Source organism: Serratia sp. AS12 (genome assembly GCF_000214195.1).
Classification (GTDB): Bacteria; Pseudomonadota; Gammaproteobacteria; order Enterobacterales; family Enterobacteriaceae; genus Serratia; species Serratia plymuthica.
The window spans coordinates 749,494-807,164 of sequence record NC_015566.1 but is presented as its reverse complement, the minus strand read 5'-3'; the positions used below and the strand labels follow the sequence as shown (position 1 = coordinate 807,164).

The following is a 57,671-nucleotide window of genomic DNA, read 5'->3' as shown; positions in this document are numbered from 1 at the left end:
GGCATCACGCTGGCGATCCGGCTGGCGGCCATCCGCTGGCATCTGAAACTGCCCGCGTTTATCCTCGAACGATAGCGACTGCCCGCCGAAGCAAACCCGGCTCGGGTCAGCATGAAATGGCAACCATAAAAAAACCCGCAAACCGGTGAGGTTGGCGGGTTTTATGCTGCTGCAGACGGGATCAGACGCTGAACGAAGAACCGCAGCCGCAGGTAGTTTTGGCGTTAGGGTTGGTTACCACGAAACGTGAACCTTCCAGCCCCTCGGTATAATCGACAGAACCGCCCACCAGATATTGCAGGCTCATTGGGTCAACCACCAGCGCAACGCCCTGCTTCTCGATGGTCATATCGCCATCGTTGACCTTGTCGTCAAAAGTGAAACCGTACTGGAATCCGCTGCAGCCGCCACCGGTAATGTAAACCCGCAACTTCAGATTCGGATTTTCTTCATCAGCAATCAGGACCTTAACCTTGCTTGCTGCTGCCTCGGTAAATTGCAGGGGCAGTGCTGTTTCATCACTCATACTCTTTACTCCCAACATTGTTCTGCATCAGGCCGCTACAATGGCAGTCTGATTAATGTTTTTGATTATCCAATACCTGAGTGCTGCGTTCAAGTATTCACCGCATTTGTTGTATTTTCTTTACCTGTTTTATTTGCCGCCTCACGCGCCTGCAGCGCTTCCTGCCGCTGCAACGTACGGGCCAATATCGACGAATACAACGGCTTACCCCCGAGGAACTGCGCCACCAGCGTAGCACCAAGGCAGGTAATGATCATTGGCAGTATGAGCTGATAATTATCGGTCATCTCCAACACCAGCACGATCCCGGTCAAGGGTGCGCGCACCGTGGCGGCAAACAACGCGCCCATTCCGGCAATGGCGAAAGTACCGGCCTCAATGCCGTACTGTGGAAACAGGTGCGCGCCAGCCAGGCCAAAAGCGGTGCCAAACAGGGTGCCCAGCGCTAACATTGGCGCAAAGATCCCGCCCGGCGCGCCTGAACCAAAACACAGCAGAGTGGTGATCACCCGTGCGATGAAAATAAACAGCAGCATACCGACGCTGTAATTGCCGGCGGCAGCAATGGGGATCAAACCAAAACCGCCCCCCGCCGCTTGCGGCTGAATCAGCCCAAGAATGCCGCACGTACCGCCGATCAGCCCACCAATCATCAGGATGTTGCGCATTTTCCCGCCATGGAAACGGGCAAACATATCTTGAGTGCGAAAAATCAGGGCGTTAAACATCACCCCAACGGCGCCGAATACCGCACCCAGCACCAGATACAGCCACAGCGTGTTGATCGGCGCAGAAGAAAGCTTGCCGACCTCAATCACCGAGTGTTCACCGTTGAACAACTGAAACACCACGCTCGACATGATCACGCCGATAAATACCGCTTTAATCGAGATCAGGTTATAGCGGAACTGCGGACGCATTTCCTCAATGATAAACAGAATGCCCGCCAGCGGCGCATTGAAGGCGGCGGAAAGCCCGGCGGCCGCGCCGGTGGCCAGCAACGAATGACGCGCTTCGGCGCCGCGCATGCGGAAGATATCCAATACCATACGCCCGACGTTGCCCCCCATCTGCACCGTAGGCCCTTCACGGCCGAGCACCATACCCGCCCCCAGCGTGCCCATGCCACCGATAAACTTTACCGGGATCACCCGCCACCAGCGTACCGGACGCAGCTCTTCCAGCGCCCCTTCGATCTCCGGTATGCCTGAGCCGCCCGCTTCCGGCGCAAAACGGCGCACCAGGTAATACCCCAGCACCGCCAACGCAGCAGAAAGAATGAAGGCCAGCGGCCAAACCAGGAGCCAGGAATCGGCGACCTGCGCCAGCGCGGACAACCGCCGCTGCTGCACCCAGTCCACCGCCTTATCAAAGGCTACGCCGAGCAATCCCGCCAGGGTGCCCACCACCGCCGCCATAAACAGGATGGCCACCGGCGTTTTGTCTCGGCGGATAAACTGACGCACCGCGTCGCTGCGTTTCAGGCGTGGAGCCAGCGCTACCGGCGGCTGTTGCTGTAATTCAGTCATAATGGGTTATTCATTAACGGAATTAAATGTAATACAAATAGGGAAGCCGATTATTCTAACGCACCCGCTGAGCGACCGCCCCCCAAAATAGGTATCTGACTGTGATCGTTTCATATCGACGAACACTTCTCTAGAATAGCGCGATTAAATCATTCAAAAGAGAATCCAGGAGCCGATTTATGAGCTTACACAGCAAGTCCGAAAGTCTGTATGCCCAAGCGCAACAGGTGATCCCAGGTGGGGTTAACTCTCCGGTGCGTGCATTCACCGGCGTTGGCGGTGTGCCACTGTTTATCGAACGGGCGGACGGGGCTTACCTGTTCGACGTCGACGGCAAAGCCTATATCGACTACGTCGGTTCCTGGGGCCCAATGGTGCTGGGGCACAACCACCCGGCGATCCGCAATGCGGTCATCGAAGCGGCGCAGCGCGGCCTGAGTTTTGGCGCCCCCACAGAGATGGAAGTCAAAATGGCGGAGTTGGTCACCGAGCTGGTGCCGACCATGGATATGGTGCGGATGGTAAACTCGGGTACCGAGGCCACCATGAGCGCTATTCGTCTGGCGCGCGGCTACACCAACCGCGATAAAATCATCAAGTTCGAGGGCTGCTACCACGGCCACGCCGACTGCCTGCTGGTGAAAGCCGGTTCCGGCGCGCTGACCCTGGGCCAGCCGAACTCGCCGGGTGTACCGGCCGATTTCGCCAAGCACACTCTGACCTGCACCTACAACGATCTGGATTCGGTCCGCGTCGCGTTCGAACAGTATCCTTCCGAGATCGCCTGCATCATCGTCGAACCGGTCGCCGGCAACATGAACTGTGTGCCGCCGTTGCCGGAATTCCTGCCGGGCCTGCGGGCACTGTGCGACAAATACGGCGCATTGCTGATTATCGATGAAGTGATGACCGGCTTTCGCGTCGCGCTGGCCGGGGCGCAGGCCTATTACGATGTGGAGCCGGATCTTACCTGTCTGGGCAAAATCATCGGCGGCGGCATGCCTGTGGGCGCGTTCGGTGGTCGTCGCGACGTGATGGCGGCGCTGGCGCCAACCGGACCGGTCTATCAGGCGGGAACGCTGTCCGGTAACCCGATTGCGATGGCGGCCGGTTATGCCTGCCTGACCGAGGTTTCGCAAGTCGGTGTCCACCAGACGCTGACCGAATTGACCGATATGCTGGCGGCAGGCCTGCAGGATGCAGCCAAAGAAGAAAACGTCGCGCTGGTCGTCAACCACGTCGGCGGCATGTTCGGCCTGTTCTTTACCGATGCCCCGGCAGTGACCTGCTACCAGGACGTGATGCAGTGCGATGTGGAACGCTTTAAGCGCTTCTTCCATCTGATGCTGGATGAGGGGGTTTATCTGGCGCCTTCCGCCTTTGAAGCCGGCTTTATGTCCATTGCGCACAGCAAGGAAGACATTCAGCGCACCATCAATGCCGCACGCCGCTGCTTCGCCAAGCTGTAATATTTCGCGGTCAAACAAAAACGGGCGCCGGTGTGAACTTAGCGCCCGTTTTTATTTTGTTAGAGCAAGGTACCGTAAATCGTCAGCAGCGCCACTACCACCACGATAACCATCGTCACCTTGCGCGCCAGAGTGACCGCCGCACGCGGGGTTTGTACCGGATCCCTATGCGGATCGCGCGCCAGAGAGAACTGCGCCAGACGAGTCAGTACCTGATATTGCGAGGTATGACGATCGCCCAACGACGCAAACCATGCCGGCAAGGCTTTTTCACCGTGCCCCAGCAGCGCGTAGGCCACGCCTGCCAGGCGCACCGGGATCCAGTCCAGCCAGTGCAACAGATGATCGATGCCGGACTGCGAACGCTCCAGAGGGGTATTGTGGCGCGCCAGCCAGGTTTGATAAGCACGCAGAAAAGCATAACCCGCCAGTGCGATTGGCCCGTATGGCCCGCAGACCACAAACCAAAACAGCGGCGCCAGATAATAACGGAAGTTAGTCCACAGCAGCGCATTTTGCAGCTCGCGCAGGCGCAGCTCTTCGCTGCAATCCACCGGCAAACCGTGGATCAGCGCCAGTTCCTCTGCCATCTGGTCGCTGGCATGGGCATCTCCCTGCCGCGCTGCCTTAAGATAGGCACGATAGTGTTTACGCTTGATGCCGGCGCCCACACACAGCAAATCAATAATAATCCACAGCAGCAGCGTCACCACGCCGAAAAACAGCCCGTGAGCCAACCACAAAATGCCCCACACCACCACCATCCAGGCAACGGTCAGCAGCAGCGTCTGCGCCAGCGAAAACCTATGCAGCCGATGGAACACCACTTCCAGGCGATGATCCAGCTGCCAGTGCTCCCCCAGCTTGAACAAACGTTCCCACGCCAGAACCAGTAACAGCGTAAACAGCGTCATTAGCGACTCCTCTCCCTTTCCATTTTCCCAAGCATAGCGCCATCGGGCTCGCAGGGTTGTTCCAGAGATGCCAGATAAAAGTCCCAGTCAAACGCTGGGCCTGGATCGGTTTTGCGGCCAGGGGCGATGTTGCTGTGCCCGGTAATGCTCGCCGCCGACATCGGATAATACCTGATTAGCAGCGCGGTCACCGCTTTCAGGCTCTGATATTGCTGCGACGTGAACGGCAGTTGATCGGTACCTTCCAGCTCAATGCCGATCGAAAAATCGTTGCAGCGTTCGCGCCCCTGATACTCGGAAACGCCGGCGTGCCAGGCGCGCTTGTCGAACGGCACATACTGAATGATTTCACCCTCGCGGCGGATCAGACAATGCGCCGAGACCCGAAGCTGATGGATGCCGGAAAAATAGGGATGCTCTGCGGGATCGAGAGTGCCGGTAAACAACCGATCGATATAGGGACCGCCAAACTCGCCGGGCGGCAGGCTGATATTGTGGATCACCAGCAGCGAAGGGGCTTCATCATTCGGGCGAAGATCGCAATGCGGCGAAACGACCCGTTTCACCCCGACAATCCAGCCATGCTCTAACTGCATCAGACACCTCTCTGCGGTGGTACTTATCACGGCAACAGAGTAGCATGTTCCCCCTACGATCTTACCGTCCATTTCGGAGTTTTCTATGCCGACACGCCGCTACGATGCCGACAGTCGCCGCACCGAGCTTCTTGAACGAATTGAAAGCGATATCCCCTATGCCGTTGCCCAGGCGCTGCGCGAAGACCTGGGAGGCGAAGTCGATGCCGACTGCGATATTACCGCGCAATTGTTACCGGCCGACAAACAGGCAGAAGCCACCATTATCACCCGTGAACCCGGCGTATTTTGCGGCCGACGCTGGTTGAGTGAAGTCTTCATCCAACTGGGCAACCAGGTGAAGGTGGAATGGCTGGTGGCGGATGGCGATCGCCTGGTGCCTGACCAACCGCTGTGCAAACTGAGCGGGCCGGCGCGGATACTGCTGACCGGCGAGCGCACCGCGCTGAACTTTGTGCAGACGCTTTCCGGCGTAGCGACCGAAGTCAGCCGTTATGTGGCACTGCTGCAGGGGACGCAAACCCGCCTGCTGGATACGCGCAAGACCCTGCCGGGGCTGCGCACCGCGCTGAAATATGCGGTGCTGTGCGGTGGCGGCAGCAATCACCGGTTGGGATTATCCGATGCCTTCCTGATCAAGGAAAACCACATCATCGCCTCCGGTTCGATCAAAAATGCGGTCGAGAAAGCTTTTTGGCTGCATGCCGACGTGCCGGTCGAAGTGGAAGTAGAATCCCTCGATGAGCTGCAACAGGCGCTGGATGCCGGCGCCGACATCGTCATGCTGGATAACTTCAGCGTCGAGATGATGCGTGCCGCGGTGGCGCAGACCCAAGGCCACGCACAGTTGGAAGTCTCCGGCAACGTGACCAGCGAAACCCTGCGCACCTTCGCCGAAACCGGCGTGGACTACATCTCCGTTGGCGCGCTGACCAAACATGTGACCGCACTCGATCTGTCAATGCGCTTCAAATAATCTCTGCCATTCACACCGTCCTGGCTAGCTGGGACGGTGCTTTTTCGTCAAAACTGCGAATCCCGCCGCAACTATTTTCATGCAGCTGCAAACTGAGCAACTTGCCATGGAAGCACGCCGCAAAACACTGACTCCCCGCTAGAAGCACGCTGTATGAGCCGTTACCGTTACCCCCACATTCACAGGGAGGCAATAACAAATGGAAACACAGCGCGGTTTTACTCTGATCGAACTGATGGTGGTGATCGCCATTATCGCAATATTGAGCGCCATAGGCATACCCGCCTACCAACGTTATATCCAGAAAGCGGCGATGACTGACATGCTGCAAGTCATGACCCCTTACAAGCTGGCCGTGGAGCTGTGCGTGCTCGATGGCGGCGCACCGGCGGGTTGCAATGCCGGCAGTAAAGGTATTCCTGCCGGCGGCACCTCACGTTACGTCAGCGTCGTTAAGGTCAGTCAGGGCGTGATCACGCTGACCGGCACGCAAACGCTGCAAGGGCTGACCGTAGCGCTGACGCCCACCCAGAACGCCAGCGGCCTGACGCGTTGGACACGCCAGTGCACCAGCGACAACGTCAATCTGCAGGAGACCTGCCAGGAAGTCTTCCGCTTTGACGATACGCCGAAGGGGGCGTCTCAATGAGCATTGGTATCAGCGATGAAATTCACGCCCTGTGCCAGCGCTACCAGGCGCTGGCCCTCAGCGAAGACGACGACAGCCTGACCGTTGCCCTGAACGCTGAAGTACCGCAGGAGCTGCTGCCGGCCCTGCGTTTCGCCACCGGCAAACGTATTCATCTTGAGCAGTGGCCTGCGGCCCGACTGGAGCTGGAACTGAACCGCCGGCAAATGCAGGGTGAAAGGCTTGGACAAAGCGCGCCGGAAGCCGAGCCGGACGCATCCTCATTAAATGACGACAGTGACGCGCCCGTAGTACAGTTTATCAACCAAACTCTGCGCATCGCCATACAACGACGCGCTTCGGACATTCATTTCGAACCTTATCTGCAGACTCTGCGTATCCGGCTGCGCATCGACGGCGTGTTGCAGGCCATAGCGTCACCGCCTTTCCCCCTGGCCGCACGACTTATCGCCCGGCTGAAGATCATGGGGCAGTTGGATATCGCCGAGCGCCGGCTGCCGCAGGATGGGCAGCTCAGCGTACAACTGGATAACGCCAGTTATTCAATGCGTATCGCTACCTTGCCGACACTGCACGGTGAAAAAGTGGTGCTGAGGATCCTGCAAACCGAACGCCAGGAGCTGCCGTTGGATCGATTAGGCATGAGCCAAACGGCGCTGGCGCAGTATGCTGAGGCACTGTCCTGCCCCCAGGGCATGATCCTGGTCACAGGCCCGACCGGCAGCGGTAAAACCGTCACGCTGTACAGCGGCCTGCGACAATTGAATGACGCGCAAAGCAATTTGTGCAGCGTCGAGGACCCGATTGAAATTCCGCTGTTCGGCGTCAACCAGACCCAGATAAACCCCAAAACCGAGCTGGATTTTTCTCGCGTGTTGCGCGCCTTGTTGCGCCAGGATCCGGACGTCATCATGATCGGTGAGATCCGCGACCGGGAAACGGCGGAAATCGCAGTGAAAGCGGCTCAAACCGGTCATCTGGTCCTCTCGACGCTGCACACCAACTCCACCAGCGAAACCTTGACGCGCCTGACCCATATGGGTATTCCGGGTTATCTGATCGCCGCCTGTCTGAAGCTGGTCATCGCCCAACGGCTGGTGCGCAAGCTGTGCAGTCACTGTCGCTATCAACAGAACCTGCCCGTTCACTTTCCCACCGCCATTTGGGCCACCCCCCTGTTGCCTTGGCAGGCTGACGGCTGCGAACACTGCTTTAGCGGTTACTACGGCCGCACTGGGGTCTATGAGTTGCTGATGATCACTCCAGAAGTCCAAGCCGGTCTGCTGCAAGGCGCAGCTCCCGGTCAACTGGCCGATATTGCCCGACAACAAGGGCAGATAACGCTGCTGCAAGCCGGATTAACGCTGGTTTCTCAGGGCTTCACCTCGTTGGAAGAGGTATATCGCATTGTCGGCATCACCGCCGAAAGCGGAGCGGCACCGTGAAAGCACAGCGCCTTTTCCTGTGGCAAGCAGTCGATCCTCACGGCCAGTTACGCCAGGGGGAGCGGATGAGCAACGAAAAACACGTGGTCAGCCAGTGGCTCATTGAGCAGGGGTTGCAACCCTGCCAGATTAATAGCGGGAAACGCATTGCCCCCGCTCAGTGGCGGGGCGAGCCCATGATCCAATTCACCCGCCAGCTCGCCACCCTGCTGCAAGCCGGGTTACCGCTGGTCAACGGATTGCAACTGTTGGCGGAAGAGCACCCGTCTGCCGCCTGGCGCTGCCTGCTGCGCGAGATAACCGAACAGGTACGGCAGGGTCAGCCCTTCTCCGACGTTATCGCCGGGCAACGCGCCATCTTTCCGCTCATCTACCGTCAGTTAATCGCTATCGGGGAACTGACCGGCAATCTTGACGCTTGCTGCCTGCAACTGGCTCAACAGCAGGAGGCGCAACAAAAACTGCAAAAAAAAGTGATTAAGGCACTGCGCTACCCGCTGTTTATCTGCGCAGTAGCGCTGTTGGTGAGCATTCTGATGCTGGTGATGGTGCTTCCGGAGTTTGCCGGCGTCTACCAGTCGTTCGATGCGCCATTGCCCTGGTTTACCCAAGGGCTGTTGAACCTGTCCGCGATCTTGGTCCACAGCGGTCCCTGGCTGGTGTTGATAATGGCCGGCGCGGTGTTTTCCTATTTCCGCTGGCTGCATCCACAGCCGCAATGGCGCAGGCGCGAACAGGCGACGCTGTTGCGCTTACCGTTGATCGCGCAACTGATCAAAGGCGGCAGCCTGAGCCAAATATTCCGTATTCTGGCCATGACTCAACAGGCGGGCCTCACCCTGGTTGAAGGCCTGAACGCCGCGGCGCTGTCGGTGGACAGCCTGTTTTACCGCCAGGCGATTGAGACGGTTCGGCAACAGATTGCACAGGGGCATACTTTCTACAGCGCCCTGGGGCAACAGGCTCTGTTCCCCCCATTATGCCAACAGTTGGTGCGGGTGGGCGAAGAGTCTGGCTCGCTTGACACCTTGCTGGGCAAGCTGGCGCTGTGGCATGAGCAGCAAACCTTTGAACTGGCCGATACGCTGGCGCAAACGCTGGAGCCGATATTGATGCTGGTGGTGGGAGGAATAGTCGGGACGCTGGTGATCGCCATGTATTTGCCGATATTTCAGCTGGGAAATGTTTTGGGATAAACAGAACGATCCGGGGCACAGCAGAATGTGAGCCGTTCCCCGGAGAGGGGCTTTATTACGGGTTACTTAGCACCGAATACGCGGTTTTCCTGCTCCGCAACGCGGATAAAGGTGGTACGTTTGGTCAACTCTTTCAGGCGTTCTGCACCGACATAGGTGCAGGCTGAGCGCAACCCCCCGAGAATATCACGGACGGTAAACTCAACCTCGCCGCGCAGAGGCAGCTTAACGGTTTTGCCCTCAGCGGCACGGTATTCGGCAACACCGCCCACATGGCGCTTCATCGCCGACTCTGAGCTCATGCCGTAGAACAGCATGAATTTTTCGCCGTTCTCTTCCACTACGGTGCCTTCACACTCGTCATGACCGGCCAACATGCCGCCCAGCATGACAAAATCAGCGCCGCCGCCAAAGGCTTTGGCCACGTCGCCCGGCACAGAACAGCCGCCATCGCTGACGATTTGGCCGCCGAGGCCGTGTGCCGCATCGGCACATTCAATCACCGCAGACAACTGCGGATAACCGACACCGGTTTTTACCCGGGTGGTGCAAACCGACCCCGGACCAATGCCGACTTTTACGATATCGGCACCAGACAGGATCAATTCCTCCACCATTTCGCCAGTAACCACGTTACCGGCGCAGATCACATGGTTCGGGCAAGCTTCGCGCGCTTTCTGCAAGAAGGCGACAAAATGTTCCGAGTAACCGTTGGCCACGTCAATGCAGATAAACTTCAGACCCGGAGACAGCGCCAGAATCTGCTTCATCTTCACAAAGTCGGCCTCGGAGGTGCCGGTTGAAACCATAACGTGGCGCAGTACCGATGCCGGTACGCGCTGCACGAATGCGGCCCATTGCTCAACGGTGTAGTGTTTGTGTACGGCGGTGAGAACGTCGAAGGAAGCCAGAGCCTCTGCCATGCTGAAGGTGCCGACCGTGTCCATGTTGGCGGCAATAATCGGCACACCGGACCAGTTCCAGCCAGAATGTTTGAAGGTAAACTGGCGTTCCAGTTCAACCTCAGAACGGCTTTTCAACGTGGAGCGCTTTGGGCGAATCAACACATCTTTAAAGCCTAACTTCAAATCTTCTTCAATACGCATGACTTATGATTTCCTGGTTTTTGGCGACGGATCGCAGGAGAGTATTCGAACCTATACCCTATGAATTTCGAGTTGCAGGAAGGCGACAAGAACGAGAGTCCCGATGAGCTTACTCACGTAAGTGATTCGGGTGAACGCTCGCAGTCAACACGCCTGCAGTTTGAAGATGACGGGTATAGATTAATGCCAGTTCCAGTGACGCTATCATACGCGCTAATAATCACCGGACAAGACTGCGAATTCACCTTTGTTTACGCTACAATCCGACAAATTTACCTACGAACATGCGGCGTGATTTATCGCTCATTTTCCTTTCCCTGCCGCGTTTTTTATCACCGTACAACGCAACCTGCCGGGCTAGCGCTCCCTACTGACTTGCACTTCTGCACGATCGCTTTATGATTCGTCTATTATTTTTTTATGAATATCGAGTGCATTTTATACCATGGCCTACATTGTAGCGTTGACAGGGGGTATCGGCAGCGGCAAGTCCACCGTAGCAGAAGCCTTTGCCCGCCACGGCGTGGAGATTGTCGACGCTGACGTCATTGCACGGCAGGTTGTCGAACCCGGCACCCCTGCTTTAGCCGCTATCGCCGAACGTTTTGGTAATGAAATGTTGCTGGCTGACGGCACGCTTAACCGCACGGCACTGCGGCAGCGTATATTCAGCACCCCGGATGAAAAGCGCTGGCTGAATCAATTGCTGCACCCGCTGATTCATCAGGAAACCCAACGCCAGTTGGCGCAGGTCGCCAGCCCCTATGCGTTGTGGGTTGTGCCACTGCTGGTGGAAAACAGCCTGCAAGCGCGCGCAGATCGCGTGCTGGTGGTCGACGTCGACAGCGAAACACAGTTGGCGAGAACCATTACCCGCGACGGGATAAGCCGCCAACAGGCACAGAACATAGTGTCCGCACAGGCCACGCGCGAGCAGCGCCTGGCCGCTGCAGACGACATAATCGATAATAGCGGTGCCGCTCAGGGGATAGAGCCATTTGTTGCCGCACTGCATCGCCGCTACCTTGAACTGGCGGCATCAGCGACCCGACAGGATTAAACTGAATGAGTGATGTTTCCCCAAGCGTTCTTTTTGAACATCCGTTGAATGAAAAAATGCGCACCTGGCTGCGTATCGAGTTTTTGCTGCAACAATTGCATGGCCAGCGGGCGCTGAGCGAAACCGCCATTGCACTGACCTTCTTCCGCACTGTGTCGGACCTGCTGGACGTATTGGAACGCGGCGAAGTTCGTACCGAACTGCTGAAAGAGTTGGAGCGTCAGCAACAAAAACTGTTGGCATGGACCGATGTACCGGGCGTCGATATGTCTCTGATGGACCAGCTACGCGGTCAACTGAAGGTGCGCGCAGCGGCGCTGATGTCCGCTCCGCGTCTGGGGCAGGCGCTGCGCGAAGATCGGCTGATAAGCCTGGTGCGCCAACGTCTGAGCATTCCCGGCGGCTGTTGCAGCTTTGACTTGCCCACATTGCACATGTGGATGCATGCACCGCAGCAAGAACGGGACGCCGACGTCGCTGACTGGCTGCAGGCACTGGAGCCGTTGAATCTGGCGCTGACTATGGTGCTGGATCTGATTCGTCAGGCCGGCCCATTCCGCAACCAGATCAGTTTGAACGGTTTCTTCCAGGATAACGCGGAAGGTGCAGACCTGTTGCGTTTGCGCATTAGCCTGACACATCAGCTTTATCCGCAGATCTCCGGCCATAAGACGCGTTATGCGATCCGCTTCCTGCCTCTGGACAGCGAGCTTGGCGTGGTGCCGGAACGGTTAACCTTTGAGTTAGCCTGTTGCTAACCCAATGACATAAAGACCTTTCACGCGTTGGAAGGAAGTAAGGAAAAGAGATGACTACCGTAGTGAAATGCCCAACCTGTGGCAAAGGTGTGGTTTGGGGTGAAGTGAGCCCGTTCCGCCCATTTTGCAGCAAACGCTGCCAGTTAATCGATCTCGGCGAATGGGCCGATGAAGAAAAACGCATTCCCAGCAACAGCGATCTGTCGGAAAGCGAAGAATGGAGTGAAGAAGACGATCGCTGATTGTCTCTCTTTCGGCCTGGCTCCAGCCAGGCCGCCCGTCTTATTGCGCAGCGTTCGCCTGCGTCACCAACAGCTTGATAATACTGACATTGGCCTCGGGAAATTCGTCCTCCCGCAGTTCGGCCTGCTTCACCCAACGCATAGGCTGGCCTTCACGACCGAACGGTTCCCCTGCCCAACCTTCCACCAGATAAAAATTCAGCGTCACGATACGATCGCTAAAGCGGTGCTCCAGCACCTCCAACAGCTCAGCCCGTTCAGTTTCAATTCCGGTTTCCTCCAGCAGTTCACGATTGAGCGCCTGCTCCGGGGTTTCCCCTTGCTCAATTTTGCCGCCGGGAAACTCCCAGAAACCGGCCATATGTGAATCTGCGGCACGACGGGTAATAAAAATTTCCTGCTGGGCATTGCGAATGATACCGACGGCGATGTTCAGATGTTTCATCGCATACTCCTGATTAATTCATAAGGGCGCGGACTCTGGCCCTAAAAAACAGGGGCTCAGCATGCTGACCCCCTGGGTTTGACTCGTTAAACGCTGCCGAGCTTACTTACTTCTGCAGACGGCCGTGGCACTGTTTGTATTTTTTACCGGATCCACATGGGCAAAGATCGTTGCGGCCCACCTTGCGCTCCGCGCTTGCAGGAGCATTAGAGTCTTCGGTAACCAACGCATTTTCTTCGTAGTGGCTCAGCTGTTGCTGTGCTGCAAGGCGCTCAGCTTCTTCGCGACGCTGCAGCTCCATGGCTTCAACCTCTTCCGGCATCCGCACCTGCACTTTACTCAGCACGCTGATCACTTCGTATTTCAGCGATTCCAGCATGGTCGCAAACATATTGAAGGATTCACGTTTGTACTCTTGCTTAGGATCTTTCTGCGCGTAGCCACGCAGATGGATGCCCTGGCGCAGATAGTCCATTGCCGCCAGATGCTCCTTCCACAGGGAATCCAGCGTTTGCAGCATCACGCCCTTCTCGAAGTTGCGCATCATATCTGTGCCAACCACTTCTTCTTTGCGCAGATAGTCTTCCTTGGCCTTTTCCAGAATACGCTCACGCAGCGTTTCTTCGTGCAGATCCGGCTCTTTATCCAGCCATTCGGCGATTGGCATATCCAGATCGAAGTCGTTTTTCAAGCGCTCTTCCAGACCTTGAATATCCCACTCTTCTTCCAGCGACTGCGGCGTGATGTAGCTGTCAATGGTGGTTTTGAAGACGTCTTCACGGATGCTGGCAATGGTTTCGCTCACGTCGGACACGTCCAGCAGTTCATTACGCTGGCTATAGATAGCGCGACGCTGATCGCTGGCCACATCATCGTATTCCAGCAGTTGCTTACGAATATCGAAGTTGCGGCTTTCTACTTTACGCTGTGCGTTGGCAATCGCCTTGGTGACCCATGGGTGTTCAATGGCCTCACCCTCTTTCATACCCAGTTTACGCATCATGCCGGAAACGCGATCCGAGGCGAAAATACGCATCAAGGCATCTTCCATCGACAGGTAGAAGCGGGATGAACCGGCATCGCCCTGACGACCGGAACGGCCGCGCAGCTGGTTATCGATACGGCGTGATTCATGGCGCTCGGTACCAATGATGTGCAAGCCACCCGCCTTCAATACCGCTTCATGGCGGATTTTCCAGTCTTCTTTAATCGCCGCAATTTGCTCTTCGGTTGGGTCTTCCAACTGGGCAATTTCCGCCTGCCAGCTGCCACCCAACACGATATCGGTACCACGGCCCGCCATGTTGGTGGCGATAGTCACCGCACCGGTCTGACCGGCCTGCGCCACAATGTCCGCTTCCATAGCGTGGAATTTGGCGTTCAGCACTTTGTGGTCAATACCGGCTTTCGCCAGTTCGCGGGAAACGACTTCGGATTTTTCGATCGAGATCGTCCCCACCAGCACCGGCTGGCCGTTGGCGGTACGCTCGCGGATATCTTCAATGATGGCGCCAATCTTCTCCAGCTCGGTCATATAGACCAGATCCGGCATGTCTTTACGCAGCATTGGGCGGTTGGTCGGCACCACGATGGTATCCAGCTTGTAGATAGAGCTGAATTCAAACGCCTCGGTGTCGGCGGTACCGGTCATCCCAGCCAGCTTCTCGTACAGGCGGAAGTAGTTCTGGAAGGTGATGGATGCCAGCGTCTGGTTCTCGTTCTGGATTTCCACGCCTTCTTTGGCTTCCACCGCCTGATGCAGACCATCTGACCAACGACGGCCCTGCATGGTACGGCCGGTATGTTCGTCAACGATGATCACTTCACCGTCTTTTACGATGTAGTCAACGTCGCGGGTGAACAGCACGTGCGCGCGCAGAGCGGCAGTCACATGGTGCATCAACATGATGTTGGTCGGTGAGTACAGTGACTCCCCTTCTTCCATAATGCCGGCTTCCACCAGCATTTCTTCGATCAGGATCAGGCCGCGTTCGGTCAGGTGCACCTGGCGCGCTTTCTCGTCTACCGAGAAGTGGCCTTCGCCCTGGAAGGAGTCTGAATCCTCTTTTTCCTGACGGATAAGCTTTGGAATCAGTTTATTGACCTTAATGTACATTTCTGAGCTGTCTTCGGCCGGGCCGGAGATGATCAGCGGAGTACGGGCTTCATCGATCAGGATGGAGTCAACCTCATCCACCAGCGCATAGTGAAGCTTGCGCTGAACGCGCTCTTCCGGGCTGAACGCCATGTTGTCGCGCAGATAGTCGAAGCCGTATTCGTTGTTGGTGCCGTAAGTAATATCGGCGGCATAGGCTTCACGCTTGGCCGGTGCAGGCATGCCCGGCAGGTTGATGCCGATGCTCAGGCCAAGGAACTCGAACAGCGGGCGGTTGTTTTCGGCATCACGCTGTGCCAGATAGTCGTTGACGGTCACCACATGTACGCCGCGGCCGCTTAAGGCGTTCAGGTAGGCGGGCAGGGTTGCGGTCAGAGTCTTACCTTCACCGGTGCGCATTTCTGCGATGCAGCGGTCGTTCAGTACCATACCGCCCAGCAGCTGCACGTCGAAATGGCGCATGCCGAATACGCGCTTGCTCGCTTCACGTACCACGGCGAAAGCTTCCGGCAGCAGGTTTTCCAGCACTTCACCCTTTTCCAGGCGCGCGCGGAACTCGTTGGTCTTGGCTTTCAGCTCGTCATCGGACAGCTTTTCCATGTCCGGTTCCATGCGGTTGATCAGTTCAACCGACTTACGCATGCGGCGCAGTGTACGATCGTTACGGCTACCAAAAACTTTGGTCAATAATTTCACTAACATGATGTTTAATATCTCTGTCATGACAGCCAACACAGGCAGTCAACTTGCTGTTATTTTTAGGTTTTTGTCGCCCAAAGGGCAATGAATCAGCTTAACGCTACTGGCCCGGCGCGAATGCCCTGCACCTGCGCGAGCCACAAGCCGGTCTGGTGCTGCGCAAAGGCAGGCAGCACGGCATGATGGGTATTGCGAATGATGGTCGGCGGCTTTGGCTCATGCGTCAGCAGCGCGTTGAGTGTGGAAAGCAGCGCAAGTTGCGCCACCTGCAACGGGGGTTCGGCGACTTCCGCCTCGCTTTCCTGCACCCGCGCGTAGACTGCCTGCGGCGCAAGAGCAAAAGAGAGGTGACGAATGACGGTACGAAGCGCATGCTGGTGCCAGTAGTCGACGCTGAAGGTCGGGCGGCGGTGCGCTTCCTGCAGCAACGCCAGGCTATTAAAGGCGCCGCTGGCGGAGTTTTGCCGGTTCAGGCTGGACGAGGTGCTCGGCAGAGCGGCTTGATCGGAGCTGCCTGACAGATTTGAAGGTACGCCAAGCGTGGCCGCGACCATCCCTAACAGGAGATGGGGCCAGAAATAACGTCTGCCAAATTGTCGCCAACGATTTAGAATACCGATCACGAGTTTATAATCCGCCGGAGCCCATTATGCGCGATAGCCGTCCACAATTATTAGATGTCCTGTTCGACGACGCGTCTGCAGAAGACAAAGGGCCGCTGCATAACGTCCAACAACGCGCGGTGGCGCTGCTTAAGCTTAACCGTGCAGTGAAAGGCGTATTGCCCGTTCAACTGCATCCCTGGTGCCGCGTCGCGAATTTCCGACAGGGTATTTTAGTGCTAGAAACGGCCAATGCCAGCTGGCTGATGCGCCTGCGCTACGAACAACCGGCTTTATTATCTGCACTACGAGCGCAAATTCTACCATCATTGTCGTCGATCGACATCAGGATTAATCCGGCCTTGATGGCAAAAGGGAGCAACCTTGTGCAGGACGCCGCAAAAACCTTGGGGAATACGCAGACAAACGTGCCGATGCGGCATCTGAGTCAGGAAAGTGCTGAGGAATTAAGAGGTTTGGCGAGCCGCAGTCCGGAAAAACTGCGCAAGGTATTGGAACGACTGGCGTCGCTGGCCGGAGAGAGTGCCAACGCTACCAGTCGTAAGAAATAATCAGCGGTATCGGCTTAGGCCAATACGGTAGACGGGGCTTTGAATGCCAACGGCATTTCGGCTTCGTCCTGGAAGGTGACGTATTCCCACGCTTCCTGTTTCGCCAGAACGGCTTGCAGCAGTTTGTTGTTCAGCGCATGGCCTGACTTGTACGCGGTAAACGCGCCAATGATGTTATGGCCGCACATGAACAGGTCACCGATGGCGTCCAGCATTTTGTGGCGTACGAATTCGTCTTCAAAGCGCAGGCCGTCTTCGTTCAGAACGCGGTAGTCATCTACCACGATGGCGCAGTCAAAGCTGCCGCCCAGGGCCAAACCACGTGACTGCAAATACTCGATGTCACGCATAAAACCGAAGGTACGCGCACGGCTGATTTGACGCACGAACGAGTCGGCGGAGAAATCCAGGCGATAGCGTTGCGTACTGGCGTCGATCGCCGGGTGGTTGAAGTCGATGGTAAAGTCCAGACGGAACCCGTTATGCGGGGACAGCTCTGCCCATTTATCGCCATCTTCAACACGTACGGTGTCTTTCAGACGCAGGAATTTCTTCGCTGAGTTCAGTTCTTCGATGCCGGCATCCAGCAACAGGTAGACGAACGGACTGGCGCTACCGTCCATGATTGGGATCTCGGCGGCGTCAACTTCAATAATGATGTTGTCGATACCCAGCCCAGCCAGCGCAGCATTCAGATGCTCAACGGTAGAAATACGCACGTCATGCTCATTGACCAGGCAAGTACAGAGCATGGTATCACGCACGGATTTTGCATCAGCCGGAAAATCAACCGGTGGATTCAAGTCAGTGCGACGATAGATGACCCCGGTATTAGCCGACGCTGGGCGCATTGTCAGCGTGACCTTTTTGCCGGTATGCAAACCGACTCCAGTCGCCTGAACAATACGTTTTAATGTCCTTTGTTTGATCATCGTTTTATCTCGCAATGTTATCCATCCTACCGACCAAGCATACAGCATGGCCGGCGGGACAGTTTAGCACAAAGAGCGGAGATTCCAAATTCTCAGGATATTCTTAGTCTGCCTGCTTGCGCAGGAAGGCAGGAATATCAAGATAGTCGGGCTCTTTATTAGGCTGCGCAGTCGGATCGTTGACCACCTTGGCGGCCGGTTTCACTTCCTGCGGCAACGGCGACATACCGTGCTGCTGGTAGCGATGATCCATCACTGGCTGGCTGACCTGTTTATTGGTCACCAGAGTGATTTCAGGACGTTTGTCCATGCCGATACCGGTCGCAACCACGGTCACGCGCAGTTCGTCGTTCATTTCCGGATCCAGCGAGGTACCGATGACCACGGTGGCGTTGTCGGAAGCGAAAGCACGAATGGTGTTACCCACGGTTTCGAACTCATCCAGACGCAGGTCGAAGCCGGCGGTGATGTTGACCAGAACGCCGCGAGCGCCGGACAGGTCGATGTCTTCCAGCAGTGGGCTGGAGATCGCCATTTCCGCCGCTTCTTCAGCACGGTCTTCACCACAGGCAACGCCGGAACCCATCATCGCGTAGCCCATTTCGGACATCACGGTGCGCACGTCGGCGAAGTCGACGTTCATCAGGCCCGGACGGGTGATCAGCTCGGCAATACCCTGCACCGCGCCTTTCAGCACGTCGTTAGCCGCGCCGAACGCGTCCAGCAGAGAAATGCCGCGACCCAGAACTTTCAACAGCTTGTCGTTCGGGATAGTGATCAGTGAATCCACATGTTTGGATAGCTCTGCGATACCCTGCTCAGCGAACGCCATGCGTTTCTTGCCTTCAAAATTGAAAGGCTTGGTAACCACGGCCACTGTCAGAATACCCAGATCTTTAGCAACTTCAGCCACAACAGGTGCTGCACCGGTACCGGTACCGCCGCCCATGCCGGCTGCAATGAAGACCATGTCTGCGCCATCAAGTGCGGCACGCAGAGCTTCACGGTCTTCTTCCGCTGAATTGCGACCCACTTCAGGGTTCGCGCCTGCCCCCAGACCTTTGGTAATACCGCTACCGATCTGGATGGTTTGGCCAACTGCCGTTTTACGAAGCGCCTGAGCGTCTGTATTAACGGCGAAGAATTCAACACCTTCGATGCGCTCGCGCACCATGTGTTCAACGGCGTTGCCACCGCCACCGCCGACGCCGATGACTTTAATCACCGCGTCATTGGTTAGTTCCATTGGTTCAAACATAGTTTCTCTCCGTTTTGTGCCTGTCGCTGCGAGATCATAAAAAGATTACTCAGCATGATCTCTTTGTTGAAACATTAAAACTCTTTTCTCAGCCAGCTATTGATACGTTTAAACCAATTGCCCACCGAGGCGCGTTTTTCTACTTCTGCCTCACCGCTCAGGTGAGACTCTTTTCCATAGTGCAGCAGACCTACCGCAGTTGAGTAGTAAGGCTCCTGCGCATAATCCGTCAGACCCGTGATGTTCAAGGGTTGGCCGATGCGTACCTGGGTGTGGAACACCCGTTGCGCACAGGCTGCCAGGCCATCAATTTGGGCGGCGCCACCGGTCAGCACAATACCCGCTGCCAGATGATGCTTCACCCCTTGCTGACGCAGTTGCTCCTGCAATTGCAAAATTTCATCGTTAACCAGATTCAACAGTTCGGTGTAGCGTGGCTCAATGACTTCAGCCAGTGTCTGTCTTTGCAGACTACGAGGAGGACGTCCCCCAACGCTTGGCACCTCTACACTTTCATCCTTGCTAACAATCGACCCAAGCGCACAGCCGTGTCGAACTTTGATCGCTTCCGCGTCTGTCGGCGGCGTGCCGAAGGCGTAGGCGATATCGCTGGTGACCACGTTCCCGGCGTAAGGGATCACTTTGGTGTGGCGCAGAGCCCCGCCGGTGTACACCGCCATATCCATGGTGCCGCCGCCGATATCCACCACGCAAACGCCAAGTTCGCGCTCATCTTCGGTCAGAACCGCATAGCTGGCGGCCAGACCGGCGAAAATAAGTTGGTCAACTTTCAGACCACAGCGTTCTACCGCTTTAACAATGTTCTTTGCCATATCGTTATGGCAGGTAATCAAGTGCACCTTGGCCTGCATACGCACACCGGACAACCCAACCGGGTTCTTGATGCCTTCCTGATAGTCGATGGCGTATTCCTGAGGGATAACGTGCAGGATGCGGTGTTCGTCACGTACGCGTACCGATTTAGCGGTATGCACCACGTTCTCCACATCTTCCTGCGTCACTTCCTCTTCGGAAATAGGAACCATCCCTATTTCGTTCTGACAGCTGATGTGTTTACCCGACAATGCGAGGTAAACCGAAGAAATCTGGCAATCCGCCATCAGCTCGGCCTGATCGATAGCGCGTTGTACGCATTTGACTACCGACTCCAGGTCGTTAACGCCACCCTTATCCATACCGCGAGACGGGCAACTGCCCACCCCGATAATGTTGACCATGCCATCGGGCAGAACTTCCCCTACCAATGCGGAGACTTTTGCAGTACCGATCTCCAGTCCAACTACCAGTTTTCTGTCCGTCGACTTGATCATTGTTGTTTTGCCTGTGCCTGATTCTGTTGCTGATTACTGTTCTGCTGACCGCCTGCCGCCTGCGGGTCGATCAATACCGGGGTCCAACCTACCGAGGCGCCGGACTCGTAGCGCAAATCGACATAGTTGACGCGCTTGCTTTCCGCCTGCCCCTGCTGCAGCAATACCGGATAGAGCTCGATAAACCGCTGCAGGCGTCCGGTACGATCGTCACGTCCCAGCTCCAGCCGAACATCATTATCCAAAGCCAGCTGCCAGGAATGGCGAGCGCTCATGGCCGCCATTTTCAGCGTAAATTTGCTGGCCGCTAACATGTTGCTCATGGCCTGATAACCTTCCAGAACATCCTGTTCGCTCCCTTCCGGGCCATAGAGCAGCGGCAATTTTTGTTTGCCAATTCGTTCTGCCGGCACGCTGAAGGATTTGCCTTCGGCGTCCACCATGTGTAAATCATTCCAACGCGCAATCGGGACATACTCGACCAGGTGGATCTTCAGCTCATCCGGCCACTGCTTGCGCACGCTGGCCTGCTTGATCCACGGCAGGCGTTCAATCTGCTGCTGGATGACATCAACATCCTGCGTCATGAACGTGCCCGGCGCTCCCAGCGCCAGAATCGCCTGGCGAATATCATCGTTGGTGGTGTAGTGGCGTTCGCCGGTAACCACCAACCGTGAGAGCGGCAGCCGGCTGGCGTCTTTCATCCAGCCAATCACCATCCAGCCACTCCACAGCACCGTTCCCAGCACCATCAGCAGGAAAACCATTCCCGCCAATTGAGTTCCATTGCTACGGCGCGGGCTGTTATCCACCTCGCGTTCACGCGCATTCAGGGCAGCTTGCGACATATCAGTCGGCCAACTCCAAAATTCTCGCTACCAGCTGCGAGAAGCTTAAACCAGACTGGCGCGCTGCCATCGGCACCAGGCTATGACTGGTCATGCCCGGCGAGGTATTCACCTCAAGCAGATAGAAGCTGCCATCGCTATCCTGCATCACATCCACGCGGCCCCAGCCGCTGCAGTCCAGTCCACGGTAGGCGCGTAACGCCAATGCGGCCATTTCGGCCTCTTGTTCCGCGCCCAGGCCACTTGGACAGAAATATTGGGTATCGTCCGAAATGTACTTGGCCTGATAGTCGTAAAACACGCCGGCCGGCTGAATGCGGATCGAAGGCAACACCTGGTCGCCCAGCATCGCTACGGTATATTCAGGGCCACTCAACCACTTCTCCACCAGCACGTCATCGTCATGGCGGAAACCTTCTTCCAGCGCGGCCTCAAGGGCATCGCGTTCTGTTACCTTGCTCATGCCGACGCTGGAGCCTTCGCGGCTCGGCTTGACGATCAGCGGCAGGCCCAGGGCCTCCACGCGAGCAATCAGGCTCTGTTTCTCTGCACCGGCATACTGCTGGCGGTTAAGCGCCACATAAGGCGCGACCGGCAGCCCCATCGACTGCCACACCATCTTGGTGCGCCACTTGTCCATGGTCAGCGCCGACGCCATCACGCCGCTACCGGTATAAGGCAGCTCAAGGAATTCCAGCATCCCCTGCAGGGTGCCATCCTCGCCGCCGCGCCCGTGCAGCGCGATAAACACTTTGGTAAACCCATGCTCTTTAAGCTGGGTTACCGGGAAATCGCGGATATCGATGCCATGGGCGTCGATACCGGCTTCCCGCAGCCCTGCCAGCACGGCAGCACCGGATTGCAACGACACTTCACGTTCAGCGGAGGTGCCACCCAGCAGTACGGCAACTTTATCAGCCATGATGTTCCTCCTCTTTTTTCTGTGGCTGCAGCTTCAGCTCAGCCAGTTTGCGGGCGATTTTGCCCACGTTGCCGGCGCCTTGCACCAGCACCAGATCGTCGGCCTGCAGCAGTTGCGCCAAGGTTTCCGGTACGATGTCCGCATCGGATACCAGGATCGGATCCAGCTTGCCGCGGCTACGGATGGTGCGACACAGCGAGCGGCTATCCGCCCCCGGGATCGCCGTCTCACCTGCGGCGTACACATCGAGCATCAGCAGCACATCAACCTGTGACAGCACGTTGGCGAAGTCGTCGTAGAGATCGCGGGTACGTGTGTAACGGTGCGGCTGGAAAATCATCACCAGGCGCTTATCCGGCCAGCCGGCACGTGCAGCTTTCAGCGTGACGTCGACTTCGGTCGGATGGTGGCCATAGTCATCGACCAGCATCGCGGTGCCGCTTTTGCCGTTCACCGGCTCCAGCGGGAACTCGCCCAGGAAATCAAAGCGGCGACCTGTGCCCTGGAAGCCCGCCAGCGCGCGCAGGATATCCTCGTCGTCAATGCCTTCTTCCGTCGCCACCGCCACTGCCGCCGCCGCGTTCAACGCGTTGTGACGGCCCGGGGCGTTCAGGGTCACCGTCATCAAGGGTTTATCCTGGCGGCTCAAGGTAAAGTGGCCCTGCGGCCCAACCTGGCGATAGCTCTCAATGCGCACATCGGCATCTTCGCTGAAACCGTAAGTGGTGATATGGCGGCCCACGCGTGGCAGCAGTTCGCGCACCACCGGGTCATCAACACACATCACCGCACGGCCGTAGAACGGCAGGTTGTGCAAAAAGTTGATAAACGTCTGCTTCAGGTTCTCGAAGTCACCCTGGTAGGTATCCATATGGTCGGCTTCAATATTGGTGACAATCGCCACCATCGGTTGCAAATGCAGGAACGACGCATCGCTCTCATCCGCTTCCGCGATCAGGTAACGACTGGAACCCAGACGCGCATGGGTACCGGCCGCTTTCACCAGCCCGCCGTTGACAAAGGTCGGGTCCAGACCGGCTTCGGCGTAAATGCTCGACACCATTGCCGTCGTCGTGGTCTTGCCGTGCGTACCGGCGACGGCAATGCCGTGACGGAAACGCATCAGTTCGGCCAGCATCTCCGCGCGGCGGATAACCGGGATACGCGCTTCGCGGGCGGCGACAATCTCCGGGTTGTCGGCGGAAATCGCGGTGGAGACCACCACTACGCTCGCATCCAGCACGTTTTCCGGGCGGTGATGGAAATAAATCGTCGCCCCGAGCGCGCTCAACTGTTGGGTTACCGGGTTAGGCGCCAGGTCGGAGCCGCTGATCTGATAACCTTCGTTAGCCAACACTTCGGCGATACCACCCATGCCGGCGCCACCGATGCCGACAAAGTGAATGTGCCGGACGCGTCGCATCTCGGGCACGATAGTACGTAGTTTCGCCAGTTGTTGTGTATTCATCACTCTCTCTAATCCGGGTCCGGCATGCCGGGCCCCTACATGACATTTCTTTGATTCAGGCTCGGCGTACCGAACCCCTGCATTATTTATTTGGCAACCCGCACCAGTTCTGCCGCCACGCGCTCGGTGGCGTCGGGAATAGCCACTGCCCGCGCTTTTTCGGCCATCGTCAGCAACTGCGGGCGATCCCAGCTTGCCAACAGATCCGCCACGGTATCGGCGTTGAACTGCGGCTGTTCGATGATCTTCGCTGCGCCGGCTTCTTCCAGCGGGCGGGCATTCCAGTACTGCTGCCGGTCTTTATGCTGGAACGGCACAAATATCGCCGGCAGGCCCGCAGCGGCAATCTCGCTGACGGTCAGCGCGCCGGAGCGACACACTACAACGTCGGCCCAGGCGTAAGCGGCGGCCATGTCATCGATAAACTCGGTCACCTTATGCTGCGTCTGCCCTACCCTCTCGTAGTCGCGCAACACGTTTTCCAGCGCACCTTTACCTACCTGATGCCAGAGCGTAATTCTATCGCCCAATCTCGCCGCGACTTCAGGAACTGTCTGATTCAGCACCCGCGCGCCCTGACTTCCGCCAATCACCAGCACGCGGATGGGGCCTTCACGCCCGGTCAGTCGCTCCGCCGGCAGCGGTAGCGCCAGTACGTCGGTACGTACCGGGTTGCCCACTACGTCCGCATTCGGGAACGCGCCGGGGAATGCCTGCAATACTTTTTTGGCGATGCGGGCCAGCCAACGGTTGGTCAGCCCGGCAATGCCGTTTTGTTCATGCAGCACCACAGGGATCCCGCACAACCACGCAGCCAAACCGCCGGGACCGGAAACGTAACCGCCCATGCCCAGCACCACGTCTGGCTGGTAGCTGCGCATAATCGCCTTCGCCTGGCGTACCGCATGCCAGATACGCAGCGGTGCGCTCAGTTGGGCCTTCAGCCCTTTACCGCGCAAGCCGGAAATACGGATGAAATCAATCTCGATCCCGTGCTTTGGCACCAGATCGGCTTCCATTCGGTCTGCGGTTCCGAGCCAGCGCACCTGCCAGCCCTGCGCCATCAGATGATGCGCGACCGCCAGCCCCGGGAACACGTGTCCGCCGGTACCGCCTGCCATCACCATTAAACGCTTAGGTTTCCCGCTCATCCCTTACCTCTTCACAAACGCCTGGGCTTTGGCCAGACGCGTTTCATAATCAATACGCAGTAACAGCACGATCGCCGTCGACATAATCAACAGGCTCGAACCGCCGTAACTTATCAGCGGCAGCGTCAGCCCTTTGGTGGGCAGCATGCCGGCTGCGGCGCCGACGTTGACCAGTGCCTGGAAGCTGAACCAGACGCCGATCGAGCAGGCCAGAAAGCCGGAAAAGCGCTGATCGATCTCCAGCGCGCGGCGGCCAATCGACATAGCGCGAAAAGCGACGAAGAATACCATTAACAATGCGAAAACCACACCGATATAGCCCAGTTCTTCGCCCAAAATCGAGAAGATAAAGTCGGTGTGCGCTTCAGGCAAATACTCGAGTTTCTGTACCGAGTTCCCCAGCCCCTGCCCCCAAAATTCACCGCGGCCAAATGCCATCAGCGACTGGGTCAACTGGTAGCCACTGCCGAACGGATCGGCCCACGGGTTCCAGAACGACGTCACGCGGCGCATACGGTAAGGTTCGGCAATGATCAACAGCACCACCGCAAAAGCACCGGAGCCGATGATCGCCAGGAACTGCCACATTTTGGCGCCGGCCAGGAACAGCATTGCCAGAGTCGTGATAAACAACACCACCACGGTACCGAGGTCCGGTTGCGCCAGCAGCAGTACCGCCAGTACTACCATTACGCCCATCGGCTTGCAGAAGCCCCAAAAGTTGGTACGCACTTCTTCTACCTTGCGCACCAGATAGCTCGCCAGATAGCAAAACAGCGACAGCTTGGACAGCTCCGCCGGCTGAATACGCAACGGGCCCAGCGCGATCCAGCGCGATGCGCCGTTTACCGAGCTGCCGACCACCAGTACGATCAGCAGCATCACAATCGACAACAGCAGCATCACATTGCTGTAGCGCTGCCAGACTTCCATCGGGATGCGCAGCGTCACCATCGACAGACCGAAGGCCAGCCCCAGATACAGCGCATCACGCTTGGCAAACAGGAAAGGATCGTCCGCCAGGCGTTGACCAATCGGCATTGACGCCGAAGTCACCATGACAAAACCGATAATGGCCAACCCGAAGGTCAGCCACAGCAGGGTACGGTCGTACAGCACCATATTGACCGAATCGCTCTCGCGCGATCCCATCACCCAGTCTTTCAGTCTTTCGGTCAACCCGAACGTCGGCACCCGTAGTTTCATCCGCCAAGCTCCTGTGCCAGACGGGCAAACTCGTCGCCACGCACTTCAAAGTTACGGAACTGATCCAGGCTGGCGCACGCCGGTGACAGCAGCACCATATCGCCAGGTTGTACCCGGCCCGCGATCGCTTGCATCGCCTGTTCCATCGTGTCGGTCAACGTGGCAACTTCCGGCCGCAGCTCCACCAGTTGTTCGCCATCGCGGCCAAAGCAATACAGGCGGACATTATCGCCCTGCAGATAACGCCCCAGCGGGGAGAAATCGGCAGACTTGCCGTCGCCGCCCAGCAGCAGATGCAAAGTGCCGTCCACCTGCAGGCCATTCAGCGCCGCTTCGGTGCTGCCGACGTTGGTGGCTTTCGAATCGTTAATCCAACGTACACCGTTGTGTTCCCACGCCAGTTGGAAACGGTGCGCCAACCCGGTAAAGGTAGTTAGCGCCTTCAGGCTGGAGGCGCGCGGGATATTCACCGCATCGGCCAGCGCCAACGCCGCCAGCGCATTGGTATAGTTGTGGCGGCCAGTCAGCTTCATCTCGCGGGTATTCAGGATTTTCTCACCGCGCACGCGCAACCAGGTTTCGCCCTGCTGGCGGTTGAGGTGGTAGTCGCCCACGTCGGCCCCGAAACTGATGCAGCGCTGGTCTGCACCGCGTACCGGCATGGTCAGCGCGTCATCTGCGTTAACCACGCACAGGGCGGCATTTTCATAGACCCGCAGTTTGGCGGCGCGATACTGCTGCAGGCCAAACGGGTAACGGTCCATATGATCTTCTGTCACGTTCAGGATGGTCGCCGCCGCCGCTTTCAGGCTGAAGGTGGTTTCCAGTTGGAAACTTGACAGCTCCAGCACGTACAACTGGCATTCCTGACGCAGCAGGCTCAACGCAGGCAGACCAATGTTACCGCCCACACCCACCGCCCAGCCGGCCGCTTTCGCCATCTCGCCTACCAGAGTGGTGACGGTGCTTTTACCGTTAGAGCCGGTGATCGCTACGATCGGCGCCTGAGCTTCGCGGCAGAACAGTTCGACGTCGCCAACGATCTCCACCCCCGCATCCGCCGCAGCGCTCAACGCAGGGTGAGCCAGCGCCATGCCCGGGCTGGCAACGATCAAATCCGCCGCCAACAACCAGTCCAGATTCAAGTCACCCAAATGCCGTTCAACGCTTTCAGGCAGCTTGTCCAGCCCCGGCGGCGAAATGCGGGTATCCATAACGCGCGGCGTTACGCCACGCGCCATAAAGAAATCAACGCAGGACAGGCCGGTGAGGCCTAACCCGATGATGACCACTTTTTTACCCTGATAATCCGCCATAATTACCGTACCTTCAGCGTCGCCAGGCCAATCAGCACCAGCATCAGCGAAATAATCCAGAAGCGCACGATCACGCGCGGTTCCGGCCAGCCCTTCAATTCATAATGGTGGTGGATCGGCGCCATGCGGAAAATACGTTGCCCGCGCAACTTGAACGATCCCACCTGCAGGATCACCGACAGCGTTTCAACCACGAACACGCCGCCCATAATCAATAACAGGAACTCTTGGCGGAGCAGTACCGCGATAGTGCCCAGCGCGCCACCCAGCGCCAGTGAACCAACATCACCCATAAAGACCTGTGCCGGGTAGGTGTTGAACCATAAAAAGCCCAGGCCGGCGCCAACGATGGCAGTACAGACGATCACCAGCTCACCCGCATGACGCAGATAAGGAATGTGCAGGTAGTTGGCGAAATTCATGTTACCGGTCGCCCAAGCCACCAGCGCAAAGCCCGCAGCCACGAACACCGTTGGCATGATCGCCAGGCCATCCAGCCCGTCGGTCAGGTTGACCGCGTTACTGGTACCGACCACCACAAAGTACGCCAACAACACGTACAACAGGCCGAGCTGCGGCATGATGTCCTTAAAGAACGGCACAACCAGCTCGGTGGCTGGCGTGTCTTTTCCTACGGCATACATGGCAAAGGCGAAAATCAGCGCAATCACCGACTGCCAGAAATATTTCCAGCGGGCAATCAGCCCCTTGGTATCTTTACGCACCACTTTGCGGTAGTCATCGACAAAGCCGACGATGCCGTAGCCCACCAACACGAACAACACGCCCCACACGTAAGGGTTGGACGGGTAAGCCCACATCAGCACCGAAATGGTGATGGAGGTCAGTATCATGATGCCGCCCATGGTCGGCGTGCCGCGTTTGCTGAAATGCGACTCCGGGCCATCGTTACGCACGACCTGACCGAAGGACATCTCCTGCAGGCGTTTAATCACGCGCGGGCCCATCCATAAGGAGAGAAACAGCGCGGTCAGCAGGCTGACAATGGCCCTGAACGTCAGATAGGAGAAGACGTTGAAGCCGGAATAATATTTGACCAAATGCTCGGCCAGCCAAACTAACATGGTGCTTTCTCCTGTAACGCGCGTACTACCTGCTCCATTGCGGCACTACGTGAACCCTTGATTAACACGGTAATTACCGCATGTTCCGACAGTAACTCCGCCACGCGCGCGATCACTGCTGCCTTGTTCTGAAAATGTTCGCCGTTACCGGAAGCCGCACACAGCGCCTGACTTAACGGACCGATACCTATCACTTTATCGATGCCGGCCAACCTGGCGGCTTCGCCCACCTGACGGTGACATTCTTCGGCATCCGCCCCCAGCTCAGCCATATCGCCAACCACCATTACGCGGTAGCCCGGCATCTCTGCCAGTACCTGCGCAGCGGCGGTCATCGAGCCGACGTTGGCGTTATAGCTGTCATCGAGCAGCAGTTTGTTTTCGGTAAGCGCAATCGGGAACAACCGCCCCGGCACCCCCTGCAACTGTTTCAACCCCTGGCGCACGGATTCGAGCGACGCACCGACCGACATGGCCAGCGCCGCTGCGGCCAGCGCATTGGCCACGTTATGGCGGCCCGGCAACGGCAGCGTTACCACCGCCGTGCCGAATGGGCTGTGCAACGTAAATTGCGTACCTTTGGCGTTCACCAGCACGTCGCTGGCGAAAAAATCCACGCCTTCCGCCGCCTGCGGCGAGAAGCGCCAGACGGTTTTACCGTTCAGCATGCTCTGCCAGTGCGGCCAGTCGTTATTGTCGGCGTTGATGATTGCCACGCCGTCAGCCGGCAAGCCGGTAAAAATTTCACCTTTCGCCTGGGCGACGCCGGCCAAAGAGCCAAAACCTTCCAGGTGAGCAGCCGCCAGGTTATTCACCAGAGCGGTCTGTGGCCGCGTCAATGCGGTGGTATAGGCAATCTCGCCAATATGGTTGGCACCCAGCTCAATCACGGCAAAATCATGTTGCGGTTGCAAGCGCAATAGCGTCAGCGGCACGCCGATATCGTTGTTGAAGTTGCCGGCGGTATACAGCACTTCACCGCATTCACGCAAAATAGCGGCAACCATTTCCTTCACCGAGGTCTTGCCCGATGAACCGGTTAAGGCTACAACGCGGGCCGGCACTTGCTGGCGCACCCAGGCAGCCAGTTGTCCCAGCGCCAAACGCGTGTCTTTCACCACCAGTTGCGGTACGTCCACCAATAAGCGCTTACTCACCAGCAGCGCCCCAGCGCCTGCGGCTACAGCATCGGCAGCGAAGGCATGCGCATCAAAACGCTCGCCTTTCAGCGCCACAAACAGGCAACCTGCGGTTACCTGGCGGGTATCTGTCGTCACCTCAATGATTTGGCAATCGGCGCCGATCAACTCAGCGCTCAATACATCGGCCAGTGCCTGAAGGGAGACAGGAATCATGCTATTACCCCCAGCAGACGCGCAACGGTGGTGCGATCGGAGTAATCCAGGCGGCGGTTCCCCACCAGTTGGTAGTCCTCGTGGCCTTTACCCGCCACCAGCACCACATCTTGTTCTTTGGCTTGCATAATCGCGCTGGTCACCGCTTCGGCACGGCCGTGGATCACCAGAGCACGCCCGGCATCCAGCAGACCGGTCAGGATATCGGCAATGATCGCCTGCGGCTCTTCGGTACGCGGGTTGTCATCGGTCACCACTACGCGATCGGCGAACTGCTCGGCGATGCCACCCATCAGCGGGCGCTTGCCTTTGTCACGATCGCCGCCGCAACCGAACACGCACCACAGCTGCCCTTGGCAGTGCAGGCGCGCAGCTTCCAGCGCCTTCTCCAGCGCGTCCGGGGTGTGGGCATAATCCACCACGACCGTAGGTTTGCCTGGCGCGTTGAATACTTCCATACGGCCGCATACCGGCTGCAGCTGATTGCCGGTTTCCACCAGTTTGTCCAGCGGATAGCCCAGTGACAGCAGCGTCGCCAGTGCCAGCAACAGGTTGCTGACGTTGAAAGCGCCCATCAGGCGGCTCTCAATTTCGCCGTCGCCCCAGCTTGAGCTGAAGCGAACAGTGGCGCCATTATCGTGATAACTGACCGCAGTGGTTTTCAACCAGCGGCCATGGCAACCCAGTTGCAGGTTATCCTGCATGGTGACCGCCACCGCATCCGGCAATTTGCTCAGCCAGCGCTGGCCCACTTCGTCATCGGCGTTGATGATCGCCTGCCCCACTTCGTGGCCGGCAAACAACGACCATTTGGCCGCTTCGTAATTGGCCATATCACCGTGGTAATCCAGGTGATCGCGGCTCAGGTTGGTGAACACCGCTGCGGCAAACGGCAGCGCCGCCACGCGGTTTTGCACCAACCCGTGAGAAGAGACTTCCATCGCGGCAAAAGTTGCGCCCCGATCGACCAGCTCGTTTAATACGTGTTGAACATCCACCGCAGAACCGGTGGTATTCTCCGTCGGGCACACCTGGCCCAGCAGACCGTTACCGACGGTGCCCATCACTGCGCCGGTTTCACCCAACAGTTGGCTCCACTGCGCCAGCAGTTGCGTGGTGGTGGTTTTACCGTTGGTTCCGGTCACGCCAACCAGACGCAGGCGCTCTGCCGGTTGATGGTAAAAACGCCCGGCCAGTGCGGAAAGGCGCTGGTTAAGCTGGCTCAGATAAATTACCGGCACACCGTGCATTTCCGTGATTGCGCCGTCTTCTGCCTGACCTTCAGCTTCGGCAATCACGGCTGCAACACCCTGCGCAATGGCCTGCGGAATATAGCGGCGTCCATCTGTCTGATGGCCAACAACGGCGACAAACAGATCCCCGGCAGCCGCAATACGGCTGTCTAATGTCATTTCCCGCAGCGCGCGCCCGGGCGCCGTCGGCACCCATGGAGCGAGTAAATCGCGCAAATTACGATCTGCCACCTGAACCCTCTTTTTTATTAATCACTAATTCGCTTTTATCAGCGGTGGGCAACGCGTCCGGTTCGATGTTCATGGTGCGCAATACGCCACCCATGATGGCGCCGAATACCGGTGCGGAAATTGCACCGCCATAGTACTTCCCACCCTGAGGATCGTTAATCACCACCACCAGAGCAAAACGGGGATTACTGGCCGGCGCGACGCCGGCGGTATAAGCGAGATATCGGTTGACGTATTTGCCATCCGGGCCGACCTTTTTGGCGGTACCGGTTTTAATAGCGATGCGGTAACCCTTGATGGCGGCTTTCACACCGCCGCCGCCTGGCAGGGCCACGCTTTCCATCATGTGCACCACGGTGCGCACCAGAGGTTCAGGGAAAATGCGTTCGCCGGCAACCGGAGGGTCAACCTTGGTGATCGACAATGGGCGATACACGCCCAGGCTGCCGATCGTTGCGTAGACTCGCGCCAACTGTAACGGAGTTACCATTAGCCCGTAGCCGAAAGAGAAGGTGGCCCTCTCTATGTCAGACCACCGTTGTTTTTTTGGGTATATGCCACTGCTTTCTCCGACCAGCCCCAAATTGGTCGCTTTTCCCAGTCCAAAACGAGAGTAAGTATCTACTAACGCCGAGGACGGCATCGCTAACGCCAGCTTGGTAACGCCAACGTTACTCGACTTCTGCAAGATCCCGGTAACCGACAGCTCCGCATAACGCGCCACGTCTTTAATTTCGTGGCCCTGAATGCGGAAAGGAATGGTGTTCAGCACGCTGTTTTCTTTCACCACACCGTTATGTAACGCGGTCATCACCACCATCGGTTTCACGGTGGAGCCAGGCTCAAAAATATCGGTAATAGCGCGGTTACGCATGGTGTCTTTCGGCGTACCGGCCATATTATTCGGGTTGTAGGACGGGCTGTTGGCCATCGCCAGCACTTCGCCGGTGTTCACGTCGATCAGCACCGCCGTGCCGGATTCAGCCTTGTTGAACGCCACCGCGTTGTTCAGTTCGCGATACACCAGCGCCTGCAGGCGCTCATCGACGCTCAATACCAGATTATGCGCCGCCTGACTGTCGACCGAAGAGATATCCTCGATCACCCGGCCATAGCGGTCTTTACGCACGGTTCGTTCACCCGGTTGCCCGGTCAGCCAGCGGTCGAAGCTCTTCTCGACGCCTTCGATGCCCTGGCCGTCAATATTGGTCACGCCGATAATGTGCGAGGTGACCTGGCCGGCCGGATAGTAACGGCGCGATTCCTGACGCAGGTAAATTCCCGGTAGCTTCAGCTTGCGAATGTAATCGCCTACCGCCGGGTTCACCTGGCGCGCCAGGTAAACAAAGCGCCCTTTCGGGTTGGCGTTAACACGGGTAGAAAGCTGATCCAGAGGGATATTCAGCGCGTCGGACAGCGCCTTCCAGCGGCTGTCCAGCGTAATGCCGCCACGCTCGTTCAGCTCTTTAGGATCCGCCCAGATGGCGTTGACCGGTACGCTCACCGCCAATGGTCGGCCGGCGCGATCGCTGATCATGCCGCGTGAGGTCGGTACCTCCTGCACACGCAGCGAACGCATGTCACCTTCTTTCACCAGGCGGTCCGGATTGATGACCTGCAGATAGGCCACGCGCAGCATCAATCCCACCAGCGCCAGCAAAATACAGCCGCACAGCAACGCAAAACGCCAGCTTACAAAGCTGGCCTGATTTTCCGGGCGTTTCAACTTACCGGGGCGTGCTGCTTTCATGCGTTCCCTTTCTTCTCCGTGTCATGATTTAAGTTAAACTATTCATTGTTTAACGATGATATTTTCCTGCGATGGATCAACATGTTGCATCTGCAGCTTTTCGGTGGCGATACGCTCGACCCGGCTGTGGTCGCCGAGGGCGTTCTCCTCCAAAATCAGGTTGCGCCATTCAATATCCAGAGCATCCCGCTCAAGCACCAACTGCTCGCGTTCAGCGGTCAGCAGGCGAGTACGGTGTGCGGTAGTCACCACAAAAATCGCAGAAATCAGTGAAGCGACCAGTAAAATCAATGGGATCTTGGCGTTACGCAGCAGATCGCCGCCAATCACCCCAACCAAACCGTGGCGTTCATTACCAATCACGCGGGCATCCTCTCGGCAATGCGCAGCACTGAACTGCGCGCGCGTGGGTTTTCCGCCACTTCATCTTGCGAAGGCATCATCTTGCCCAACGCTTTCAGCGTACGCCCGCCCATGCCACGCAACTGCTCTTCAGTCAGCGGCAGACCTGCCGGCACCTGAGCACCGCGGCTATGGTGGCGCATAAAGCGTTTGACGATACGATCTTCCAACGAGTGGAAACTGATGATCGACAGACGGCCCTGCGGGGCCAGCACTTCCAGCGCGCCGTCCAGCGCACGCTCAATCTCTTCCAGCTCACTGTTGATATAAATACGAATGGCCTGGAAACTGCGCGTTGCCGGATGTTTGTGTTTTTCCCGGAACGGGCTGGCATTGGCGATCAGGTCAGCCAGCTCTTTGGTGCGCGTCATCGGCTCGACACGGTTTCTTTCCACGATGGCGCGGGCAATGCGCTTGGCGAAACGCTCCTCGCCGAAGGTTTTCAGCACCCAGGCAATGTCGTCCGCTTCCGCTTTCAACAGCCATTCAGAGGCGGACTGGCCGCTTGATGGGTCCATGCGCATGTCCAATGGACCGTCACGCATGAAGGAGAAACCGCGTTCTGCGTCATCTAACTGCGGCGAAGAAACGCCCAAATCGAGTAAGACGCCATCAATCTGCCCCACCAATTCGCGTTCCCGCACATAGTGTGACAAATCAGAAAATGGGCCGTGTACGATGGTAAAACGAGGATCTTCAATAGACTTGGCGGCTGCAATCGCCTGTGGATCACGGTCAATTGCCAACAAACGTCCTTCCGGCCCCAGTTGGGACAGAATCAGACGAGAATGGCCACCGCGACCAAAAGTACCGTCGATATATATGCCGTTACTGCGAATATTGAGGCCATTAACCGCCTCATCCAACAGTACGGTGGTGTGTTTATAGTTTTCCAACATGCTTATAGCGACAAGTCCTGTAGCCGCTCAGACAACGGTTCCTGAGTCGACTGTTCTGCGTCAATATCATCCTTGACTTGTTGATACCAGGTCTGTTCATCCCACAGTTCAAACTTGTTGAACTGCCCGACCAGCATCACTTCTTTTGTAAGCCCGGCGTGTTGACGTAGCGTAGTAGCTAGCAACAACCGACCGGCGCTGTCCATCTGACACTCACTGGCATGCCCCAACAATAAGCGCTGAACGCGGCGCTCTGCGGGATTCATACTCGACAGACGGGATAATTTTTGTTCAATAATTTCCCATTCGGGCAAGGGGTAAAGCAGCAGGCAGGACTGATGGAGGTCAATGGTACAGACCATTTGGCCTTGCGATTGCTCGTTCAGCAAATCCCGATAACGGGTGGGTACGGCAAGCCGCCCTTTGCTGTCGAGATTAACCATCGTTGCCCCACGGAACATTCCTGAGCTACCCCTTCATGACCGTTTTCACCACTTTACACCACAAATTCCCACATAAGGGAGTTTACGGAGGGTATGAAAACCTTGTCAAGCCAGAGCGGCGGCGCTTTGGCAATATTTCTCCCGTCATTTTGGGAGCTGACTCGCGAAAGGAACGCTATTTATTCGATGAGTTAAAATTAACATCATGATAAACGGGGATAATTTTCTGAGCGGAAAGAGGGTGATTAAAAACCTGACAAATTGGCGATTAATTAACTCATTACTTCCTTCTGCAATCGATGTCTCATTTTTTAGCTCGGCAATCACAACCCTGTAACCCGCCGTAACCCGCACCGGTCAAGGCTCGCCGTAAACTCCCGTCGTTGGCGAAATACGGCATAAGCCATTGAGTTAATAACGCTCAACGGTTATTGCACTTCAGGTCGGGCGCTATTTTACTTCAATTAAAGCGTCAGTGATAAGCCAGATGAAAAAATAAATTACTCGGATATTACGAGGCGAGTTATTTTCGATTTAAATCAGTTTGGTAAGATTATTCTCAAAATACCTGTTTACAATTATGGTTTCATTTCCTTACATCATTTATTCCCACAATTTTTGCTGTGAAAATGCACTTTATAATGAAAATAATCGTAACTGTATGTTTTAAATCATAAAAGTAAAAAACCTCCCGTTTTAATCCCTTCACGCCAGATTCTACCGCTCTTCCTCAGGATAAAAACCAGCCAAGGGCAATAAATAAAAATATTCAACTACCCAAGAAAACCAATGCAGAGGAGTAAACTATAAAAAATGCAACAATCAAGAATTAACAACCACAATCATAGAAATTAACAGAATATTAACTAACACATAAGGAGATTGCAGCATGCTTTCGCCTGTCGCTTATTGGCGTAGCGCCGCCGCCGATACTTTTGCACTGGTGGTGTACTGTTTCATCGCCGGAATGGCGATAGAAATGCTGGTTTCCGGCATGAATTTTCAGCAATCGCTCTCCTCCCGCCTGGTGTCGATCCCGGTGAATATCCTGATCGCCTGGCCCTATGGACGCTACCGCGACCTGTTTATTCGCCTTGCGAAACGCTCTCATCACGGGCAATGGTTGCTGCGTAACCTCGCCGATTTGCTGGCGTATGTCAGTTTTCAATCGCCAGTGTACGCCGCCATATTGTGGAGCGTAGGCGCAGATGGACAGCAAATTATGACCGCGGTGGCCGGAAATGCCGTGGTCTCGATGGCGATGGGCGTGGTATATGGCTACTTTCTTGAATACTGCAGAAAGCTGTTCCGGGTAACCGGCTACGTATAAGGCGGGGAGACAGGCAGGAAACAGCGTCGCCGCCCCGCCTGTATTATTTATTTCCGGCTCAGACTACCGCGACGGAACAGATTGCGGCGAATACGCGTCAGGCCCGGTTTAGGCTTGCGCGGCTCATCCAGACTGGCCAGCACCAGTTCCAGTACCCGTTCAGCCACATCACGGTGGCGCTGCGCTACCGCGAGCACCGGGCACTCAAGAAAGTCCAGCAGCTCGTGATCGCCGAAGGTGGCGATCGCCAGATCGGTCGGTAAACGACCCCGCTGTTTCAACGTCACATCCATCACCCCCTGCAACAGAGAGAAAGAGGTGGTGAACAACGCCTGCGGCATCGGATGCGTTTTCAACCATTCTGCAAACAGTACGCCGGCAGCCTCGCGTTCATAGCTGTTGGCATACAGATAATCGACAGGCCGTTCGTCGCCCTCCCACGCCTGGCGGAATCCTTGCTCACGCAGGAAACTGACGGACAGCTCCGGTAACGCGCCCAGATACAGCACCGACTCCGCCGGAAAAGTGCGAAGCTCCTGCGCCAGCGCGAAGGAATCCTCTTGGTCGGCCCCTACCACACTGATGAAATGCTCGCGATCCAGCGCCCGATCCAGAGCGATTATCGGTAATGGATCCTTGGCCCAGCGCTGATAGAACGGGTGCTCCGGCGGCAACGCGGTGGAAACGATAATGGCGTCGACCTGGCGTTGCAACAGGTGTTCAATACAGCGCATTTCGTTATCCGGCTGATCTTCCGAACAGGCAATCAATAGCTGATAACCGCGCTGACGCGCCTGACGCTCCAGGTAGTTGGCGATGCGGGTGTAGCTGGTGTTTTCCAGATCCGGTATCACCAGGCCGATAGAGCGAGTTCGTCCGGCGCGCAACCCTGCAGCGACGGCATTCGGGTGATAGTTATGCTCCCTGACCACAGCCATCACTTTTTCGACGGTTTTATCGCTGACACGATACTGCTTCGCTTTGCCGTTGATGACATAACTGGCCGTGGTGCGCGAAACGCCAGCGAGACGCGCGATTTCATCCAGTTTCACGTTAACCCCTTAATGACGCTGAAAATAGAAGTGAAAGCCATGCTCGGATTAACCATCGCATCCCGTGCGGTTATTCAATCCAGCCTCTGCGATCTAACAGCAGAAAACACTGCCGAGCAACCGCTTTTGCCGAAAGGTGCCAGCAAACAGACAAAAAACACCGAAAAACAAAAGGCGCAGCCATGCCGCGCCCTCAGATTATGCCAATATCACGTTTCAGCGCATGATTTTATCGCCGCGCGACACGCCGACGACGCCGGAACGCGCCACTTCGACAATTTCAGCCACTTCGCGCACTGCATTAAGAAACGCATCCAGCTTGTCGCTGGTGCCGGCCAGCTGAACGGTGTAAAGCGTCGCCGTAACATCGACAATCTGCCCACGGAAAATGTCGGCGCAGCGTTTCACCTCTTCGCGGCCATAACCGCTGGCCTGCAGCTTCACCAGCATGATCTCGCGTTCGACATGCGCACCCTGCACCAGCTCACTGACGCGCAGCACATCCACCAGCTTATGCAGCTGCTTTTCGATCTGCTCCAGTACTTTCTCATCGCCGACGGTTTGGATGGTCATACGCGACAACGTGGGATCGTCGGTCGGCGCTACCGTCAGGCTTTCAATGTTGTAACCACGCTGGGAGAACAACCCCACCACACGCGACAACGCACCGGATTCGTTTTCCAGCAATACAGATAAAATACGCCGCATGATCAGGTCCTCTCCGTTTTGCTTAACCACATTTCGTCCATGCTTCCGCCGCGGATCTGCATTGGGTAAACATGTTCGGTCTCATCGACGGTGACATCGACAAACACCAGTCGTTCTTTCTCGGCCAACGCCTGCGCAAGTTTGCTTTCCAGCTCATCCGGTGTGCGAATGGCGATGCCTACGTGACCGTAAGCCTCCGCCAGTTTGACGAAATCAGGCAGGGAATCCATATAAGACTGCGAATGGCGGCCGGAGTAGATCATGTCCTGCCACTGCTTCACCATGCCCAGATAGCGGTTGTTGAGGTTCACCACTATCACCGGCAGGTTGTACTGCAACGCGGTGGAAAGCTCCTGAATGTTCATCTGGATACTGCCATCGCCGGTTACGCACACCACGGTCTCATCAGGCAACGCCAGCTTCACACCCAGCGCTGCCGGCAGGCCGAAGCCCATGGTGCCCAACCCACCGGAGTTGATCCAGCGGCGCGGCTTGTCGAACGGGTAGTAGAGCGCGGCGAACATCTGGTGCTGGCCCACATCGGAGGTGACGTAAGCATCACCCTTGGTCAAACGATGCAGGGTTTCGATCACGGCCTGTGGCTTGATGGTACCGCTGTTTTTGTCATAGCCCAGACAGTCGCGCGCGCGCCACTGCTCAATGGACTGCCACCAGTCGCGCAGCGCATCGAAGTCCTGCGCCTTATCGTCCTGCGCCAGCAGTTCCAGCATCTGGGTCAGCACCTGCTTGGCATCGCCCACGATCGGAATATCGGCATCGACCGTCTTGGAGATCGAGGTGGGATCAATATCGATATGCAGTACGGTGGCATCCGGGCAGTATTTTGCCAGGTTATTGGTAGTGCGATCGTCAAAACGCACGCCGACGGCGAAGATCACGTCGGAATGGTGCATGGTTTTATTGGCTTCGTAAGTGCCGTGCATGCCGAGCATGCCGACGCTCTGGCGGTGCGTACCGGGGAAGGCGCCCAGCCCCATCAGGGTGCAGGTCACCGGCAGATTCAGCTTTTCCGCCAGTTCCAGCAGTTCTGCATCGCAGGCCGAGTTTATCGCCCCGCCGCCAACGTACATAACCGGTTTTTTAGCCGCCAAAATGGTTTGCAGCGCGCGCTTTATCTGCCCGCGGTGGCCCTGCACCGTTGGGTTATAGGAGCGCATGCTCACTTCCTGCGGATAGGCGTAAGGCATTCTGACCGCCGGGCCAACGATATCTTTCGGCAGGTCGATCACGACCGGGCCAGGACGGCCGGTTGAGGCCAGATAAAAGGCTTTTTTCAGGATGCCGGGGATATCCTCGGTGCGCTTCACCAGGAAACTGTGCTTCACCACCGGACGAGAAATCCCGACCATGTCGCACTCCTGGAAGGCATCATAACCAATCAGCGAGCTTGGAACCTGGCCGGAAAGCACCACCATCGGGATGGAGTCCATATAGGCGGTCGCAATGCCGGTAATCGCATTGGTCGCGCCGGGGCCGGAAGTCACCAGCACCACGCCGACCTCACCGGTAGCGCGCGCATAGCCATCGGCCATATGCACCGCACCCTGCTCATGACGCACCAATATGTGATCGATTCCTCCGACCGTATGCAGGGCGTCGTAGATATCGAGTACCGCCCCGCCCGGATATCCGAATACATGCTTAACGCCCTGATCGATCAACGATCGGACGACCATCTCGGCTCCTGACAACATCTCCATGGGTTTGCCTCCAGGCTTACTTATTCTTGTCTGACGCCGGAACGTAGCGCCTGTTGTGGGGTAATACCCCAACATTTTTGTGGATCGATTATACCCTATGGATTTCAAGTTGCAGCCGGGCGGCCAGTTCGAGAGTCCCAGGCGCTTACGCAAGTCACTGGGGCGAGCGACAAATCTGTCGGGAACAGATCTGAACGCGGTTCACAGCGGCCCAGGGGCAAGGTCCACGGATGGGCTTTATAAAGCAGCCAACAACGCTGCAGCTTGAAATACAACGGGTATATAACTGCTTAACATAACGTCAGAGTATTGAGCAGGCAAACGACAAAAAGACCTAGCGGTAGAGTGGTTATTGCCATGTGGCTGAGGATTGGGGGTTTACAAAAACAATGCACTAGCCGCTGGAGGATCGGGCTAGGCATTGTTTCGAGCAGATAGGGAATTACAGAACTATATCAGGCAATAATTATGCTGTTTTTTTAGCCGGCCGCACTGCCCGGCGACATCCTTAAACCTGATCCTGGTACATCGAGTCAATTTCATGCTGGTAGCGCTGTAGAATCACCTTCCGGCGCAGCTTCAGCGTTGGAGTGAGTTCACCCAACTCCATCGAAAAGGCCGCCGGCAGCAGGGTAAACTTTTTCACCTGCTCAAAGCGCGCCAGCTCTTTTTGCATGTCGCGCAGACGGCTCTCGAACATTTCTATAATGTGGCTATTACGCAGCAGCTCAAGCCGATCCTGGTATTTCAGGTTGATGGATTTCGCATACTCTTCCAGCGACTCAAAGCTGGGTACGATCAGGGCCGATACGAATTTACGCGCATCGGCGATGATCGCCACCTGCTCGATAAAACGATCCTGAGCCAGCGTGCCTTCGAGCATCTGCGGGGCAATATATTTGCCGCCGGAGGTTTTCATCAAATCCTTCAGCCGCTCGGTAATGAACAGGTTACCCGCCTCGTCAATCGCGCCGGCGTCACCGGTTTTCAGCCAGCCGTCCCCGGTAAAAGAAGCGGCGGTTTCCAGCGGCTTATTGAAATAGCCACGCATCACGACGGGGCCACGTACCTGAATCTCGTTTTCCTCGCCAATACGCACTTCAACCCCCGGCAACGGCTTGCCGATAGAGCCAAAGCGGAAATTACCCTCTTCCCAGCAGGAGACGGTGGCGCAGGTCTCGGTCATGCCGTAACCATATTTGATATTGACGCCCATCGCCTGGAAAAACAGGATGACATTGTCGTCAAGTTTGGCGCCCGCAGCCGGCAAGAAACGCACCCTCCCGCCGAGAATGCCGCGCAGCTTGCTCAGGACCAGTTTGTCGGCCCAGCGGTGAGACAGGCTGAACAACTTACCCAGCGGCTTGCCGGCACGCTCCTGCAGGAACTTGCGTTCACCACAGACGATCGCCCAATGGAACAGCGCGCGACGCAGCCAGGGCGCACGCGCGACCTTTTCATGCACCGCGCTAAAGATTTTTTCGTAGAAGCGGGGTACCGCGCACATCAACGTCGGGCGTACCGCCGTCATGGCTTCACGCACCCAGTCAGTATTCGGCAGATACACGTTCTGCGCGCCCGAGTGCATGATGAAGAAGCTCCAGATGCGCTCAAATACGTGTGATATCGGCAGGAAGCTGAGGGAGACATCGTCTTCGTTCACCGTTAGCCGCTCATCGTGCAGATAGAGCTGCGCGGCCAGATTACGGTAATCCAGCATCACTCCTTTTGGCTCGCCGGTGGTGCCGGAAGTGTAGATCAGAGTGAACAGATCCCGCAGATCGCACTCTGTAATACGCTCCCGTCGTTGAGGTTCAAAAGCATCAACATCGGCCCCGCGCTCAAAGGCGCTCAGATACTGGGCAATATCGCACCCGCGCAGATCGGCTGCGTCATCGAACACGATGATATGGTTCAACTGCGGGCATACGCCGCGCAGCGCAATGGCTGCATCCAACTGCGCCTGCTCGCCGACGAACAGGATGCGAATATCCGCATCATTAATAATAAATGCTGCCTGGGCGGGCGTGTTGGTGGCATACAAAGGTACACTCACCGCCCGAAGTTGCAGGATAGCCAAATCCGTCAGCGACCAAGCCATGCAGTTATTGGCAAAAATCGCGATGCGCTCCTGCACTTCAGACCCCAACGCCAGCAGCGCGCTGGCGATGCGGTTAATGTGGACGTCGGCCTGTCCCCAGGTCAGTTGTGTCTCGCCATCAGGAGACCATTGGCGAAAAGCTGTGCGATCGGCACGATGGGAAATTTGGTGCTGTATACGATGAGTCAGATGGTATTGCAGCAGATTATTGATCATAGCGCTCTAAGCCTGAAATGAATCAAACAGTTAACCTCGAACAGAGCCTCTTGCCCTGAATCTCAGCTTACACGTGTTTACTTTTTTTCGCGCAGTCTACCTACTCTCAGGCAGCGGGAAAAGAGTTTTCAGCGTAGAAGTGTGAGCCAAAATGCAGACTAACTTCACCACACCCTCAGGTTGGACAAAGCAGCGCTGAAAAGGTTTTATGTCGGGGACAAAATGCGGCCCCTGCGGGCCGTCCATTCAAATCAGTTTAAAACACCAGTAAAAATTAAAAAATCAGAATATAAATTCATGTTGATTATTTTTCATAAAATAATCATAACAGCTATGGAAAAGTTATTTTCTCGCCAAAAACCCAGAAACATCTTAATAAAAACCAAGATAGTTCTTAGCTTTTTATCATGAAAAAAAACCACTCATATAAATATTATCTTTCTTCAGGGAGAGTATTCCATAGATTTACTCTGGATTGCCCGCCTCAGTCAGAACGGATTTCATCCATTGATGCCCTTTATCGCGTTCGGACGATTCGTGCCAGGAAAGATAACATGTCGCTTTATTGTCTTGCGCACATAAAGGCACCGCTTTTATCTTCAATGAAGTGGCCTGTTGCCGTACCAGCCATGCCGGAGCAATAGCCACCATTTCCGTCTGGGATACCATATTTAACACGCTATATAAATCGGTGCACTGCTGAGTCACTGCACGCTGCATGGTTTCTTCGATATAATAAGGCTTGCTGAAAGATCCAAAGCTTTCCAGCGAGACCACGGCATGTTGCTCGGATAAAGCTTGCTCCGATGTCAGACCCGCAGTCATTCTCGGGTGCGCCTGCGCGACTGCCAGCACCAGCTCATCGTCGAACAACGCCAAACTGCGAAACTCCGCCGACTCAAATCGACTGTAGCCAATAACGAACTCAACATCCTGATAACGCAATTGATGCTCAATATTATTGTTAATGTATGACTTAACTTGCAAATTAAGCTGTGGAGCTATCTGTTTGACGTGGTTGATTATCTTGGCTCCCAACCGTAAATCGAGCGGGCTGCAGAGGGATAGCGAGAAAGCCCGTGTACTGGTAAGCGGTTCGAACTCTGAGCCAGGCAGTTCATTTTGCACCAATTGCAGCGCCTGACGTACCGGCCCGAATAACTGTCTGGCCCGCATCGTGGGCTGGATCCCCCGCCCGCTGCGCACAAACAGCTCATCATTGAACATCACCTTCAGGCGCGCAACCGCGTTGCTCACCGCCGGTTGCGACATCCCTAATGAAGTAGCGGCTCGCGTAATATTCTGCATTTGCATCACGGCGTCAAAAACAGTCAGCAAATTAAGATCGACGCTGCGCAAATGAATGTCCGCAGGCTCTTTAACCATGGCAACTTCTGAATCATATTCAGCCATATATCACTCCACTAAATCCTGTGTAGATAATCTTATCGCTGTGCAAGACAAACAATGTGAAACCGTATTGTTTTATTTCCACAAGACAAGACCAGTTATTCCTTCAATCAAACGACAGAAACCCTTGCTATACCGCCGCGGCGAAAGCCGCATATGAGGTGCGTACCAGAGACTTCCACCATTACGGGGAAGAACGGCGCCAATACAGTACTAATAAATAGGTAGATGAAATAATGAATACTGTTTAGCAGCAAAGTTTCGATTATAAGCCAGGCGATAAAAACATATCACAACCGTCTAAAATAGACGTTTAGTTCATGCAAAAAGGCACCGTCTTGTTATCTTGCTCCTCCACCAATAGATAAATTATATATATTTAAATGAAACCATTTACAAAAAAAATGGTATGCACTTCGTCCTCCGGTTGTCAGATATCTTTATCGCTTCAATACAAATTTTAACCCAATGAGATGCAGAAGCAATTGCCGCCGCATATATTCGATTAATTTATGCTAAGCAATGCGCAAAACTTCCCCTTCGTTTCCGCTAACCCTACTCATTTTTACCGAATTATCCTCTGCGACCACTTTTACCCAATCTCCTGACAAGGGGTTCGTCCCCTATTCAATCAGATGTTGACATCGCCAGGCCAATAACGTATCAAATTAGGAACGACACAATTTTAAGAGAAGCTGAACCCTCATGATCCGTACTCACCGTCTACTAAGCCTACTACTTAACGCATCTTCTTTGCGCGGTATGCTGGTGGACGGAGTTCAGAGCTGATTCAGTCCCTCACTCATAACAAACCCGCGCTACTGCGCGGGTTTTTTTTTACCCGCTTAGCGTGAAATAAACACGATAAGGAACGCCCTGATGAGCCAACAAGTCATTATTTTCGATACCACGCTGCGTGATGGTGAACAAGCGCTGCAAGCCAGTCTGAGCGTAAAAGAGAAGATTCAGATAGCCATGGCACTGGAGAGAATGGGCGTCGACGTAATGGAAGTCGGTTTCCCGGTCTCCTCTCCGGGTGATTTTGAATCGGTGCAGACCATCGCCCGTCAGATCAAAAACAGCCGCGTATGTGGCCTGGCCCGCTGCGTAGATAACGATATCGACGTCGCCGCCGAAGCGCTGCGCGTTGCCGAAGCCTTCCGTATTCACGTGTTCCTGGCTACATCGACCCTGCACATTGAATCCAAGTTGAAGCGCTCTTTCGATGAAGTGCTGGAGATGGCGGTACGCTCGGTGAAGCGCGCCCGCAATTACACCGACGACGTGGAGTTCTCTTGCGAAGACGCAGGCCGGACGCCAATCGATAATCTGTGCCGCGTAGTGGAAGCCGCCATCAACGCCGGCGCCACCACCATCAATATCCCGGACACCGTCGGCTACACCACGCCGAACCAGTTCGGCGGCATCATCACCACCCTGTATGACCGCGTACCGAACATTGATAAAGCCATTATTTCGGTCCACTGCCACGACGATCTGGGCATGGCGGTCGGTAACTCCATCGCCGCCGTACAGGCAGGCGCTCGTCAGGTTGAAGGCACGCTGAACGGCATCGGTGAACGCGCCGGCAATACCTCGCTGGAAGAAGTGATCATGGCGATAAAAGTGCGCCAGGACATCATGAACGTGCACACCAACATTAATCACCAGGAAATCTTCCGCACCAGCCAGTTGGTCAGCCAACTGTGCAACATGCCGATTCCTGCCAACAAAGCGATCGTGGGTTCCAATGCCTTCGCCCACTCCTCCGGCATTCATCAGGACGGCGTGCTGAAGAACCGTGAAAACTACGAAATCATGTCGCCGCAGACCATAGGTCTGAAAGACGTGCAGTTGAACCTGACCTCCCGTTCCGGCCGCGCTGCGGTAAAACACCGCATGGAAGAGATGGGCTATAAGGAACAGGACTACAACCTGGACACCCTGTACACGGCGTTCCTGAAACTGGCCGACAAGAAAGGCCAGGTATTCGATTACGATCTGGAGGCTTTAGCCTTCATTAACAAGCAGCAGGAAGAGCCGGAGCATTACAGCCTGGGCTATTTCAGCGTGCAGTCCGGCACCAACATTATGGCCACCGCCTCGGTGAAACTGATCTGCGGCGATGAAGAAAAAGCCGAAGCAGCTACCGGCAACGGCCCGGTCGACGCGGTTTATCAGGCCATCAATCGTATTACCGACTACCCGATCGAATTAGTGAAGTATCAACTGACCGCCAAAGGCCAGGGCCGCGACGCGCTGGGCCAGGTTGATATCGTGGTGTCCTACAACGGCCGCCGCTTCCACGGCGTGGGTCTGGCGACCGACATCGTGGAATCCTCTGCCAAGGCGATGGTTCACGTATTGAATAATATTTGGCGCTCCCAGCAGGTAGAAAAAGAAAAACAGCGTCTGCAGCAAAGCAAACATCAAAATAATCAGGAAACGGTGTGAACATGACGAAGACTTACCATATTGCCGTCTTGCCCGGAGACGGAATCGGCCCGGAAGTAATGGCTCAGGCGCACAAGGTGCTGGACGCAGTGCGTCAGCGCTTTGATATCCGCATCACCACCAGCGAATACGACGTCGGTGGCATTGCCATCGATCGCCACGGCAGCCCGTTGCCGCAGGCCACCCTCAGCGGGTGCGAGCAGGCCGATGCGATCCTGTTCGGTTCGGTGGGCGGCCCGAAATGGGAACATCTGCCGCCGGCAGAACAGCCTGAGCGCGGTGCATTGCTGCCGTTACGCAAGCACTTCAAACTGTTCAGTAACCTGCGTCCAGCCCGCCTGTACCAGGGTTTGGAAGAATTTTGTCCGCTGCGCGCCGATATCGCCGCCCGTGGCTTTGACATCCTGTGCGTGCGTGAGTTGACCGGCGGTATCTACTTCGGTCAACCGAAAGGCCGTGAAGGCCAGGGCATGCAGGAACGCGCTTTCGATACCGAGGTGTATCACCGCTTCGAGATCGAACGCATTGCGCGCATCGCCTTTGAGTCCGCGCGTAAACGCCGTAACAAAGTGACCTCTATCGATAAGGCCAACGTGCTGCAAAGCTCCATTCTGTGGCGCGAAGTGGTGAACCAGGTTGCCAAAGACTATCCGGACGTGTCGCTGTCGCACATGTACATCGACAACGCCACCATGCAGCTGATTAAAGACCCGTCGCAGTTCGACGTGTTGCTGTGTTCCAACCTGTTCGGCGATATCTTGTCCGACGAATGCGCGATGATCACCGGTTCGATGGGCATGTTGCCTTCTGCCAGCCTGAACGAACAGGGCTTTGGTCTGTATGAGCCTGCGGGCGGTTCTGCGCCGGATATCGCGGGTAAAGGCATCGCCAACCCGATCGCCCAGATCCTGTCCGCCACCCTGTTGCTGCGTTACAGCCTGGGGGCCTCTGAGGCGGCCGACGCCATTGAACGCGCCATCAACCAGGCGCTGGAACAAGGTTACCGCACCGCCGATCTGGCCGGTGAGGGCAAAGCCATCAGCACCGATGAAATGGGTGACATCATCGCCCGCTTTGTAGCTCAGGGGGCATAACATGTCGAAAACGTTATATCAGAAATTATACGATGCCCACGTGGTGTACGAAGCGCCAAACGAAACGCCGCTGTTGTATATCGATCGCCATCTGGTACACGAAGTCACTTCTCCGCAGGCGTTCGACGGTCTGCGCGCCATGGGCCGCAAAGTACGCCAGCCGGGCAAGACCTTTGCCACCATGGACCACAACGTGTCCACCCAGACCAAAGACATTAATGCCAGCGGCGAGATGGCCCGCATTCAGATGCAGGAACTGATCAAGAACTGCGCTGAGTTCGGCGTTTCGCTGTACGACCTGAACCACCCCTTCCAGGGCATCGTGCACGTTATCGGCCCAGAGCAGGGCATGACGCTGCCGGGCATGACCATCGTCTGTGGCGACTCCCATACCGCCACCCACGGCGCCTTCGGATCGCTGGCTTTTGGGATCGGTACTTCGGAAGTGGAGCACGTGCTGGCGACCCAGACCCTGAAACAGGGCCGCGCCAAGACCATGAAAATTGAAGTGACCGGCGTCGCTGCGGAAGGCATCACCGCCAAGGACATCGTGCTGGCGGTGATCGGTAAAACCGGCAGTGCCGGCGGCACCGGCCACGTGGTGGAGTTCTGTGGCAAGGCGATTGAAGCGCTGAGCATGGAAGGCCGCATGACGCTGTGCAACATGGCGATCGAAATGGGCGCCAAAGCGGGCCTGGTCGCGCCGGACGACACCACCTTTGATTATCTGAAAGGCCGTCAGTTTGCGCCTACCGGCGAGAGTTGGGAACAAGGCGTCGCTTACTGGCGCACGCTGAAATCCGACGACGATGCCAAATTCGACGCCGTAGTAACCCTGCGCGCCGAAGACATCGCGCCACAGGTGACCTGGGGCACCAACCCAGGGCAAGTGATCGCCGTCAATCAGGCGATCCCGGCACCGGAATCCTTTAGCGATCCGGTCGAGCGCGCCTCGGCCGAGAAGGCGTTGGCCTATATGGATCTGAAACCGGGCATCAAGCTGACGGAAGTGCCGATCGACAAAGTGTTTATCGGTTCCTGCACCAACTCGCGCATCGAAGATCTGCGTGCGGCGGCGGCGATTGCCAAAGGGCGTAAAGTCGCCAACGGCGTTCAGGCCATCGTGGTGCCTGGCTCCGGCCCGGTAAAAGCGCAGGCCGAAGCCGAAGGTCTGGACAAGATTTTTATTGAAGCCGGTTTTGAATGGCGTTTGCCGGGCTGTTCCATGTGCCTGGCGATGAACAACGACCGCCTGAATCCGGGCGAACGCTGCGCATCCACCAGCAACCGTAACTTCGAAGGGCGTCAGGGCCGCGGTGGGCGTACCCACCTGGTCAGCCCGGCAATGGCTGCCGCCGCCGCCGTTGCCGGCCATTTCGCCGATATCCGTGATATTCATTAAGGGGCACTACCGTGGCTAAATTTACTCAACATACCGGTTTAGTGGTGCCTTTGGATGCGGCCAACGTCGACACCGACGCCATTATTCCAAAACAGTTTTTGCAGAAAGTCACCCGTACGGGTTTCGGCCAGCACCTGTTTAACGACTGGCGCTTTTTGGACGACGCCGGCCAGCAACCGAACCCGGAGTTCGTGCTGAACAAGCCGCGCTACAAAGGGGCCAGCATCCTGTTGGCGCGTGAGAACTTCGGCTGCGGCTCCTCACGCGAGCATGCGCCCTGGGCGCTGACCGACTACGGTTTCAACGTGGTGATAGCGCCAAGCTTCGCCGATATCTTCTACGGCAACTCATTCAACAACCAGTTGCTGCCGGTGACACTGAGCGAACAGGACGTGGATACGCTGTTCAAGCTGGTGGCTGAAAACGAAGGTACCGAGTTTGTGGTGGATCTGGAAAATCAGACGGTGAATGCCGGTGGAAAAAGCTATCCGTTCGAGATCGACAGCTTCCGCCGCCACTGCATGATTCACGGGTTGGACAGCATCGGCCTCACGCTGCAACACGAAGCGGACATCTCCCGCTACGAGGCGCAGCAGCCGGCGTTTCTGAACTGATCGTCTTCCAATACCCTAAATAATTGGGGCTGCGGCAAGGCGGCAAGTGAGTCAATCCCCTGGAGCTTGGCTAACCAAGTGACAGGGGTGCGCTCACGCAGTCAACACAGCGGCAACTTCAAGTATGACGGGGATTACCAGTAACCCAGCCACTTCCACCACGCCCCGCCGATCAGGATCCAGATCAGCAGGTTAACCACGCTCACCACAAAACCGGTTTTCCACCATTCTCCCAGCGTCACGTAACCGGAACCGAAGACAATAGGCGCAGTGCCGGTACCGTAATGGGTCAGTGACATCATCAGAGAAGAGGCGAACGCCAGAATCAACCCCAGCAGCGCCGGCGGTGCGCCCAATGTCATTCCGGCAGCCAGGAAGGCGGCAAACATAGCGGTAACGTGAGCGGTGGCGCTGGCAAAGAAATAATGCGAATAGAGATAGATGGCGGTTAGCAAGATAGCGCCCCCCACCCAGCTCATCCCCATATGATCGATGCCGCTGCCGACGGAGTGCGACAGCCAGTCAATCAGCCCAAGCTTGCCGAGGAAACTGGCCATCATTACCAGCGCAGAGAACCACACCACCGTATCCCAGGCTCCCTTGTGCTTCAGCACGTCCTCCCAGCTCAACACGCCGGTCGCCAGCAGCACCGCCAGGCCGATTAGCGCCGCCGTGGTCGGGTTTACCAGCCACGCTGGGCCAAAGATCATCGCCGGAATGCCGGCCCACAGCACCAGCAGCAGGGCAAACACCCCTAAAGTGATTTTCTCCGGCAACGTCACCGGGCCCAATGCAGCGAGTTTTTCCCGCGCAAAACGCGGTGCGTCCGGGGTGCTTTTAATCTCCGGCGGGTACAACAGATAAAGCACCAGCGGTATCGCCGCCAACGAACAGAGCCCCGGCACCAGTGCGGCGAGCGCCCACATCGACCATGACAGTTCCAGGCTGCCGCCGGTGCCTTTGGCGATCAGGCTTACGATCAGAGGGTTAGACGCGGTGGCGGTAATGAACATCGCCGAGCTCACCGGGTTGATATTGTAATTCACCAGCGCCAGATAACGGCCAATCTTGCCGGAACTGTTCAGCTCCGGCCGGGATCCGAAGCTGTCGGCGATCGACTTCATTATCGGATGAATAATCCCGCCGCCACGGGCGGTATTGCTCGGGGTAACCGGCGCCAAAGTGAGTTCCGCCAGCGTCAGCGCATAGGCGATACCCAGCGTCTTTTTGCCGAACAGGGAAATAAAATAGTAACCGATCCGCGAACCCAACCCGGTTTTGTTGAGGCTAAAGGAGATCATGATCGAAAAGCCAATCAGCCAAATCAGCTGATTGGAGAAGCCGCTAAGCGCATCCTCCAGCGCTGCACCCGGTTTGCCGGGATTAGTCACCCCGGTGATTGCCACCAGCGCGATGGCCACCACCGAAACGGCGCCAATCGGCATCGCCTTGCCGATGATGGCAATGATGGTGCCGATAAACAGCGCCAGCAAATGCCAGGCATTGGGCGCAACCCCTTCAGGAACCGGGATGACAAACCAAATAAGCAAAACGGCGGCAACGGCACACAAAGAGGGGACAGGTTTGAGCGGTGTTAGTTTGTCCATGGCATACCCAAATGGTCTAAACGGATCGGCATCTCAGCAGCAAGATGGGCAAGAGCGCCGCTATCGCGCTCCGGGTCCGTATAGCTTGGGGTTCTGGCTTAATGTTCTCAATGACATGCATCAATGTTAATGACGTTAGTGTTTACACTTCTCGAACCCGGATACTGATCCACAGCGCCACCACCGCCAGGGCTGTCGCCAACCAGTAAACCGCATAGTGCCCCAGGTTTTCCACCAGTGCGCCTTGCAGCACGCCGGCCAGGATCACCCCGGTGGAAATACTGTTGGTAAACAAGGTCGTCGCTGCGCCGGGTCGCCCTGGCATCAGATCCTGGAAATAGAGCATGCCGATACCGGCGATGATGCCGATAAATATGGCGTTGAACAGTTGCAAGACCATCAGCGCCAGCTTGAATTTAAACACCGCCAATCCGGCATAAAACAGGATGCCGGCCACCACGGCAAACAGCATCATATTGCGCTTGCCGAAACGTTTGACGTAATAACCGGCCAGCAGCATCGCCGGGATCTCCAGCCCGGCGGCCGTGCCCATCAACAACCCCGCAAGGTTTTCCGGCAGGCCCAGATCGGCGGTGATGTACAGCGGCATATCGATGATGTACAGGGTGTTGCAAGTCCACATCAGCATCGAGGCGATAAACAACAACCGCACATCGCGGTTTCGCCAGGCGCTGGCGGACGCTATCGGGGCCGAAGGCACACCGTCCAGCGCATCACCCTGCTCCGCCGGTTGGGTGCGCGGCACTGAAGGCAAGGTAAACCACACCAGCAAGGCACAGATCGCGAAAGTGGCGGCGGCAATCCCAAACATCCAGGTAAAGCCGTAGTTCAACGCCAGCGTGAACGCCAGAGGTGGACCGATCACCCACGCCAGCGACAGCTGCGCACGCATGACCGAGCTGAACATCACCACTTCGCGCGCCGAACTATCGGCATACTCCCGCGCCAGAGCAAAAATCTGCGGCATGGCGGTATTGGCAATCGCCGACATCAGCACCCCGGCGGTGATCAGCGTCAGGTAGTCGCGGTTGAAGGCAAACAGCAGGCAGTTGCCGACCGCCATCAGGCAACACACCAGGATCAGCGTGCGTCGGTCACCACGCGTATCTGAACGCTTGGCCAGCAGAAAGCTGACGACGATGCCGGCAATGGCGTTGACGGTGTAGAACAACCCCACCCAAAGCGGCCGCACCTTGACTTCAGTGGTGAGGAACAGACTCAGCGTCGGTGCCATCAGCGCTCCGGCGATCCCGGAAAGAAAAGCAATCAGCAGGAATGCGGCAAAAATGGGATTAAAGCGGCGCGGCAACCAGTACAGTCGTTTCATATCTTCGTCCCTGCCCCTAAAGCGGAAGACAAAACCTTAGGCTACGGTGAAAAAATTGCAAGAACATCACCGCGACCGATAATAAAAAAACCAGTGGGCATGACCCCACTGGCTGGTGAACAACACCATTACTCAGAAACATTTTTGCTACCGCAACCTCAGAGGTGCTCGCGGTATTGCTTGTCCGTCATATCGAGGCTACGCCCCACCGTTGCACGTGAGCGCCGCTGGCGGTCATTTGGGCGTGCAGCAAGGCGCGTGTCGTGAGGTTTGGTGGGCCAAATAAGCGGCGCGCAACACAGATGTGCGCTCAAATGGCCCAGCCCTTCGGGTCGCGCCCCAAAAACCCGTTTTCTGTGTTGGCGGGCTTGCCCATAGCCCACTATGGGCTGCTCCCTTCGTCGGGATAACGGGCTTTTGGGTCTGCGACGGCACCACGGTCAACGGTGGGACGTAGCCTAAGATCCCACTGGGTCAGGTGAGCCAACATCTCCAGGCGCGCCTGTTCCGGCACCAGCCCCAACCAGTCGGCGTGCTGGCGGCGCACCGCGCTGAAGTAGCGCTGATAGAACTGTTTTGACAAGAAAGCTTTCATCATTCGCCCCTCCCCCATTCATTGAGGAAAATTATCGGCGTAATATGGGGAAAGATAAATTGATGAGTTGATGCCGGAGAGTTCCTCTTTTATGTCTACCTCACGTTTGCAACAGCAGTTCATTCGCCTGTGGCAGCGCTGCCACGGCGAGACCACCGACACCACGCTGCAAGAGTTGGCCGAAGTGCTCACTTGCTCGCGCCGTCACGTGCGTTCATTGCTCGGCGCCATGCAACAGCAAGGGTGGCTGACCTGGCAGGCGGAATCGGGGCGCGGCAAGCGATCGCGGCTGACCTTCCACTATACCGGCCTGGCCCTGCAGCAGCAGCGAGCGGAGGAACTGCTGGAGCAAGACCGCATCGATCAGCTGGTGCAACTGGTCGGCGATAAAAACGTGGTGCGGCAGATGCTGCTGTCCCAGCTTGGCCGCAGTTTCCGGCAGGGTAAACACATCTTGCGCGTGCTCTATTATCGCCAGTTGTACAACCTGCTGCCCGGCTCTGCGCTACGACGCTCGGAAACTCATCTGGCCCGGCAGATTTTCAGCGGCCTGACGCGGATAAACGAGGAAAACGGGGAACTGGAGTCGGACCTGTCGCATCACTGGCAGGCGCTGACGCCTTTGCACTGGCGTTTTTATCTGCGCCCGGCGATACATTTTCATCACGGGCGCGAGCTGGAAATGGACGATGTGATCAGCTCCCTCACTCGTCTGATCCCTCAGCCGCTATTTTCACATATCGAGAGCGTAACCTCACCGACGCCTTTCGTGATTGACGTGCACCTGCACAGCCCCGATTACTGGTTGCCTTGGCTGCTGGGCAGCGTGCCTGCCATGATCCTGCCGCGCGAGTGGCAAAGCATGCCGGAGTTCTCGCGCCATCCGGTGGGCACCGGGCCATACAGCGTGGTGCGCAACCACCGCAGCCAAATGAAAATTCACGCCTTCGATGACTACTTCGGCTACCGTGCACTGATCGATGAGGTCAATATCTGGGTGCTGCCAGATATCACCGAGGACCTGGTGCATTCCGGCGTGCAGTTGCAGGCGGATGACACCGGCAACAACGAGCTGGAAAGCCGGCTGGAGGAAGGCTGCTATTTCCTGCTGTTCGATCAACGCTCTCCTCTGGCGGCCGATCCGGCCATTCGCAGTTGGCTGTGCGAGCTGATTAACCCCATCTCGCTGCTGAGCAATGCCGGAGCGGTTTATCAGCGCTATTGGTCACCGGCCTATGGCATCCTGCCGCGCTGGCATCACAATCGTGCGCTGGCGCAGCAGCCAAAGCCGGCCGGGTTAACCGAGCTGACGCTGACTTACTACAGCGAGCACTCGGAATTCCAGGCGATTGAGCAGGCAATTGAACCGCTGCTGGCGCTGCACGGGGTACGGCTTAACGTGCAGACGGTGAACTACGACGCCTGGCATAAAGGAGAGGCCACCAGCGATCTGTGGCTGGGTAGCGCCAACTTCTACCTGCCGCTGGAGTTCTCGCTGTTCGCCACCCTGTATGAGTTGCCGTTGATGCAGCATTGCATGAATGACGATCTCGCCGCAGATGCGGCGTTATGGCGCGCCAATGCCCTGCCGCTGGCGGATTTTTGCCAACGGTTGGTCAGCGGTCACCAGTTACACCCGCTGTTTCATCATTGGCTGCAACTGCACGGCCAGCGCAGCATGCGCGGTGTGCGCATGAACACCCTTGGCTGGTTTGATTTTAAATCCGCCTGGTTTGCGCCGCCGGAAGCATAAGCGCCTTTCGCCGGCGCCCGTTAATCTCTACAATAGCGCCGTCTCAACGGGGTGCGAAACGGCGGCGGCGCGATGAAAACGCGACGTGCAGGTTTTGCTGAGAACAAACCCGTCGAACCTGATCCGGTCAATACCGGCGGAGGGATTTGAGCATAGCGACCCGGTGTAATCACCTCGCCCTCAGATACCTTTGCCCCCTTATCTTTCAGGAGTGCAAAGTGGTCAAAAAAAGCCTGCCCTTATTACTGTTGTTGTGCGCCGCACCGGCGTTTGCCAAGCCCACGTTGACGGTCTACACCTATGATTCCTTCGCGGCCGACTGGGGCCCAGGCCCGGCGGTGAAAAAAGCATTTGAAGCAGACTGCAACTGCGAGCTGAAATTCGTCGCGCTGGAAGACGGCGTTTCGCTGCTTAACCGCCTGCGCATGGAAGGGAAAAACAGCACCGCCGACGTGGTGCTGGGGCTGGACAACAACCTGCTGCAGGCCGCGCAACAAACGGGTTTATTCGCGCCAAGCCGCGTTGACGGCGCCAAACTGAGCGTGCCGGGCGGCTGGCAGGATAAAACCTTCGTGCCTTATGACTACGGCTACTTTGCCTTCGTTTACAACAAAGAAAAGCTGAAGAACCCACCAAAGAGCCTGCAGGAACTGGTCAACGGCGATCAAAACTGGAAGGTGATCTACGAAGATCCGCGCACCAGCACCCCAGGCCTGGGCCTGCTGCTGTGGATGCAGAAAGTGTTTGGCGATAAAGCGCCGGAAGCCTGGCAGAAACTGGCGAAGAAAACCGTCACCGTCACCAAGGGTTGGAGTGAAGCCTACGGCCTGTTCCTGAAAGGCGAAGGCGATCTGGTGCTCAGCTACACCACCTCCCCGGCTTATCATCTGATCGAAGAGAAGAAAGACAGCTACGCCGCGGCCAACTTCAGCGAGGGCCATTATCTGCAGGTTGAAGTGGCAGGCAAGCTCAAGGCCAGCAAGCAGCCTGAGCTGGCGGAGCGCTTCATGCAGTTTATGGTGACCCCGGCGTTCCAGAACACCATTCCAACCGGTAACTGGATGTACCCGGTGATCAAGACTCAACTGCCGGCCGGTTTTGAGCAAATGACCGTACCCCAGACCGCGCTGCAATACAGCGCCGAAGAGGTCGCCAAACAACGCGGTAGCTGGATCCGGGCATGGCAAACCGCCGTCAGCCGCTGATCCCGCACTGGCTCTGGCCGGGGCTGCTGGCCGCCGGCCTGATCCTGACCGTCGCCGCGCTGGCGATGAGCTCGCTGTGGCGGCACGCACCGGAAAGCGATTGGCGTGGCCTGTGGCAGGACAGCTATCTGTGGCACGTAGTCCGCTTTACCTTCTGGCAGGCGTTGCTGTCCGCGCTGATCTCGGTGCTACCCGCCATCGCGCTGGCCCGCGCGCTGTATCGCCGCCGCTTTCCCGGCCGGCTGTTGCTGCTGCGGCTGTGCGCCATGACGCTGGTGCTGCCGGTATTGGTGGCGGTGTTCGGCCTGCTCAGCGTGTATGGCCGGCAGGGCTGGCTGGCATTGCTGTGCGGCTGGCTCGGCATCAACTACAGTTTTTCCCCCTATGGTCTGCAAGGCATCCTGCTGGCGCATATGTTTTTCAATCTGCCGCTGGCCGCCCGCCTGCTGCTGCAGGCGTTGGAAAACATTCCGGTCGAACAGCGCCAACTGGCGGCTCAGCTCGGCATGAACGGCTGGCAACAGTTCCGCTTCGTCGAGTGGCCGGCGTTGCGCCGCCAAATCCTGCCGAGCGGCGCGCTGATCTTCATGCTCTGTTTCGCCAGCTTCGCCACCGTGCTGTCACTGGGCGGCGGGCCGCAGGCCACCACCATAGAACTGGCGATCTACCAGGCACTCAGCTATGACTACGATCTCAGCCGCGCCGCCCTGCTGGCGCTGATCCAGTTGGCGTGCTGTCTGAGCCTGGTAGTGCTCAGCCAGCGGCTGAGCCAGGCGCTGCCGGTCGGCAGTACCCAGGCCCACATCTGGCGCAATCCCGAAGACAGCCTGTGGCGTCGCGCCAGCGATTTTCTGCTGATCGCCGCCGCCCTGCTGTTGCTGCTGCCCCCGCTGCTGGCGGTGATTGCCGATGGCGCCAATCAGACGATGGTCAACGTCCTGCAACAGCAGGTGCTGTGGCAAGCGTTGTTCACGTCACTGCGTATCGCGCTCGGGGCCGGCGCGTTGTGCGTGGTGTTGACCATGATGCTGCTGTGGAGCAGCCGTGAACTGAAGCTGAAACAGCGGCTGCGCTGGGGCCAAACGCTTGAACTGAGCGGCATGGTGATTCTGGCGATGCCGGGGATCGTACTGGCCACCGGTTTCTTCCTGCTGTTGAGCGATACTGTCGGGTTGCCGCAATCGCCCTATGCGTTGGTGATCCTCACCAATGCGCTGATGGCGGTACCCTACGCCCTGAAGGTGCTGGAAAACCCGATGCGAGACCTGGCCGAGCGTTACAACCCGCTGTGCCTGTCGCTGGGTATGCACGGCTGGCAGCGGCTGCGCTGGATCGAACTGAAAGCGCTGCGCCGCCCGCTGGCGCAGGCGCTGGCTTTCGCCTGCGTACTGTCGATCGGCGATTTCGGCGTGGTTGCCCTGTTTGGCAACGAGCAGTTCCGTACCCTGCCTTTTTACCTGTATCAGCAGATCGGCGCCTATCGCAGCAATGACGGCGCGGTCACCGCACTGTTGCTTCTGCTGCTGTGCTTCCTGCTGTTTACCCTGATCGAACGCTTACCGGGGCGCCATGCTGACGCTTGAAAAACTGACCTATTTGTATGAACACCTGCCGATGCGCTTTGACCTGCGTATCCAGCCGGGCGAACGTGTCGCGGTGCTCGGCCCCAGCGGCGCGGGTAAAAGCACCCTGCTCAGCCTGATCGCCGGTTTCCTGCCGGCCGCCAGCGGCAAGCTGCTGCTGAACGGTAGCGACCACACCGGCACGCCGCCGGCCAAAAGGCCGGTCTCGATGCTGTTTCAGGAAAACAACCTGTTCGCCCACCTGAAGGTAGCGCAGAACATCGGATTGGGCCTTGACCCCGGGCTACGGCTGAACGCGGACCAGCAACAACAGTTGGCGCAGATTGCCCGCCAGGTGGGGTTGGAAGAGCATCTGCAACGCCTGCCGTCGCAGCTTTCCGGCGGCCAGCGCCAGCGCGCAGCCCTGGCTCGTTGCCTGATTCGCCAGCAGCCCATTCTGCTGCTCGACGAGCCGTTCTCGGCGCTCGACCCTGCGCTGCGCAATGAGATGCTGCAACTGTTGCAAGAGGTTTGCGACCAACGCAACCTGACGCTGCTGATGGTGTCGCACAACCTGGATGACGCCGCACGCATCGCGCCGCGCACCCTGTTGGTGGTCGACGGGCGGATTTATTACGACGGCTCCACGCAGGCGCTGCTGGACGGCAGCGCGCCGGAAGCCCGGGTGCTGGGCATTTCGCACAAACCGTGATCTGCAGCGCGTTTTTTATGCTGGACGAATAAACCTG

The 57,671-nt window shown here is 56.9% G+C and carries 51 protein-coding genes and 1 riboswitch (1 of these 52 running past the window's edge); of the genes, 19 read left to right on the top strand and 32 right to left on the bottom strand.

Features of this window, described 5'->3' with window-relative positions; all coding sequences use genetic code 11:
* Positions 1 to 75, top strand: the end of a protein-coding gene (locus SERAS12_RS03665; protein ID WP_004950186.1) for a TRIC cation channel family protein. The gene continues 540 nt to the left of window position 1, outside the view; only the last 75 of its 615 coding nucleotides appear in the window; its start codon lies off the left edge, out of view; it ends in the stop codon at positions 73 to 75.
* 106 nt (positions 76 to 181) lie between these two features.
* Here SERAS12_RS03665 and erpA read toward each other — a convergent pair whose 3' ends face one another.
* Both erpA and clcA read right to left on the bottom strand, forming a co-directional pair.
* Positions 182 to 526, bottom strand: coding sequence for an iron-sulfur cluster insertion protein ErpA (gene erpA / locus SERAS12_RS03660; RefSeq protein ID WP_004950184.1), 345 nt, complete (start codon positions 524 to 526; stop codon positions 182 to 184).
* A gap of 89 nt (positions 527 to 615) precedes the next feature.
* The gene (gene clcA / locus SERAS12_RS03655) at positions 616 to 2,055 is read right to left on the bottom strand and encodes a H(+)/Cl(-) exchange transporter ClcA (protein WP_013811513.1); all 1,440 of its coding nucleotides are present in this window, start codon (positions 2,053 to 2,055) and stop codon (positions 616 to 618) included.
* Between the two features lie 179 nt (positions 2,056 to 2,234).
* Here clcA and hemL point away from each other — a divergent pair, with 179 nt between their 5' ends.
* Positions 2,235 to 3,524: a glutamate-1-semialdehyde 2,1-aminomutase gene (gene hemL / locus SERAS12_RS03650; RefSeq protein WP_013811512.1), complete on the top strand. Its 1,290-nt coding sequence runs from the start codon at positions 2,235 to 2,237 to the stop codon at positions 3,522 to 3,524.
* Positions 3,525 to 3,583: 59 nt separating this feature from the next.
* Here hemL and ampE read toward each other — a convergent pair whose 3' ends face one another.
* Together ampE and ampD are read right to left on the bottom strand one after the other, a co-directional pair.
* Positions 3,584 to 4,438, bottom strand: coding sequence for a beta-lactamase regulator AmpE (ampE, locus tag SERAS12_RS03645; protein WP_013811511.1), 855 nt, complete (start codon positions 4,436 to 4,438; stop codon positions 3,584 to 3,586).
* Complete coding sequence (gene ampD, locus SERAS12_RS03640; RefSeq protein ID WP_013811510.1) at positions 4,438 to 5,034, bottom strand: 1,6-anhydro-N-acetylmuramyl-L-alanine amidase AmpD; 597 nt, start codon at positions 5,032 to 5,034, stop codon at positions 4,438 to 4,440. The genes ampE and ampD overlap by 1 nt, the downstream gene beginning before the upstream one ends.
* Positions 5,035 to 5,119: 85 nt before the next feature.
* Here ampD and nadC point away from each other — a divergent pair, with 85 nt between their 5' ends.
* The 4 genes from nadC (at position 5,120) to hofC (ending at position 9,300) form a co-directional block, all read left to right on the top strand.
* Positions 5,120 to 6,010: a carboxylating nicotinate-nucleotide diphosphorylase gene (gene nadC / locus SERAS12_RS03635; protein WP_013811509.1), complete on the top strand. Its 891-nt coding sequence runs from the start codon at positions 5,120 to 5,122 to the stop codon at positions 6,008 to 6,010.
* Positions 6,011 to 6,209: 199 nt separating this feature from the next.
* Positions 6,210 to 6,659 (top strand): prepilin peptidase-dependent pilin, encoded by a 450-nt coding sequence (gene ppdD / locus SERAS12_RS03630; RefSeq protein ID WP_013811508.1) that lies wholly within the window; start codon positions 6,210 to 6,212, stop codon positions 6,657 to 6,659.
* Entirely contained in the window at positions 6,656 to 8,104 is a 1,449-nt protein-coding gene (gspE, locus tag SERAS12_RS03625; RefSeq protein WP_013811507.1) for a type II secretion system protein GspE, read from the top strand. The genes ppdD and gspE overlap by 4 nt, the downstream gene beginning before the upstream one ends.
* A complete protein-coding gene (hofC, locus tag SERAS12_RS03620; RefSeq protein WP_013811506.1) occupies positions 8,101 to 9,300 on the top strand; it encodes a protein transport protein HofC in 1,200 nt (399 codons plus the stop codon). Before gspE ends, hofC begins: the two co-directional genes overlap by 4 nt.
* Before the next feature lie 62 nt (positions 9,301 to 9,362).
* Here hofC and SERAS12_RS03615 read toward each other — a convergent pair whose 3' ends face one another.
* The gene (locus SERAS12_RS03615; RefSeq protein ID WP_013811505.1) at positions 9,363 to 10,406 is read right to left on the bottom strand and encodes a GMP reductase; all 1,044 of its coding nucleotides are present in this window, start codon (positions 10,404 to 10,406) and stop codon (positions 9,363 to 9,365) included.
* Between the two features lie 445 nt (positions 10,407 to 10,851).
* Between SERAS12_RS03615 and coaE the strand changes: the two genes are divergently transcribed.
* Genes coaE through yacG form a run of 3 tightly spaced genes read left to right on the top strand, consistent with a single transcriptional unit; the run spans position 10,852 to position 12,466 of the window.
* Positions 10,852 to 11,466, top strand: a complete 615-nt coding sequence (gene coaE, locus SERAS12_RS03610) for a dephospho-CoA kinase (protein ID WP_013811504.1) — start codon at positions 10,852 to 10,854, stop codon at positions 11,464 to 11,466.
* 5 nt (positions 11,467 to 11,471) lie between these two features.
* Complete coding sequence (gene zapD / locus SERAS12_RS03605) at positions 11,472 to 12,224, top strand: cell division protein ZapD (protein ID WP_013811503.1); 753 nt, start codon at positions 11,472 to 11,474, stop codon at positions 12,222 to 12,224.
* Between the two features lie 50 nt (positions 12,225 to 12,274).
* A complete protein-coding gene (yacG, locus tag SERAS12_RS03600; RefSeq protein WP_013811502.1) occupies positions 12,275 to 12,466 on the top strand; it encodes a DNA gyrase inhibitor YacG in 192 nt (63 codons plus the stop codon).
* 40 nt (positions 12,467 to 12,506) lie between these two features.
* Here the strand turns inward: yacG and mutT are convergent, their stop codons facing one another.
* The 3 genes from mutT to secM form a co-directional block, all read right to left on the bottom strand.
* Positions 12,507 to 12,911, bottom strand: a complete 405-nt coding sequence (mutT, locus tag SERAS12_RS03595) for an 8-oxo-dGTP diphosphatase MutT (RefSeq protein WP_013811501.1) — start codon at positions 12,909 to 12,911, stop codon at positions 12,507 to 12,509.
* 106 nt (positions 12,912 to 13,017) lie between these two features.
* Positions 13,018 to 15,729 carry a preprotein translocase subunit SecA gene (gene secA / locus SERAS12_RS03590; protein ID WP_013811500.1) on the bottom strand — a complete coding sequence of 904 codons (2,712 nt, stop codon included), beginning with the start codon at positions 15,727 to 15,729 and terminating at the stop codon, positions 13,018 to 13,020.
* Between the two features lie 86 nt (positions 15,730 to 15,815).
* Positions 15,816 to 16,349, bottom strand: a complete 534-nt coding sequence (gene secM, locus SERAS12_RS03585; protein ID WP_013811499.1) for a secA translation cis-regulator SecM — start codon at positions 16,347 to 16,349, stop codon at positions 15,816 to 15,818.
* A gap of 26 nt (positions 16,350 to 16,375) precedes the next feature.
* On the opposite strand from secM, the gene SERAS12_RS03580 reads away from it, so the two are divergent.
* Positions 16,376 to 16,900 (top strand): DUF721 domain-containing protein, encoded by a 525-nt coding sequence (locus SERAS12_RS03580; protein ID WP_013811498.1) that lies wholly within the window; start codon positions 16,376 to 16,378, stop codon positions 16,898 to 16,900.
* Positions 16,901 to 16,914: 14 nt separating this feature from the next.
* Here the strand turns inward: SERAS12_RS03580 and lpxC are convergent, their stop codons facing one another.
* The 16 genes from lpxC to mraZ form a co-directional block, all read right to left on the bottom strand.
* Complete coding sequence (gene lpxC / locus SERAS12_RS03575) at positions 16,915 to 17,832, bottom strand: UDP-3-O-acyl-N-acetylglucosamine deacetylase (protein ID WP_006317618.1); 918 nt, start codon at positions 17,830 to 17,832, stop codon at positions 16,915 to 16,917.
* A gap of 103 nt (positions 17,833 to 17,935) precedes the next feature.
* Positions 17,936 to 19,090, bottom strand: a complete 1,155-nt coding sequence (gene ftsZ / locus SERAS12_RS03570; protein ID WP_006317617.1) for a cell division protein FtsZ — start codon at positions 19,088 to 19,090, stop codon at positions 17,936 to 17,938.
* A gap of 74 nt (positions 19,091 to 19,164) precedes the next feature.
* The gene (gene ftsA / locus SERAS12_RS03565) at positions 19,165 to 20,421 is read right to left on the bottom strand and encodes a cell division protein FtsA (protein ID WP_004950148.1); all 1,257 of its coding nucleotides are present in this window, start codon (positions 20,419 to 20,421) and stop codon (positions 19,165 to 19,167) included.
* A complete protein-coding gene (gene ftsQ, locus SERAS12_RS03560) occupies positions 20,418 to 21,269 on the bottom strand; it encodes a cell division protein FtsQ (RefSeq protein ID WP_013811497.1) in 852 nt (283 codons plus the stop codon). The genes ftsA and ftsQ overlap by 4 nt, the downstream gene beginning before the upstream one ends.
* Before the next feature lies 1 nt (position 21,270).
* Complete coding sequence (locus SERAS12_RS03555; RefSeq protein ID WP_013811496.1) at positions 21,271 to 22,191, bottom strand: D-alanine--D-alanine ligase; 921 nt, start codon at positions 22,189 to 22,191, stop codon at positions 21,271 to 21,273.
* Positions 22,184 to 23,659 carry a UDP-N-acetylmuramate--L-alanine ligase gene (murC, locus tag SERAS12_RS03550; RefSeq protein ID WP_013811495.1) on the bottom strand — a complete coding sequence of 492 codons (1,476 nt, stop codon included), beginning with the start codon at positions 23,657 to 23,659 and terminating at the stop codon, positions 22,184 to 22,186. The genes SERAS12_RS03555 and murC overlap by 8 nt, the downstream gene beginning before the upstream one ends.
* A gap of 86 nt (positions 23,660 to 23,745) precedes the next feature.
* On the bottom strand, positions 23,746 to 24,810 hold the full coding sequence (murG, locus tag SERAS12_RS03545) for an undecaprenyldiphospho-muramoylpentapeptide beta-N-acetylglucosaminyltransferase (RefSeq protein WP_013811494.1): 1,065 nt from the start codon (positions 24,808 to 24,810) through the stop codon (positions 23,746 to 23,748).
* Positions 24,811 to 24,813: 3 nt separating this feature from the next.
* Positions 24,814 to 26,016 (bottom strand): cell division protein FtsW, encoded by a 1,203-nt coding sequence (gene ftsW, locus SERAS12_RS03540; protein ID WP_013811493.1) that lies wholly within the window; start codon positions 26,014 to 26,016, stop codon positions 24,814 to 24,816.
* Positions 26,013 to 27,332: a UDP-N-acetylmuramoyl-L-alanine--D-glutamate ligase gene (gene murD / locus SERAS12_RS03535; RefSeq protein ID WP_013811492.1), complete on the bottom strand. Its 1,320-nt coding sequence runs from the start codon at positions 27,330 to 27,332 to the stop codon at positions 26,013 to 26,015. Before murD ends, ftsW begins: the two co-directional genes overlap by 4 nt.
* Positions 27,333 to 27,334: 2 nt before the next feature.
* A complete protein-coding gene (mraY, locus tag SERAS12_RS03530) occupies positions 27,335 to 28,417 on the bottom strand; it encodes a phospho-N-acetylmuramoyl-pentapeptide-transferase (protein WP_004950137.1) in 1,083 nt (360 codons plus the stop codon).
* Positions 28,411 to 29,772, bottom strand: coding sequence for a UDP-N-acetylmuramoyl-tripeptide--D-alanyl-D-alanine ligase (gene murF / locus SERAS12_RS03525; RefSeq protein WP_013811491.1), 1,362 nt, complete (start codon positions 29,770 to 29,772; stop codon positions 28,411 to 28,413). The genes mraY and murF overlap by 7 nt, the downstream gene beginning before the upstream one ends.
* Positions 29,769 to 31,256, bottom strand: coding sequence for a UDP-N-acetylmuramoyl-L-alanyl-D-glutamate--2,6-diaminopimelate ligase (gene murE, locus SERAS12_RS03520; protein WP_006323584.1), 1,488 nt, complete (start codon positions 31,254 to 31,256; stop codon positions 29,769 to 29,771). The genes murF and murE overlap by 4 nt, the downstream gene beginning before the upstream one ends.
* On the bottom strand, positions 31,243 to 33,006 hold the full coding sequence (locus SERAS12_RS03515) for a peptidoglycan glycosyltransferase FtsI (RefSeq protein WP_013811490.1): 1,764 nt from the start codon (positions 33,004 to 33,006) through the stop codon (positions 31,243 to 31,245). The genes murE and SERAS12_RS03515 overlap by 14 nt, the downstream gene beginning before the upstream one ends.
* Before the next feature lie 42 nt (positions 33,007 to 33,048).
* The gene (gene ftsL / locus SERAS12_RS03510) at positions 33,049 to 33,369 is read right to left on the bottom strand and encodes a cell division protein FtsL (RefSeq protein WP_004950132.1); all 321 of its coding nucleotides are present in this window, start codon (positions 33,367 to 33,369) and stop codon (positions 33,049 to 33,051) included.
* Positions 33,366 to 34,307 (bottom strand): 16S rRNA (cytosine(1402)-N(4))-methyltransferase RsmH, encoded by a 942-nt coding sequence (gene rsmH, locus SERAS12_RS03505; RefSeq protein WP_004950130.1) that lies wholly within the window; start codon positions 34,305 to 34,307, stop codon positions 33,366 to 33,368. The genes ftsL and rsmH overlap by 4 nt, the downstream gene beginning before the upstream one ends.
* Before the next feature lie 2 nt (positions 34,308 to 34,309).
* The gene (mraZ, locus tag SERAS12_RS03500; RefSeq protein ID WP_004950128.1) at positions 34,310 to 34,768 is read right to left on the bottom strand and encodes a division/cell wall cluster transcriptional repressor MraZ; all 459 of its coding nucleotides are present in this window, start codon (positions 34,766 to 34,768) and stop codon (positions 34,310 to 34,312) included.
* Between the two features lie 871 nt (positions 34,769 to 35,639).
* Here mraZ and SERAS12_RS03495 point away from each other — a divergent pair.
* Positions 35,640 to 36,080, top strand: a complete 441-nt coding sequence (locus tag SERAS12_RS03495; RefSeq protein ID WP_013811489.1) for an L-alanine exporter AlaE — start codon at positions 35,640 to 35,642, stop codon at positions 36,078 to 36,080.
* A 47-nt stretch (positions 36,081 to 36,127) separates the two neighbouring features.
* Here the strand turns inward: SERAS12_RS03495 and cra are convergent, their stop codons facing one another.
* The 5 genes from cra to leuO all read right to left on the bottom strand — a co-directional run bounded on the left by cra (position 36,128) and on the right by leuO (position 43,291).
* Complete coding sequence (gene cra / locus SERAS12_RS03490) at positions 36,128 to 37,132, bottom strand: catabolite repressor/activator (RefSeq protein WP_004950124.1); 1,005 nt, start codon at positions 37,130 to 37,132, stop codon at positions 36,128 to 36,130.
* A 216-nt stretch (positions 37,133 to 37,348) separates the two neighbouring features.
* A complete protein-coding gene (gene ilvN, locus SERAS12_RS03485) occupies positions 37,349 to 37,840 on the bottom strand; it encodes an acetolactate synthase small subunit (RefSeq protein WP_004950121.1) in 492 nt (163 codons plus the stop codon).
* A 2-nt stretch (positions 37,841 to 37,842) separates the two neighbouring features.
* A complete protein-coding gene (gene ilvI, locus SERAS12_RS03480; RefSeq protein ID WP_004950120.1) occupies positions 37,843 to 39,561 on the bottom strand; it encodes an acetolactate synthase 3 large subunit in 1,719 nt (572 codons plus the stop codon).
* A 508-nt stretch (positions 39,562 to 40,069) separates the two neighbouring features.
* Entirely contained in the window at positions 40,070 to 41,878 is a 1,809-nt protein-coding gene (locus SERAS12_RS03475; RefSeq protein ID WP_013811488.1) for a long-chain fatty acid--CoA ligase, read from the bottom strand.
* Between the two features lie 465 nt (positions 41,879 to 42,343).
* Entirely contained in the window at positions 42,344 to 43,291 is a 948-nt protein-coding gene (gene leuO / locus SERAS12_RS03470; RefSeq protein WP_013811487.1) for a transcriptional regulator LeuO, read from the bottom strand.
* 876 nt (positions 43,292 to 44,167) lie between these two features.
* Here leuO and leuA point away from each other — a divergent pair.
* Genes leuA through leuD form a run of 4 tightly spaced genes read left to right on the top strand, consistent with a single transcriptional unit; the run spans position 44,168 to position 48,852 of the window.
* Positions 44,168 to 45,742: a 2-isopropylmalate synthase gene (gene leuA / locus SERAS12_RS03465; protein ID WP_004950113.1), complete on the top strand. Its 1,575-nt coding sequence runs from the start codon at positions 44,168 to 44,170 to the stop codon at positions 45,740 to 45,742.
* A gap of 2 nt (positions 45,743 to 45,744) precedes the next feature.
* Positions 45,745 to 46,836 carry a 3-isopropylmalate dehydrogenase gene (gene leuB, locus SERAS12_RS03460; protein WP_004950110.1) on the top strand — a complete coding sequence of 364 codons (1,092 nt, stop codon included), beginning with the start codon at positions 45,745 to 45,747 and terminating at the stop codon, positions 46,834 to 46,836.
* A gap of 1 nt (position 46,837) precedes the next feature.
* On the top strand, positions 46,838 to 48,238 hold the full coding sequence (gene leuC / locus SERAS12_RS03455; RefSeq protein WP_013811486.1) for a 3-isopropylmalate dehydratase large subunit: 1,401 nt from the start codon (positions 46,838 to 46,840) through the stop codon (positions 48,236 to 48,238).
* Between the two features lie 11 nt (positions 48,239 to 48,249).
* Positions 48,250 to 48,852, top strand: a complete 603-nt coding sequence (gene leuD, locus SERAS12_RS03450; RefSeq protein WP_013811485.1) for a 3-isopropylmalate dehydratase small subunit — start codon at positions 48,250 to 48,252, stop codon at positions 48,850 to 48,852.
* Positions 48,853 to 48,986: 134 nt separating this feature from the next.
* Here leuD and SERAS12_RS03445 read toward each other — a convergent pair whose 3' ends face one another.
* The 3 genes from SERAS12_RS03445 to sgrT form a co-directional block, all read right to left on the bottom strand.
* The gene (locus SERAS12_RS03445) at positions 48,987 to 50,459 is read right to left on the bottom strand and encodes a DASS family sodium-coupled anion symporter (RefSeq protein ID WP_013811484.1); all 1,473 of its coding nucleotides are present in this window, start codon (positions 50,457 to 50,459) and stop codon (positions 48,987 to 48,989) included.
* Between the two features lie 142 nt (positions 50,460 to 50,601).
* A complete protein-coding gene (locus SERAS12_RS03440; RefSeq protein WP_013811483.1) occupies positions 50,602 to 51,807 on the bottom strand; it encodes a sugar efflux transporter in 1,206 nt (401 codons plus the stop codon).
* 382 nt (positions 51,808 to 52,189) lie between these two features.
* Positions 52,190 to 52,405: a glucose uptake inhibitor SgrT gene (sgrT, locus tag SERAS12_RS03435; protein ID WP_013811482.1), complete on the bottom strand. Its 216-nt coding sequence runs from the start codon at positions 52,403 to 52,405 to the stop codon at positions 52,190 to 52,192.
* Positions 52,406 to 52,493: 88 nt separating this feature from the next.
* Between sgrT and sgrR the strand changes: the two genes are divergently transcribed.
* From sgrR to thiQ, 4 genes are all read left to right on the top strand, one after another.
* Positions 52,494 to 54,155: an HTH-type transcriptional regulator SgrR gene (gene sgrR / locus SERAS12_RS03430; protein ID WP_013811481.1), complete on the top strand. Its 1,662-nt coding sequence runs from the start codon at positions 52,494 to 52,496 to the stop codon at positions 54,153 to 54,155.
* Between the two features lie 37 nt (positions 54,156 to 54,192).
* Positions 54,193 to 54,318, top strand: a riboswitch (TPP riboswitch).
* 55 nt (positions 54,319 to 54,373) lie between these two features.
* On the top strand, positions 54,374 to 55,360 hold the full coding sequence (gene thiB, locus SERAS12_RS03425; RefSeq protein WP_013811480.1) for a thiamine ABC transporter substrate binding subunit: 987 nt from the start codon (positions 54,374 to 54,376) through the stop codon (positions 55,358 to 55,360).
* Positions 55,336 to 56,943: a thiamine/thiamine pyrophosphate ABC transporter permease ThiP gene (thiP, locus tag SERAS12_RS03420; RefSeq protein ID WP_013811479.1), complete on the top strand. Its 1,608-nt coding sequence runs from the start codon at positions 55,336 to 55,338 to the stop codon at positions 56,941 to 56,943. The genes thiB and thiP overlap by 25 nt, the downstream gene beginning before the upstream one ends.
* Positions 56,930 to 57,634: a thiamine ABC transporter ATP-binding protein ThiQ gene (thiQ, locus tag SERAS12_RS03415; protein ID WP_013811478.1), complete on the top strand. Its 705-nt coding sequence runs from the start codon at positions 56,930 to 56,932 to the stop codon at positions 57,632 to 57,634. The genes thiP and thiQ overlap by 14 nt, the downstream gene beginning before the upstream one ends.
* Positions 57,635 to 57,671 lie beyond the last annotated feature (37 nt).

What these genes read in the sequence shown, in the direction of transcription:
- SERAS12_RS03495 (WP_013811489.1), top strand. Translation starts at nt 35,640, where the DNA reads ATGCTTTCGCCTGTCGCTTATTGGCGTAGCGCCGCCGCCGATACTTTT.
- leuC (WP_013811486.1), top strand. Translation starts at nt 46,838, where the DNA reads ATGTCGAAAACGTTATATCAGAAATTATACGATGCCCACGTGGTGTAC.
- SERAS12_RS03475 (WP_013811488.1), bottom strand. Translation starts at nt 41,878, where the DNA reads ATGATCAATAATCTGCTGCAATACCATCTGACTCATCGTATACAGCAC.
- mutT (WP_013811501.1), bottom strand. Translation starts at nt 12,911, where the DNA reads ATGAAACATCTGAACATCGCCGTCGGTATCATTCGCAATGCCCAGCAG.
- leuA (WP_004950113.1), top strand. Translation starts at nt 44,168, where the DNA reads ATGAGCCAACAAGTCATTATTTTCGATACCACGCTGCGTGATGGTGAA.
- sgrR (WP_013811481.1), top strand. Translation starts at nt 52,494, where the DNA reads ATGTCTACCTCACGTTTGCAACAGCAGTTCATTCGCCTGTGGCAGCGC.
- SERAS12_RS03445 (WP_013811484.1), bottom strand. Translation starts at nt 50,459, where the DNA reads ATGGACAAACTAACACCGCTCAAACCTGTCCCCTCTTTGTGTGCCGTT.
- SERAS12_RS03580 (WP_013811498.1), top strand. Translation starts at nt 16,376, where the DNA reads ATGCGCGATAGCCGTCCACAATTATTAGATGTCCTGTTCGACGACGCG.
- yacG (WP_013811502.1), top strand. Translation starts at nt 12,275, where the DNA reads ATGACTACCGTAGTGAAATGCCCAACCTGTGGCAAAGGTGTGGTTTGG.
- ppdD (WP_013811508.1), top strand. Translation starts at nt 6,210, where the DNA reads ATGGAAACACAGCGCGGTTTTACTCTGATCGAACTGATGGTGGTGATC.
- secA (WP_013811500.1), bottom strand. Translation starts at nt 15,729, where the DNA reads ATGTTAGTGAAATTATTGACCAAAGTTTTTGGTAGCCGTAACGATCGT.
- ilvN (WP_004950121.1), bottom strand. Translation starts at nt 37,840, where the DNA reads ATGCGGCGTATTTTATCTGTATTGCTGGAAAACGAATCCGGTGCGTTG.
- leuB (WP_004950110.1), top strand. Translation starts at nt 45,745, where the DNA reads ATGACGAAGACTTACCATATTGCCGTCTTGCCCGGAGACGGAATCGGC.
- ftsW (WP_013811493.1), bottom strand. Translation starts at nt 26,016, where the DNA reads ATGAAACTACGGGTGCCGACGTTCGGGTTGACCGAAAGACTGAAAGAC.
- ftsQ (WP_013811497.1), bottom strand. Translation starts at nt 21,269, where the DNA reads ATGTCGCAAGCTGCCCTGAATGCGCGTGAACGCGAGGTGGATAACAGC.
- lpxC (WP_006317618.1), bottom strand. Translation starts at nt 17,832, where the DNA reads ATGATCAAACAAAGGACATTAAAACGTATTGTTCAGGCGACTGGAGTC.
- gspE (WP_013811507.1), top strand. Translation starts at nt 6,656, where the DNA reads ATGAGCATTGGTATCAGCGATGAAATTCACGCCCTGTGCCAGCGCTAC.
- coaE (WP_013811504.1), top strand. Translation starts at nt 10,852, where the DNA reads ATGGCCTACATTGTAGCGTTGACAGGGGGTATCGGCAGCGGCAAGTCC.
- ftsZ (WP_006317617.1), bottom strand. Translation starts at nt 19,090, where the DNA reads ATGTTTGAACCAATGGAACTAACCAATGACGCGGTGATTAAAGTCATC.
- SERAS12_RS03615 (WP_013811505.1), bottom strand. Translation starts at nt 10,406, where the DNA reads ATGCGTATTGAAGAAGATTTGAAGTTAGGCTTTAAAGATGTGTTGATT.
- SERAS12_RS03555 (WP_013811496.1), bottom strand. Translation starts at nt 22,191, where the DNA reads ATGGCTGATAAAGTTGCCGTACTGCTGGGTGGCACCTCCGCTGAACGT.
- hemL (WP_013811512.1), top strand. Translation starts at nt 2,235, where the DNA reads ATGAGCTTACACAGCAAGTCCGAAAGTCTGTATGCCCAAGCGCAACAG.
- thiP (WP_013811479.1), top strand. Translation starts at nt 55,336, where the DNA reads ATGGCAAACCGCCGTCAGCCGCTGATCCCGCACTGGCTCTGGCCGGGG.
- ftsA (WP_004950148.1), bottom strand. Translation starts at nt 20,421, where the DNA reads ATGATCAAGTCGACGGACAGAAAACTGGTAGTTGGACTGGAGATCGGT.
- mraZ (WP_004950128.1), bottom strand. Translation starts at nt 34,768, where the DNA reads ATGTTCCGTGGGGCAACGATGGTTAATCTCGACAGCAAAGGGCGGCTT.
- SERAS12_RS03515 (WP_013811490.1), bottom strand. Translation starts at nt 33,006, where the DNA reads ATGAAAGCAGCACGCCCCGGTAAGTTGAAACGCCCGGAAAATCAGGCC.
- sgrT (WP_013811482.1), bottom strand. Translation starts at nt 52,405, where the DNA reads ATGATGAAAGCTTTCTTGTCAAAACAGTTCTATCAGCGCTACTTCAGC.
- murC (WP_013811495.1), bottom strand. Translation starts at nt 23,659, where the DNA reads ATGAATACACAACAACTGGCGAAACTACGTACTATCGTGCCCGAGATG.
- mraY (WP_004950137.1), bottom strand. Translation starts at nt 28,417, where the DNA reads ATGTTAGTTTGGCTGGCCGAGCATTTGGTCAAATATTATTCCGGCTTC.
- rsmH (WP_004950130.1), bottom strand. Translation starts at nt 34,307, where the DNA reads ATGTTGGAAAACTATAAACACACCACCGTACTGTTGGATGAGGCGGTT.
- ilvI (WP_004950120.1), bottom strand. Translation starts at nt 39,561, where the DNA reads ATGGAGATGTTGTCAGGAGCCGAGATGGTCGTCCGATCGTTGATCGAT.
- clcA (WP_013811513.1), bottom strand. Translation starts at nt 2,055, where the DNA reads ATGACTGAATTACAGCAACAGCCGCCGGTAGCGCTGGCTCCACGCCTG.
- zapD (WP_013811503.1), top strand. Translation starts at nt 11,472, where the DNA reads ATGAGTGATGTTTCCCCAAGCGTTCTTTTTGAACATCCGTTGAATGAA.
- murF (WP_013811491.1), bottom strand. Translation starts at nt 29,772, where the DNA reads ATGATTCCTGTCTCCCTTCAGGCACTGGCCGATGTATTGAGCGCTGAG.
- nadC (WP_013811509.1), top strand. Translation starts at nt 5,120, where the DNA reads ATGCCGACACGCCGCTACGATGCCGACAGTCGCCGCACCGAGCTTCTT.
- murD (WP_013811492.1), bottom strand. Translation starts at nt 27,332, where the DNA reads ATGGCGGATTATCAGGGTAAAAAAGTGGTCATCATCGGGTTAGGCCTC.
- ampE (WP_013811511.1), bottom strand. Translation starts at nt 4,438, where the DNA reads ATGACGCTGTTTACGCTGTTACTGGTTCTGGCGTGGGAACGTTTGTTC.
- ampD (WP_013811510.1), bottom strand. Translation starts at nt 5,034, where the DNA reads ATGCAGTTAGAGCATGGCTGGATTGTCGGGGTGAAACGGGTCGTTTCG.
- leuO (WP_013811487.1), bottom strand. Translation starts at nt 43,291, where the DNA reads ATGGCTGAATATGATTCAGAAGTTGCCATGGTTAAAGAGCCTGCGGAC.
- murG (WP_013811494.1), bottom strand. Translation starts at nt 24,810, where the DNA reads ATGAGCGGGAAACCTAAGCGTTTAATGGTGATGGCAGGCGGTACCGGC.
- SERAS12_RS03440 (WP_013811483.1), bottom strand. Translation starts at nt 51,807, where the DNA reads ATGAAACGACTGTACTGGTTGCCGCGCCGCTTTAATCCCATTTTTGCC.
- erpA (WP_004950184.1), bottom strand. Translation starts at nt 526, where the DNA reads ATGAGTGATGAAACAGCACTGCCCCTGCAATTTACCGAGGCAGCAGCA.
- thiQ (WP_013811478.1), top strand. Translation starts at nt 56,930, where the DNA reads ATGCTGACGCTTGAAAAACTGACCTATTTGTATGAACACCTGCCGATG.